A 54349-nucleotide genomic window follows, 5' to 3' on the forward strand; every position below is an offset into this window, starting at 1 on the left:
GCTCATCCGCTTCGATCAAGCCGGAGCGGACCCGGATTTCCCTGTCGCAACGGGCGGCAAGTGTCGCGTCATGGGTGACAAGAACCAGTGTGACCCCGAGTTCCTTCTGTTTCTCAAACAGAAGATCGGCTATCTGCCGGCCTGTCGCCGTGTCGAGATTACCTGTTGGTTCGTCGGCAATAAGGATCTTCGGCGACGGCGCAAGTGCGCGCGCAATCGCGACACGCTGCTGCTCGCCGCCTGAGAGCTCACCTGGGTAATGGGTAACGCGATCGGCGAGCCCGACTGCCGCAAGCACACTCTCTGCAATGCCGAAGGCTTCGGGATTTCCCGCGAGTTCGAGCGGCACAGCAACATTTTCCAGCGCCGTCATGTTCGGGATAAGGTGAAATGACTGGAAGACAATGCCGATATTGCGGCCGCGAAACGCCGCGATCTGATCTTCGCTCATGCTCTCGAGTTTCTCGCCGGCAATCTGAACTGAACCGGAATCCACATGCTCAAGCCCGGCGAGCACCATCAGCAGCGTTGATTTGCCCGAGCCGGACGGCCCGACAATACCGACTGACTGCCCATAATTGATATTTAGAGAAATGCCTTTAAGCACATGCACCGAGGAAGGACCGCTGCCAAGTGTCAACTCAATGTGATCAAGCGCGATAACGGATTTAGTCACGAAGCACTTCCTTTACGGTATGGTCAGCACCAGATTGTCTGCAGCTGGTCTGATATGGGTACCCGAGAATGAGATTCAAACCATTGTTACAGTTCTTCGTTTTATCCGGTCTAGTTGCCTTGCCGTCCTTGGCCCTGGCCAATCAAAATGCCGTGTCTGACCGCCCGCTGGCGGTCGTCGGCTTCGGTGACAGCTTGATGTCCGGTTTCCAACTGCCGATCCAGGATTCGTTCACTGCCCAGTTGGAAAAGGCGCTGAAGGACAAGGGCGTCAACGTGACGATCACCAATGCCGGCGTCGCGGGCGAAACGACCACAGACGGCGTCTCCAGGCTGGATTGGTCGGTGCCCGAAGGGACCGATTTGGTGATCCTCGAATTTGGCGCCAATGACGCGCTTCGAGGCATCGACCCGGCTATCAGCGAGAAAAACCTCTCCGATATCCTTGAGAAATTGAAGCAACGCAACGTTCAGGTCATTCTGGCCGGCATGCTGGCACCTCCCAATATGGGCAATGATTATGCGGAGAAATTCAACGCGATCTTTCCGCGTCTGGCGGAAAAATACGATGTGCCGCTTTATCCCTTCTTCCTGGATGGGGTCGCGACAGTAAAATCATTGCAGCTCGCCGATGGCGAACATCCGAACACCGAAGGTGTTGCCAAGATGGTTGAAGGTTTTCTGCCACTCATGGAAAAGACCATAAGCCAGCGCACCGCATCACAATAGGTGTTCTACGCGCTGTTGCCAGCCGTCAGGCAATCTGTCTGCCCCCTTTTGGATGAGCCGTGTCTAATTTGTCGCGCCGGAGGATAATCTGAACTTATGTCTTGCTCGCGGGTTCATTCGATGATTCTCTAAAGTTACAACTCGATTCGGGGAGGATGCCTTATGCCGCGTCTCTTTACTGCCCTCGAAATCCCGAGGGACGCCGCTCTCTCACTGTCGCTCTTGCGCGGTGGTCTGCCAGGTGCCCGATGGATTGATGTCGAAAACTATCACATCACGTTACGCTTTATTGGAGATGTCGAAGGCCATATCGCCGACGAGGTCGCCAATGCGCTCGACCGCATAAGGCGCCCGGAATTTACCCTGCAACTTTCCGGCGTGAATGCCTTCGGCTCAAAGAAGCCACACAGTCTCGTCGCAAGCGTGTCTCCTTCGCCGGACATTCAAGCGTTGCACGCCGAAATAGAGCGCATTTGCCAGCGTCTTATGCTGCCGGCCGATCAACGCAAATTTACCCCGCATGTAACCCTCGCGCGCCTTCGCAATGTCCGTAATGAAGAGCTGGCGCACTATCTGTCGTCACGCGGAAACTTCTCCACAGCACCGTTCACTATCGGACGTTTCGTGCTGATGTCATCGCGCGATTCCATCGGTGGCGGACCGTACATCGTCGAGGAAGCCTGGCCCCTCGAAGCCCCGCGTTCTTTCTACCCGAACCGTGCGGAGAGGCCTTTGGAGGCTGCCAGGATCATTCGGTAGACGCGTTCGAAATCCGCATTCGTGCCGTAATACGGATCCGGGATCTGTGTGGCGTCTCCAAGCGCGAGTTCATAGAACATCCCGACTTCCGCTGTTGCAAGGCTAGGTCGACGCGCTTTGATGGTCGCGATATTCTCCCTGTCCATGCCGACGATCAAGTCGAAACGGGTGAAATCGTCCGCAGTGAGCTGACGGCACCGTTGGGCTGAAATGTCGATGCCGTGCCGGCCGGCGACCGCAATGGAACGTTCGTCCGGCAATTCGCCCGTGTGATAGCCATTGGTACCCGCCGAATCTATGAGGACACCATTCGCTTTCCCCTCTGCCGCAAGCACCGATCGGAATACACCTTCGGCCAAGGGAGAGCGGCAGATATTGCCGAGGCAAACGAACAGAACGGAATGGAGTGGGTGTGATGTCATGCAAGCACTCTGGTTTGGACGAGGACGCGGTCGGCAATTCCAGCAACAATTTCACGGAAACTCTTGCAGCACGCCGCCGTTCTTCCCATGTTGTCATGGAATGGTTTTGAAGGAAAAGGGATGAACGACGCAAAAATTGGCGAAATTCTGGAACCGGGAAGCGAGGATCAACAGCGCTCCCGCGAGGAACGCGTTCGAGCGCGCTTCTGGAAAACGGCACGCAAGGCTGCGAAATCGATTCCATTTCTCGATGAAGTGGTCGCCGGTTATTTTTGTGCGCTCGATCCTGCGACACCAACCAAGGTGCGCGGCATTCTCCTCGGTTCGCTTGCATATTTCGTATTGCCTCTCGATTTCATTCCCGACTTCCTCTTTGGTCTCGGTTTCACTGACGACGTGGCCGTCCTGATGGCAGCATTGACCGCCATTCGCAGCCACATCACACCGGCGCACCGGGCGGCCGCACAAACAGCGATCAAAAACCTCGACCGCGATCCTTCGCCGGCCAATTGACTTCGTTTCATCACAAGCATGTGAAACAGCGTAACGTCAAAGTCTCGCCGCTTTTGTTTGGCTGGAGTTCACTGGTGGGACGTTAACGAGGATGCGATATTCGTAGCCCTGAAAATTTGCTCTATCTTCACCGTTTGGTAACCCAGATTAAGTCAAATTAAGGGAAGCGAACTGGACAATGCGGCATCCGGAAATCCTCCGGGCCATTGCCGGTTCGCTGGTTATGAAATACGCGAGAAAAACTGGTAGGTAAAATGTTTGGAAAATCAATCGTAGCGATCTCTGTGCTCATGTTTGGGCTGACGGGAACAGCTCTTGCCCAGACCCCAAGTCAGATCAGCCAGTACAACGCGTGGGGCGCTTACAGCTACCAACAGGGCAATGGTAAAGTCTGCTACGTCCTTTCTGTGCCGATCGACAAGCAGCCTGCCAAGATAGATCATGGCGATAACTTCTTCATGGTGAGTCAGAAGCCGGGTCAGAACGTCAGCTATGAGCCGCAGTTCAAGGCCGGTTACGATCTGCAGGCAAATTCGAAGGTTGTTGTAAAGATCGACGAGCGCTCGTTCTCCATGTTCACCAGCGGCAGTCATGGCTGGATGGAAAACGCTGCCGAAGAACCGCAACTCGTCGCCGCCTTGCGCGCGGGACATCAGATGTCAATCAACGCTGTCTCGAAGCGCGGTACGAAGACGAGTTATGCGTATTCGCTGAAGGGTGTTTCGGCTGCTCTGAAGGCCATCGCGTCCTGCAAGTAACAATCAGACCGGATATCGTCATAGGGGCCGGGCACTGTTTCGGCCCTTTTGCATGTGGAGGTGACGCGCGGGCTGGAACGTGGTATGAGCCCCGCTTCCGATTAGAACGTTAGAAAATCCATGTCCGTATCGCTAGACCTGACACATCCTGTCGCCCGGGACAAATCCCGTGATGCCGTTCGAACCACCTTGGGTGAAAAGCCATCGTTGATTGGCTTGTCGCGTGCGGAAATGGGTGAGGCGCTGGCTGCAATCGGCGTGCCGGAACGTCAGATCAAGATGCGCGTCGCTCAGTTGTGGCACTGGCTCTATGTGCGCGGCGTTTCCGATTTCTCCGATATGCTGAACATTTCCCGGGACATGCGAGAATTGCTGCATATGCATTTCAATATTGCGCGCCCAGAGATCGTCGAGGAACAGATCTCCAATGATGGCACACGCAAGTGGCTGTTTCGCTTCCCGCCGCGCGGGGCTGGACGTCCTGTCGAGATCGAAACCGTTTATATCCCGGAAGAAGGCCGCGGCACCTTGTGTATTTCCAGCCAGGTCGGCTGTACCCTTACCTGCTCCTTCTGTCACACGGGCACCCAGAAGCTGGTCCGCAATTTGACTCCCGAAGAAATTCTGGCACAGCTGCTGATCGCCCGGGACCGTCTCGGGGATTTCCCTGATCGCAGTACGCCGGACGGTGCCATTGTACCGGCTGAGGGCCGCAAGGTTTCCAACATCGTTATGATGGGCATGGGCGAGCCGCTTTACAATTTCGAGAACGTCAAGAAGGCTCTGCTGATCGCCTCCGATGGTGATGGCCTGTCGTTGTCCAAGCGCCGGATCACACTGTCGACTTCGGGCGTTGTGCCTGAAATTTATCGCGCGGGCGAAGAGATTGGCGTCATGCTGGCCATCTCCTTGCATGCGGTTAACGACGACCTGCGCGACATGCTCGTGCCGATCAACAAGAAATACCCGCTGAAGGAACTGCTCGATGCTTGCCGGGCCTATCCGAGCCTGTCCAATTCCAAGCGGATCACCTTTGAGTATGTTATGCTCAAGGGCGTCAATGACTCGCTCGACGATGCCAAACAGCTTGTAAAGCTGCTCAGGGGCATTCCGGCGAAGATCAATCTGATCCCGTTCAATCCTTGGCCCGGCGTGAACTACCAGTGTTCTGACTGGGAGCAGATCGAGAAGTTCGCCGATTACGTCAACAATGCTGGCTATGCCTCGCCGATACGCACCCCGCGCGGACGTGATATTTTGGCTGCCTGCGGGCAGTTGAAATCAGAATCGGAACGTATGAAGAAGACGGACCGCCTGGCGTTCGAGGCGGCCATGATCGCCGGGCACGGCGAAGATTGACCCGGATCCTGGCCTACTTGCTACGTTTTGCCCTGATCACGTTTGGCTTCGTCTGTGCGATTTTCGCCGCATCGCTGTTCCTTAACCTTCTACTGCTTGGCAGTTCCGAGTTGATCGGCTCTGAGGGTCCCTTTTTATATTTGACCGTTCCAGCTTTTGCGGCGGTAATTGGCTACAGCATCTTCTTTCCGGCGGCGATTCTTATTCTCTATGCCGAGCTGACCGCCTGGCGCGATTGGCTATTCTATGCGCTTGGCGGCGCTGGCATTGCCGTCGTCATTATCGTCTGGAAGTGGCGACCGCAGGCAGAAGACACAAGCACGTTCGCTGCAATCCTCGCCACCGGCGTTGTCGGTGGTTTTGTTTACTGGTTGATTTCAGGACGCAGCGCAGGCGTGATCGCCAAGCTTCCGAAAGACCTATAACTGAAGCGTTACTTCGCTTGCGCCATCAGGATCTTTGCCGCGAATGCAGAAAAAACGCCGGCGAAAAGCCAATCGGTGATCCGTGTGACAGTCGGGTTTTTCTTGAGCAGTTTAGAAAACTTGTCCGCCGCGATAATCATCGGCGCAACCACAGGCAGAGCGAGCGGGATAAACAGCACCCCTAGAAAAAATAGCTTTCCGGGTGCGTGAAGATCCGAGGCCGAGACGAATTGCGGCAGGAACGTCATGAAAAACAGAATGATTTTCGGATTGAGCAGATTGATTCCGAAGCCGGTCAGCCAGTTTTGAAACAATGTGTGAGATTGGCCGACCTGCTTTTCCGGCGAGAAAGCTGAACCATGACGGATTGCCTGATAGGCAAGCCATACCAGGTATCCCGCGCCGACGATCTTGAGCGCTAGGAACGCGCTTGGTGAAGCAACAATCAACGCCGAAAGCCCGATAGCCACCATCGTCGTATGCACGACAATGCCGCTGCTTGCACCCGCCAGACAGGCAAAACCCGCGGCCTTGCCTTCCGACAAGGCGCGGCCTACGAAAAGCGTCATGTCAGGCCCGGGGGTGATCGATAAGACGAAGGTCGCAACGGCAAATTGCAGGATAATCGACCATTCAGGAATGAAGTTCATCTAAAAGCTCCGCAACGAATTTGACGGAAGCTAACGCGACTACCGGATTTTAACCACCCGTTTTCGGCTCCTGTGGCTCATTTATATGACGCATTTTCGCAAGCTGTTCTCGAACAGCTGTATTCTCCGGTTCCCCGAGCGACACGAGACCTGCACGGGGGAGTAGTCAGTCTCCAAGACCAGCCTTGCCAACAGCACCGCACCTGCTAAAAGACCTGCAAGAAAAGGCCGATATGCAGGAAAACAGAATGAACAAGTGGAAAGACGTCAAAAAGGTCGTGCTCGCCTATTCGGGCGGACTCGACACCTCCATCATCCTGAAGTGGCTGCAGACGGAACTCGGCGCTGAGGTCGTCACCTTCACCGCGGATCTTGGCCAGGGCGAGGAGCTCGAGCCGGCTCGGAAAAAAGCCGAGATGCTCGGTATCAAGGAGATCTATATCGAGGATGTCCGCGAGGAATTCGTTCGCGATTTCGTCTTTCCGATGTTCAGGGCAAATGCCGTGTACGAAGGTGTCTATCTGCTCGGCACTTCGATTGCCCGCCCGCTTATTTCGAAACATCTCGTCGAGATTGCAGCCCGCACGGGTGCTGATGCAATTGCCCACGGCGCGACCGGCAAAGGCAACGATCAGGTCCGCTTTGAGCTATCCGCCTATGCGCTCAACCCGGATATCAAGGTGATCGCACCTTGGCGCGACTGGACCTTCAAATCCCGCACGGATCTTTTGGAATTTGCGCGCGAACACCAGATTCCGATCGCCAAGGACAAGCTCGGCGAGGCCCCGTTCTCCGTGGATGCAAACCTTTTGCACTCATCGTCGGAGGGAAAGGTCCTTGAGGATCCGTGGGTAGAGGCTCCGGAGTATGTGCACCAGCGCACGATCTCGCCGATGGAAGCGCCAGATAAAGTCACGGAAATCGAAATCGCGTTCGAAAAGGGTGATGCGGTTGCCATCGACGGCAAGCCGCTCTCCCCCGCGACATTGTTGAAAAGGCTCAACGACCTCGGCCGCGACAATGGTATTGGCCGTCTTGATCTCGTCGAAAACCGTTTCGTTGGCATGAAATCACGCGGTGTTTATGAAACGCCTGGCGGCACAATACTTCTTGCCGCACACCGGGCGATGGAATCGATTACGCTCGATCGCGGCGCTGCCCATCTCAAAGATGAATTCATGCCACGCTATGCCGAACTCATCTACAACGGCTTCTGGTTCTCGCCGGAGCGGGAAATGCTGCAGGCCATGATCGACAAAAGCCAGGACGATGTAGAAGGCACCGTTCGTTTGAAGCTATACAAGGGTAACGTCATGGTTTCCGGCCGGAAATCGAAAAAGTCGCTCTATTCGGACGCTCTCGTGACTTTCGAGGACGACCGCGGCGCTTATGACCAGAAGGATGCAGCCGGATTTATCCGCCTCAACGCGTTGCGGTTGCGCACGCTTGCCGCCCGCAAGCGCAAAGGCTGATATTTCCAGGCGCGACCGAAGCAGGGTCCTGCCCCGCTTTTGTTTGGCACGCTTGTTTGGACTTTATCGCATATCCGGCTTGTGGCACTCGCTTCTGCGTCTTAGATGTTAGACCCATAGAGTTCCTTGTCCATGACGGAGTGCCCCCATGTCCTCAACGAAACCGTCCATCAACGCAGCATTGACAGAGTGGACGGGGCCTCTTGGGTTGCCCGACTTCACCGCTTTCACCGATGACGACTTCGCCGCCGCCTTTGATGCCGCCCTTGCAGGAGACCTCGCCGATATCGAGGCCGTGGCCAACCAACACGATGTCCCAACGATTGAGAACACGCTGAAAGCACTGCAACTTTCCGGCAGGGACCTGGATCGTGTGTCAGCAATCTTCTGGCTGCGAGCCGGTGCCCACACCAATGAAACAATACAGGCGCTGGAACGGCTCATCGCACCGAAAATGTCGCGCCACTCTTCCTCGATCATGATGAACCCGCTGCTCTTCGCGCGGATCGATTCGCTTTACGAGCAGCGCGATCTGCTCGGTCTCGATCCCGAAACAGATCGCGTACTGGAAAAGACCTGGAAAGGTTTTGTGCGCAGCGGCGCGCGGCTCGATGAACAGGGCAAGGCACGGCTTGCCGATATCAATGAAAGGCTCGCAAGCCTTGGTGCACAATTCGGACAGAATGTGCAAAAAGACGAAGCGGACTGGGCACTTTTTATCACTGACGAGGCGGAACTGGCCGGTTTGCCGGATTTTGTGCGGGATGCGATGCGCGGTGCCGCCGAAGAACGTGGCCGACCCGATGCGTGGGCAGTCACCCTATCCCGCTCGATTATCGAACCGTTCCTGTCCTTCTCCGAAAACCGCTCCCTGCGCGAAAAGTCGTTCCGTGCCTGGGCAGCCCGCGGCGAAAATGGCGGCGAGACCGACAATACAGACATCGTTACCGAAATGGTGAAGTTGCGTGCTGAAAAAGCCAATCTGCTCGGCTATAAAAGCTTCGCGGCTTACAAGCTCGATGACACGATGGCCAAAACGCCCAAAGCGGTGATGGACTTGCTGGAGCCAGTCTGGGACAAAGCCAAGGCGCGCGCCGCCGAAGAAGAGGCCGATCTGCAGCGACTTATTACCGGCGAAGGCCGCAATCACAAAGTCGAGCCCTGGGACTGGCGCTACTATGCCGAGAAACTGCGCAACGAACGTTTCGCTTTCGACGAGGCCGAACTGAAACCATACCTGCAACTGGAGAAGGTCATCGAGGCCTGCTTCGACGTGGCGACACGTCTGTTCGGTATTACGTTCGAGGAGAAACAGGGCATTCCGACCTGGCATCCTGATGTCCGCGTCTGGGAAGTTTTCAACGCCGATGGCAGCGAACGCGGTGTTTTCCTCGGCGACTATTTCAATCGCCAATCGAAGCGCTCCGGCGCATGGATGAGTGCACTCCAGTCGCAGCACAAGCTCGACGGCGAACATAAGCCGATCATCTACAATGTCATGAATTTCGCCAAGCCGCCGAAGGGTGAACCAGCTCTGCTATCGCTTGATGGTGCGCGAACGCTGTTTCACGAGTTTGGCCATGCGCTGCACGGCCTTTTGTCGAACGTTACCTGGCCAGCGGTTTCCGGCACATCCGTATCACGTGACTTTGTCGAATTGCCGTCCCAACTTTACGAGCACTGGCTGACCGTGCCAACCATTCTTGAGAAATATGCAATTCATTACCGCACCGGCGAAGCGATGCCGAAGGCCTTGCTCGACAAGGTACTCGCAGCCAATACATTCAATGCGGGGTTCAGCACGGTTGAGTTCACTTCGTCCGCACTGGTTGACATGGCGTTTCATGCGGACGGTATCCCGCCCGTCGATCCGATCAAATTCGAGGCCGATACATTGCGGCAACTGGAGATGCCCGACGCCATCATCATGCGTCATCGCACTCCGCACTTCACGCACGTATTTTCCGGAGACGGTTATTCAGCCGGGTATTATTCCTACATGTGGTCGGAGGTGCTGGATGCAGATGCGTTCAAGGCATTCGAGGAGACCGGCGATGTGTTCAACAGTGACCTCGCCGCAAAGCTGAGACAGCACATCTACTCAGCGGGCGGAAGCCGCGATCCGGAAGACCTCTATAAGGCCTTTCGCGGCAAGATGCCCACGCCCGATGCTATGATCGAAAAGCGTGGGCTTTGACTTTCACCAAAGTTCAGATCAGGCCTTGGCGAAATCCAGGAGGTCCTTGTTGAGCTGATTCTTGTGCGTCGTCGCGAGTCCGTGAGGCGCACCAGGATAGACCTTCAGGGTTGCGTTCTTCACGATCTTCACAGCCTTGCGTGCCGCATCGTCAATCGGCACGATCTGGTCGTCATCGCCATGGATGAACAAGGTCGGAACGTCGAACTTCTTCAGGTCTTCGGTGAGGTCGGTCTCGGAAAACGCTTTGATGCAGAAGTAGGAGGCTGGCATTCCAGCCATCATACCTTGCAGCCAGAAGAAATCTCTGACGCCCTCGGAAATCTTCGCGCCAGGCCGGTTATAACTATAAAACGGCAGCGACAGGTCCGTGAAAAACTGCGACCGGTCCGCAAGGACGCTATCTCGTAGACCGTTGAAAACATCGATGGGAAGGCCTTCGGGATTGGCTTCGGTTTTCAGCATCAGCGGGGGTATCGCCCCAATGAGAATTGCCTTGGCAACACGTTTTGTGCCATGGCGGCCTATATAGCGGGCAACCTCACCGCCGCCAGTCGAATGGCCGATCATGATTGCGTCCTTTAGATCGAGCTTTTCGAACAGTTCCGCCAGATCGTCGGCATAGGTATCCAAATCATTGCCATTCCAGGGCTGGCTGGAGCGTCCATGACCGCGGCGGTCATGCGCAATGACGCGGTAGCCATTCGAGGCGAGGAAGAACATCTGGTCCTCCCAGGCATCTGACGAGAGCGGCCAGCCATGGCTGAAAACCACCGGCTGTCCCTTACCCCAGTCCTTGTAGTAAATTTCGGTACCGTCTTTTGTGGTGATCGTAGGCATGGGAGTATCCTTTCGCTGGTTTGTTTGATTTCCGGTTGCACGGGGCATTTGGGCAGCTAACCCGCCCTACTTTGCATCAACAGACGCTTGTCGTCGAAAAGGCGGGATGTCGTATGTAACGGGATATCGCTCTTGGTGTAGCTTGCTTGGATAACCCTAGTACGACAACCCCGGGTGTCAATTAATCGATATACGTACGTTGAGGTTGCTGCGCGTCGCCTCCGAATAGGGGCAAACGACGTGCGCGGCATCGACAATTTCCCGAGCCTGCGTAGCCTCGACTCCAGGCAGAGTGATGGCGAGCGCAACATCGAGCCCAAAGCCCTTCCCGTCCTCGCGCGGACCAATGCCAACTGTCGCAGTCACAGCGCTCTCCTCGGAAAGCTTCACTTTTTTCTGGCCGGCTACATATTTGATCGCACTGAGAAAGCACGCGGAATAGCCGGCGCCGAAAAGCTGTTCCGGATTGGTGCCATCACCGCCATTGCCACCGAGTTCCTTCGGCGTTGAAAGCGTAATTTGCAGACGTCCATCCTCGCTTGCTGCCCGGCCCTCGCGGCCACCGGTTGCTGTCGCCTTTGTTGTGTAGAGTATGCCCATAACTTGTTTCCTTCGGTTGCTAGCTGGTTGTTCGGTATCAAACGTATTGCACACAATTTAGTTGTGTGCAATACGTTTCCAATACCTGATGAAAAATTAAATGATGCGCAATTGAGTTCTCTTTGTTATTCTGCGCTGTCCTGAAAGGATGATGAACAATGAACGCAACATCGGGAAAGGCACCGGACTCACTCCTCAAACTGGAAAACTTCCTGTGCTTCGCTATCTACTCGACGGCCAACGCTGTAACGCGTGCCTATCAGCCGCGACTGGCGGCGCTCGGTCTGACCTACCCGCAATATCTTGTGATGGTGGTGCTCTGGGAGCGTGAAAAACAGACGGTCAAATCCATCGGGGAGAAGCTCAGCCTCGATTCAGGCACGCTAACCCCGCTTCTAAAGCGTCTGGAAAACGCAGGGTTGATCACGCGCCGCCGCGATACGGTGGATGAACGTCAGGTTCTGATAGGGCTGACGGATGAGGGTCGCGCCACGCGAAAACGCGCCGAAGCCATTCCCCTTGCAATCGGACAGGCATTTGGCTGCACTCTGGGCGAAGCAAAAGACCTACGCGCCGAATTGATGACTGTGCGCGACAATCTCATCGCCAGCATTGACAAGGCCAACTAAAAGGGCGCGGTCTCCCACGCCCTTTTTCATTCAAACGGCTGATGATCAGGCCGCGATCTTTTTCGGCTGGATAAGCCCCCGCGCCACCAGAAGCTCGGCAATCTGGATCGCATTCAATGCCGCACCTTTGCGCAGATTGTCGGAAACGATCCAAATGGAAAGGCCATTCTCGACTGTAATATCTTCGCGGATACGTGAAATGTAAGTCGCATCTTCACCGGCGGCTTCGTAAGGCGTGATATAGCCGCCATCTTCGTGGCGATCAACAACCAGGCATCCGGGCGCATCGCTCAGGATCTCGCGGGCTTCCTCGGCGCTCATCGGGCTTTCGAATTCGATATTTACCGCTTCTGAGTGACCGATGAACACCGGTACGCGGACGCAGGTCGCCGTGAGCTTGATCTTCGGATCAAGCATTTTCTTGGTCTCGGCGACCATCTTCCATTCTTCCTTGGTCGAGCCATCTTCCATGAAGACGTCGATGTGCGGAATGACATTGAAAGCAATGCGCTTGGTAAATTTCTTGGCTTCCACCGGATCGGCAACGAATACCGCCCGCGACTGCTGAAACAGTTCGTCCATGCCGTCCTTGCCGGCCCCCGACACGGATTGATAGGTCGCGACCACCAGGCGCTTGATCCGGGCCTTGTCATGCAATGGCTTCAATGCGACGACGAGCTGAGCCGTCGAGCAGTTCGGATTGGCAATGATATTCTTCTTGGTGAAACCGGTAATTGCATCGGGATTAACTTCCGGCACGATCAGCGGTACGTTCGAATCGTAGCGCCATGCGGAGGAGTTATCGATGACGACACAACCCTGCGCGCCGATCTTCGGCGACCATTCCTTCGAAACATTACCGCCGGCAGACATCAGGCAGATATCTGTATCGGAAAAATCGTAAGTATCGAGGTTTTTGACCTTCAGCGTCCGGTCGCCAAAGGACACCTCGGTTCCCTGTGAACGGCGGGACGCAAGCGCCACGACTTCGCTGACCGGAAAGCCACGCTCCTCCAGTATTGTAAGCATTTCGCGGCCCACATTGCCCGTGGCACCAACAACCGCAACCTTGAAACTCATCTGTAATATCTCCTGTCCCTCTCTGCTGTATAAACCCGCTGGCCACTGCGGGTCTTCTCCCCCGGGCCGGACCCGGGAGGGGGCGAGCAGGCCTAGGGAAATCAGACCGTTTTGGTGGTCGTTTTCGCAGTCTGTTTGGCCGAAATTTTAAGGGCAAGAGCACGCGCATCAATGCCTCCGGCAAGCTTGCCGGAACCGTTCGTCAAAAGACGCGCTGTTGATTCGCCACCCATGCGGGCATCTCCTTGTCCGCCTGTGCTTGTACGCGGTTTCGGTAAAGAGTCAATTGTCTCGGCAAATGACAAGAATATGTCGCGTTACGCACAATTTTCGCCAATTGACGTAAGATGCGGGCTTTGCTTTGATCAATATATGGTGAACACTTCATCCGTATATCGGGTGCGTGACCTTTGGGGGGAAATTCCGGAGGACATTCACCAGCGCTTTGTCAATGGCGGGGCAATTGGCTCCGCTTACGACCATGCGTAGTGTCGACAGATAAGAACATGGCACAGGGGTACAGTCATGTTCTCGGCTCAACTGCTGTTTTCTGGGAGGAAATGAGATGGCAACCACTTCTGTGGCCGACACTTCTAGTCGGGGTATGACGAGAGAGGAAAAGAAGGTTATCTTCGCTTCGTCACTCGGAACGGTTTTTGAATGGTACGATTTTTATCTTTATGGTTCTCTAGCCGCTTTTATCGGCGCAGCCTTTTTTAGCGAGTATCCGGAAGCCACACGCAACATCTTTGCGCTGCTTGCCTTCGCGGCAGGCTTCCTGGTTAGACCTTTTGGTGCACTCGTCTTTGGTCGAATCGGCGATCTGGTTGGCCGCAAATATACGTTCCTCGTGACTATCATGATCATGGGTCTGTCGACCTTCCTTGTAGGTATTCTTCCAGGTTCGGGCACCTGGGGCATCGCCGCGCCAATCATCCTGATCGGCCTGCGCATGCTGCAGGGCCTCGCTCTCGGCGGTGAATATGGCGGCGCCGCCACCTATGTCGCCGAACACGCGCCGGACAACAGGCGGGGCTACTACACGTCCTGGATCCAGACCACGGCAACGCTTGGCCTTTTCCTTTCCCTGATCGTTATTCTGGTCATCCAGAACTGGCTCGGTAAGGATGCATTTGCTGCTTGGGGCTGGCGTATTCCATTCATCCTTTCTTTTGTTCTTCTAGGGATTTCAGTGTGGATTCGACTTTCCTTGAGTGAGTCACCCGCCTTCCAGCGCATGAAGGAAGAGGGCAAAGGTTCAAAGGCTCCGCTATCTGAGGCTTTCGGTCAGTGGAAGAATGCCAAGATTGCGCTGCTTGCCCTGTTTGGCCTTACCGCTGGTCAGGCCGTTGTATGGTACTCAGGACAGTTCTACGCGTTGTTCTTCCTGCAGAACGTGCTGAAGGTCGACGGACAAGCGGTTAACATCATGATCGCGATCGCCCTTCTGCTTGGCACCAGCTTCTTCGTGTTCTTCGGCTGGCTGTCGGACAAGATTGGGCGCAAGCCGATCATCATGGCTGGATTGGCGCTCGCTATCTTCACCTACTTCCCGCTGTTCAAGGCGCTAACCTGGGCGGCAAACCCCGCACTTGCCGCCGCACAGCAGAACGTTCGTGCGACCGTGACCGCTGCGCCCGGCGATTGCAAATTCCAGTTCAACCCCACTGGCACCGCAAAATTCACCACATCCTGCGATATCGCTACATCGTTCCTCACCCGGAACTCGGTGCCGTATGACGTCGCAGCAACTGCTGCACCTGGTACGGTGGCAACGGTGAAGATTGGCGAGGAGACGGTGGAGTCCTATGACGCGGTTGCTGCAGGGGCTGAGGCAAAGGCCAAGGAAGCCGCTTTCGCTAAGGCCGTGAACATCGCACTCCAGGACGGCGGCTATCCCCTCGTCCGCGACCCGGCGAAGGTTGTGGACTCAAAGCTTGATGCTCTCGTCGCAGCCAATCCGAAGCTCGCGCTCGATGCGGCTGCTATCCGCGCTGGCGCAAAGACCATGGTTCCGGTCGATCAGGCTATCAAGGATAAGCTGATCACCGCGGAAGAGGCGGCTGGAGCAACCGAAGTGGCCGTTTACACGGTTCCTGGCGCTGGTGCGTTCAAAATGGTGGCCGATCCGGCTGCCGTCAATTGGACCAAGGTCATCGCGATCCTCTTCGTGCTCGTGATCTATGTGACGATGGTGTACGGCCCGATCGCAGCGATCCTTGTCGAAATGTTCCCGACACGCATCCGTTATACGGGCATGTCCTTGCCCTACCATATCGGTAACGGCTGGTTTGGCGGGTTGCTTCCTGCGACTGTCTTTGCAATGAGCGCATTCAAAGGCGATATCTATTATGGCCTCTGGTACCCGATCATTGTTGCGGCGATGACCTTGATTATCGGGCTCTTATTCGTTCGTGAAACGAAAGGCACCGATCTTCACAACGTGGAGTAATCAGACCGACAGAAAGCCCGGCGCGATCGTTCGCGCCGGGCCCTTGTTCTGGAATTGCCGTTCAGGCAGCTAGTGCCTTAAACTTGTCGAGAATTGCATCGCCCATTTCGACGGTCCCAATTTTAGTCTTGCCTTCCGACATTATATCCCCCGTGCGAAGGCCATCATCGAGCACGCCGGCTATGGCCGCCTCCAACCTGTCAGCTTCGGCAATCATATTGAACGAATACCGCAAACACATTGCGAACGACGCGATCATAGCGATAGGGTTGGCGGCGCCTGTACCCGCTATATCTGGCGCCGAGCCGTGCACCGGTTCATAAAGCGCCTTGCGCTTGCCAGTCTTGGCGTCGGGCGCACCGAGTGAAGCCGACGGCAACATACCGAGCGAGCCGGTAAGCATAGCCGCAATATCGGAGAGCATGTCACCGAAGAGATTGTCGGTGACAATGACGTCGAACTGCTTGGGCCAGCGAACGAGCTGCATACCGCCGGCATCGGCCAGCATATGTTCGAGTTTCACGTCTGAGTATTTCGCCTTGTGGGTCGCTGTTACCACTTCATTCCACAAAACACCCGACTTCATGACGTTGCGCTTTTCCATCGACGTCACCTTGTTGCCGCGCGTTCGCGCCAGCTCAAAGGCAACGCCTGAGATGCGTTCAATCTCATAGGTGTCATAGATCTGTGTATCGATGCCACGCTTCTGGCCGTTACCCAGGTCGCGAATTTCCTTGGGTTCACCGAAATAGACGCCGCCGGTCAGTTCCCGCACGATCAATATATCGAGACCTTCGACGATCTCCTTCTTCAAGGACGATGAATCGGCAAGCGCCGGATAGCAGATCGCTGGCCGCAGATTGGCAAAAAGCTCCATGTCCTTCCGCAGGCGTAGAAGACCCGCCTCGGGGCGCACATCATAGGGGACGCTGTCCCATTTTGGTCCGCCGACCGCGCCAAACAGTACCGCATCGGCGGCCAGGGCTTTTTCCATATCCGCCTCGGAAATCGCCTTGCCGTGTGCATCGTAGGCACAGCCGCCGACGAGCCCTTCCTCCAGCGAGAAGTCACTTTTCAATTCCGCATTCATATAGGCAATGATCTTGCGGACTTCGGCCATTGCTTCGGGGCCGATACCATCCCCCGGAAGGAGGAGAAGCTTTTTTGCTGCCATTGTAGAACCTCACATAAGACGCAGAAAAAAGCCCGGAAAACCGGGCTTTCAGATTAGGAAACTGGTTTCAAGCCCAAGGATGCTTTGCGGCATTGGCCGCTTCGAAATTGTCAATCTTCGTGGCCTTTTCCATTGTCAGGCCGATATCGTCGAGACCATTGAGCATGCAGTAGCGGCGGAACTCGTCAAGCTCGAAAGTGATCGTGCCGCCATCTGGGCCCTTGATCGTCATTTCTTCGAGATCGATGGAAATTGTCGCATTTGCACCGCGCTGCGCGTCATCCATCAGCTTCTCGAGATCTTCCTGGCTGACCCGGATCGGCAAAATGCCGTTCTTGAAGCAATTGTTGTAAAAAATGTCGGCGAAACTGGTCGAAATTACACAGCGAATGCCAAAATCGAGCAGTGCCCACGGCGCATGTTCACGGCTCGAGCCGCAACCGAAATTATCGCCCGCGACGAGAATCTGCGCCTTGCGGTAGGCCGGTTTGTTAAGAACGAAATCGGGGTTTTCCGATCCATCCTCATTATAACGCATTTCGGCAAAAAGACCGGTACCAAGACCCGTGCGTTTGATCGTCTTGAGGTAGTCCTTCGGAATGATCATGTCGGTGTCGACGTTGATAATCGGCAGCGGAGCTGCGACGCCGGTGAGCTTGGTGAATTTGTCCATGATATCTGCCTGTAGATATGGGGAATAACTTTGCGTTTCGCTTTACACCAGCTTTACCTCGAATCAAAGCTTTTCGCCTGTGGCACTTTGAGCCGAAGTCCCTCCATCCCTTGCGATTGCCCTTGTCTTGGCTGTCTGATCAAGGCAAAACAGGTGAATGATCCGAACTTTCCGCCCTCGCCGGTCTGTGCTTTACGTTCCCGCGTCGAACAACCGGGCACTGGCCAAAGCGGCATCGCTTGATGCCGACGCCCTCATCTTCGATCTGGAGGATGCCGTGGCCCCCGATTCCAAGGATGACGCGCGCGAGGCATTACGGGAACATTTCCTTGCTTCTCCCAAAAGCAAAGCCGAACGCGTTATCCGCATTAACGGTCTCGGGAGCGAATGGTACTCCGAGGATTTGCTTGCCGCTCGTGCCTGCAGACCTGACGCCATACTCCTCCCTAAGGTGGAGACTCCGCAGGATATCACCGGCGTTGCCGACATTCTCGAAGAGACCGATGCTTCCGAGGGGATTCGTCTTTGGGCGATGATCGAAACCCCGCGTGGGATCCTCAACGCCGATGAAATTGCCGAGCTCGGATTGCGATCAACGGCGCGGCTCGACTGTTTTGTCATCGGGACCAACGATATTTCGAAGGAGACCGGCACGAAGGCTCGCGGCGCTCTAGTGCCATGGCTCATGCAGGTTCTGTTGTGTGCCAAAGCTGGGAAGCTCGATATTATCGATGGCGTTTACAATGATTTCTCCGACCTCGAGGGGTTTGCGGCCGAGTGCACCGAGGCCGTGCAGATGGGTTTCGACGGAAAGTCCCTGATTCATCCATCACAGATTGAAACGGCCAATACGTCCTTCCTTCCCGATGCGAATTCAGTCGCTGAGGCCCGGTTGATTGTTGAGGCATTCTCCCATCCGGAGAACCTTGCTAAGGGTGTCACTTCACTGAAGGGCAGGATGGTGGAACGCCTGCACCTCGAAATGGCAAAAAAGCTGCTGGAAAAACTCGACATTATCGGCGAAAAATGAAATCGGCATTGGCTGATCGTGCATAGATCAGGGAAAGAAACCTCACATGAAATTGTACCGGATTTTAACAGGCCCCGATGATGCAAGCTTCTGTCACAAGGTGACTGCAGCCATAAACAAAGGCTGGCACATTTATGGTTCGCCTACCTACGCGTTCAATTCGGCGACAGGCGTGATGCAATGCGGTCAAGCTGTTGTCAAGGATATCGATGGCGTCGACTACGAACCCGGGATCAAGTTGAGCGACTACTAGAGCAAATTCCCTCCCGCCTTATCGGTTTCCCGCTGGCGGACAAAACTTGCTCTAGTGCAGTAACTTTATTCTACACTTGCTTCGATGCGTTCCATATCCTCATCCGAAAGACCGAAATGATGCCCTATTTCGTGGATGAGAATGTGGGTCACGATATCGCCAAGCGCTTCCTCATATTCCGCCCAGTAGTCCAGAACGGCACGGCGGTAGATGGTGATCCGGTTGGGCTGCTCGCCGGTTTGTAGGGAAAACCGCTCGCCGATACCGGTACCTTCAAAAAGGCCAAGCAAATCGAAGGGCGATTCGAGTCCCATATCCTCTATAATCTGATCGTCGGGAAATTCGGATACCTGAATTGTAATGTCGCCGCATAGCGCACGGAACGTTTCAGGTAGATGTGCATAAGCCTCGATCGCCAACGACTCGATCTCGCCCAGCGACGGTGACAGGCGGTTGGCCCAGTCGGCAGTTTGATTACTTCTGGCCATCATGACTCCTGAAGAGCTTTTCTGGCTTCATATAGGGCCTTTATCCAAGAGATGCGAGTGGCGTCGTCGCCGTCAGGAGCGAGCGGTTCCCGCGACCAATAATCGTTCCATTCGCCGGAAACTCTCGACCAGAACGGCCGAGTCGTTCAAACCATGGGCAAGCATGATTCCACCTTGCCACTCCGCCACCGCATTGCGCGCTATGCCCAAGGCGCTCGAAGGGCGAATACCGGAACGGCCGAGTTCTCTCCCGATGAAACCGATGAGCAAACTGAACGTCTCGGCGGCCCGCCCGGCAGCTTCAGGCGATTCATGTCTGAAGTCCCGAATTCCTAGAGCAATCGGACATCCATGCTCCACCCGACTTTTGAGTGAGTGGGCAAGTTTCTCGATTAGCAGCTTTAAACGTGTGCGCGGATTCTGGTCGGCGTCTGTGATTTCCGCCAGCATGCTTTCGGTCTCGGCCACGAAGATATCGGCGACACCAAGCGCCAGGTCGGCCTTGCTCTTGAAATAATAGTAGATGTTCCCCAGCGGCACGCCAGAATCCGTTGCGATATCAGCCAGACTCGTCGTCGCATAGCCCTGCCGCCAGAACAAACCGGCCGCCGTAGCAATCAGAATTTCGCGTTTGTTATTGCGCTTTGTCATATAGGCAAGCAGTCAGTTGCACAACTGACTGAGACTATGCCGCAAACAATCGTCTGTGAAAAGCCTCGGTGGACCTTAGTCCTCGATCGGGCGTGCTTCCGATGGCAGCATGATCGGAATACCGTCTCTCACCGGATAGGCCAAATGTGCCGATTTGGAAATCAGTTCTGACCGCTTCTGATCGTAAACGAGCGGGCCCTTGGTCAAGGGGCAGACCAACAGCTCGAGCAACTTACGATCGATCACTGTTTCGCGCTTCTCTTCAGTCATGCCTCTTCCCTGCGGGTATCACTGGAGGCTGCCTTCATAATCGTCCTGATCTTTGGCGAGTGCAATCTCGGTTATAGCGATCAATGTCTCGGCTCGCGTCTTTAAATCCGCGGCCTCCAGGAGGGCCTGTTTTTCCGCAGCACCAAAGGGCGACATCATCGCGAGCGCGTTGACCAGCGTCTCATTGCCGGCTCGCGAGATGCCGTCCCAATCGGCTTCAAGGCTGTTGGCGTCGAGATAAGCACGAAATACCCGCAGCAATGCGAGCCTATCCACTTCCGAATCATCCGGTTCGTCGAGATCGGCACGCAGTGGCGCGATCTTGCATTGGCGAAACGGAGTGCGGGTCGAGAGTTCCTTGATGATCCGGAAGCGGCATATGCCCTGAAGCGTTATCAGCACACGGCCATCGCCGGTTTCAGCGAACGACGTGATCCGGCCGAGGCAGCCAACCTCACACAAGTCGGCACCGTCCTCATTGTCTTGATCGAAACGCGGCTGGATCATCCCGATTATGCGCTTGCCGCCAAGCGCGGCGTCCACCATGGCTAAATAGCGCAGTTCGAAAATGTTGAGCGGTAGTTGCCCGCCTGGAAGCAGCAGCGCACCCGAGAGGGGAAAGATCGGCACGTTTTCAGGAATATCATTCAACGTCCGATAACGAACATTTCCAGCTTGCATTGCCTACTCCGGCCCGAAAAAACGTGGTCTCGGCTATTGTGCCTGATTTCTCTCAAGAGAACAGCAGGGAAGATAATTTACGACGTGCGGTGACCGAGGCTTCATCCGCCGCCCCCCAGGCGTCAAAAAACTGCAACAGTTGTTTGCGGGCGCCATCGTCGTTCCATGCCCGATCAGCCTTCATGATTGCAAGAAGCTGATCGGCGGCTTCGTTGCGCTGGCCTTTGGCATTCAGAATCATCGCAAGGTCGAAGCGTGCCTCGTAATCCTTGGGGTTTTCCTGCAGCCGCGCCTCCAACACTACCGGATCACCAAGTTTTGCCACCTGCTCAGCCAATGCAATCTTGGCCTCGGCGGCACGCACACCCGCGTCGTCTTTGTGGGCGGCAGGCACTTGCGCCAAGGTCGCTTTGGCCTTTTCGAAATCATTCAGTTCGATCAAACAATTAGCCAGCCCCGCAAGCGCCGCCACGTGTTCTGGCACTTCGCCAAGGACGGCTGAATATATTTGGGCTGCCTGCTCGACGTCGCCGGCTTCTACAGCATGAGCCGCTGCGTCGAGGGCTGACTGGATCGCCGCATCCCTGCCCCCATCGGGTGACGCAATACGATCGATGAATTCTGTTACCTTCGATTCCGGGAGCGCTCCCATGAAACCATCCAGCGGCTTCCCGTCAGCGAAGGCGATGACAGCGGGTATGGACTGGATTCCAAGCTGGCCGGCGATAGCCGGATGGTCGTCAATATTCATCTTGACGAGCTTGACTCGTCCGCCAGCCGCACGAACTGCCTTTTCGAGAATAGGCGTCAGCTGCTTGCATGGTCCGCACCACGGAGCCCAGAAATCCACAAGGACCGGCTGGCTTTTCGATTCAGCAATCACATCTTTGGAGAATGCTGCAGTGGTCGTTTCCTTGATCAGGTCGCCCGCACTGTGCGTACCTCCATTTGGAGATGGCGTTCCATAGGACACGGTCTGGGCGCCAGAGGCTGCGCCATAGCCGCTGCCGAACGGGTTATCTATTTTGCTCATGAAATTCTCCCGTCATCTGCGCTTCCATTCAACCACAACCTCTTGTAATCGCCAACTCATGCTGGCTATCAGTTTGGGGTTGCCCCATCGATTTTCAAGATGAGAGGTTCGTGTCCAGTCATCTTGAGGAACGCCAGAAGATCTTCGCACCGGATTGATGTCGTGGCCTCATTCGTCAAAGGATGGGCATTGATGATGTCGTGCTGCATCAGCTTTTCGTCGAGCACCACACGGACGTGGTGCTGCGCGTCATTGATCAACCCGAACACACTGACGGCTCCGGGCGTCAAACCAAGATACTCCATCAGTTTTTCCGGCTTGCCAAACGATACACGGCTTGAAGCGCCGATCTTGCCATGAATCGTCTTGAGATCGACCTCAGCGTCCTCATCCACCGTCACGAGAAAGTAGTTGTCTTTCTTGTCCTTGAGAAAGAGATTCTTGGTGTGAGCGCCGGATACCTGCCCACGCAGGTTTTGGGCTTCAGCCACCGTAAACACCGCTGCATGACGAATCGTCGACACCTCGATCCCCATGTCGCCGAGATATTGCATCAACTCATCGAATGTCTTGCCCATGACGGCCTTTTCGCTGGTCTTTCGTGTAATAACTGTGTTCTCGTAATGGTTCAGCGCCCCTTCCTCAAGTGGAAAGCCGCATCCGGCAAGGGTTCATGACCGATTTCCACCTTATCTCGCAGAAGGCGAAATTTCCCTGTTGCAATTAGCCGGCGCTTAGGTCATATAGGCCCCGCTTCGCAAGACTTAACTGGCATATGCGGGAGTAGCTCAGGGGTAGAGCACAACCTTGCCAAGGTTGGGGTCGAGGGTTCGAATCCCTTCTCCCGCTCCAGTTGTCCGAAGTTCAAAAGGCTCAGGTTTACCTGGGCCTTTTTGCTGTTTGGATGCATGCCGGTTGCCACTCGCGGTGTTACAATTGCAATCCTGGCTGAAATGGGTAAACCCATGGATCATGGCACAAAAGAAAGCGCACGAAGTTGATTCCTTCCTGAAAAGGCTGGATCGCGCCTACCCGATCGTTTTGCTCTACGGACCGGACAAGGGCCTTGTGAGCGAGCGAGCCGACCTTTTCATCAAACTCACAGGCCTTGCGAAAGACGATCCCTTTGCGGTCATTCGACTTGACGCTGACGATATCAACGCCGAGCCAGGCAGGCTGTCCGACGAGGCAAACACGATTTCCATGTTTGGCGGCGAGCGTCTGATCTGGGTGCGCGGCGCGGCCGGCCAGAAAGGGTTGGCGGACGCGGTTGGCTTCCTCGCCAAAAACCCGCCCACTGATACATTTATCCTCGTAGAGGCCGCAGACCTGAAGAAGGGTGCTGGCTTACGTGGCATCGTCGAGCAGAGCTCCAGCGCTATGGCCCTTCCCTGCTATAGCGATGATGCACGTGGAATTGATGGCACTATTGACGACGTGCTGACGAAGAACCGGCTGCAGATCGCGCTGGATGCCCGCAATCTTCTCAAAGAAAGTCTCGGCGGAGACCGTCTCGCTACACGAGCCGAGCTCGACAAAATCTGCCTTTACGCATACGGCAAAGAGCGCATCTCCATTGATGATGTACGCGAGATCATCGGGGACGTCAGCGCTGTCTCCTATGACACCATTGTCGATGCGATGATGATCGGAAACATCGTCGATTTCACCCATGCATTCGATCGCGTCATCGGAACTGGTTCATCGAGTTTTCTTGTGCTCAGCGCTGCAATCCGCCAGTTTCAGTCGTTACAAACGTTACGTTACGGCATGGAAAATGACGGGAAAAATGCGAGTTCCGCCGTTATGGCTGCCAGACCTCCCATCTTCTTCGCACGCAAAAAACTGGTCGAAACTGCTCTTCGGTATTGGACGACGCAATCATGTGCGCGTGCTATCGAGCGGTTGCAGCGAACGGTCCTTGAGAGCCGGCGCAACGCCGCGCTGGCCGTCCCGATCATCCGGCAATCCATGATTGCCCTCGCGGCCGAGGCCGCGCGTGCAGCGCGCAGCCGCTGAAAAAAATGCGTTAGGCGAGACCGCCCCACTTCGCTCGATTTTGCAGGCGCTGGCAGATCTCATCGAGCTGCTCCAGCGTCGTATAATGGATGCGGACATCGCCGCCATTGTTCACGTGATTGACCGACACGCGCATTCCCATAACATCGGAAAGCAGCTTCTCCAACGCCTTGGTATCCGCGTCCTTGCCCTCCCCGGGCTCCGTTTTCCGCTTGACAGCTGACGGCTTGCCATCATCCTGCGCAAGCGCTTCAGCCTGGCGTACTGACAAGCCACCCCTTATGATTTTTTCGGCAAGCGCAGCCGGGTCTTCCGTGGTGATGAGGGTGCGAGCATGACCGGCCGATAACGAACCATTTGTAATCATGTCGCGCACTGAGTCGGGCAGCTTAAGCAGCCGCAGCGTATTCGCAACATGACTGCGGCTCTTGCCGATCACCTGTGCCAGATCGGCTTGGGTATACTCGTGGTCATCGATAAGTTGTTGATATCCCATACCTTCTTCGATGGGATTGAGGTCGGCACGTTGCACGTTTTCGATAATTGCGAGTTCAAGCGCGACGCGATCGTCAACTTCGCGGATAATGACCGGGACTGTCGCAAGCCCGGCCCGCTGGGCCGCACGCCAGCGGCGCTCACCCGCAATCAATTCGTAATGGCCAGCGGAAGCCTTTGCCGGGCGAACAACCACGGGTTGGACGATGCCGTGTTCCCGAATCGACTGCGTCAGATCCTCGAGATCGCCTTCTGTAAATTGGCGCCGTGGGTTGCGCGGATTTCGTGTTATGAACTCGATAGGGACTTGGCGATCCAGATTCGCCATAGACTGCGGCATCGCCTCATCGGGCACACGGTCCATCTCGCCTATGAGGGCTGCCAGACCACGGCCCAAACGTTTCTTTGACAGGTCTTCGTTCATTGTAACAGGGCTCTCATAAATGTTTCGTATTCGAATCGATGCTTAGGCCGCACGCAAATGCCGCTCTCTCTGAATGACTTCGGATGCGAGCTGCAGATAAGCCTGGCTGCCCGCACATTTCAGATCATATAAAATCGCCGGGATTCCGTATGACGGCGCCTCTGAAACCCGAACATTGCGCGGTATAACCGTCCGGTAAACTTTGTCGCCCATGAACGAGCGAACATCATCCACAACCTGTGTCGCGAGATTATTGCGCCCGTCGAACATCGTAAGCACGATTCCCTGGATCGTCAGGTTGGGATTGAGTGAGGTTCTGACCTGATTCACCGTCTCCAAAAGCTGGCTTAATCCTTCCAGCGCGAAGAACTCGCACTGTAGTGGAACCAGAACTGAATCGGCCGCAGCCATCGCATTCATTGTCAACAGATTGAGCGAGGGGGGGCAATCGATCAAGATGTAGGTAAAGGGGGACGCCTTTGCGCCGCCACGAAACGCTCTGCGTAACCGGGTAGCGCGGTCGGACGCGTTTGCAATCTCCATTTCGACCCCAAGAAGGTCCAACGTCGATGGTATCAACGACAAATTCGGCACGGCCGTAGGCACAGCTGCTTCCTCGACGGAGGCCGCCTGCATCACGACATCGTAGGACGATATCGTTCGATTCTTTCGATCAACACCAAGACCGGTACTCGCATTGCCTTGGGGATCAAGATCCACAATCAACACTGTCTCGCCGATAGCCGCCAGTGCCGTTGCCAGATTAATCGCGGTGGTAGTCTTCCCCACTCCACCCTTTTGGTTGGCTATGGTAATGATGCGAGTCTGGCTGTTCATCGCTTGGCTTCCTGAGCAAATCGTTGATCGGGGCCGATCAAGCGAATGCAAATCTATGCGTTTGTGTCGTTCCGCCTCAAATTGCTGACTTGTAGAACTACAGAATCTTTGTCGACGGCACTCTCACGTTCTACCAGATCAAACGACCATGCGTCACGGCTTTCCTCGATTTCCCTCCGGTAATCCCGTCCTTTTTGAAAAAGTGCCACTGCACCTCGGGTCAACCAAGGCTCCGCAAGCGTAAATAAGCCGCTTAGCGAGGCGAGAGCGCGGGCAGTAATGATATCCGGGGTAGCAATTTTAGCCCAGGCAGCATCGATTCGCATGGCATGGACGGTTCCGGAGGTGGAGAACTGACCAATCGCCGTGCGCAAAAAAGCCGCTTTCTTACCATTGCTTTCGACCAGATCGATACTGCTGCCCGGTCTTTGCCTCATAAGTATTGACAGCACAATACCGGGAAACCCACCGCCGGAGCCAAGATCCAACCACCTCAAGGCATTCGGCGCCATGTCGAAAAGTTGAGCACTATCAACAATATGCCGTTCCCAAAGTTGATCGAGCGTAGAGGGCGACGCCAGATTGATCGCCGTTGACCACTTGCGGAAAAGCTCTTCAAAGCCGTACAGATTTTCCATTGTTTCACGTGAAACAGTGGATACCACTTCTCTTAGGCGTTTTTCCCGACCAGAATTCACGCCACATCACGCCTGGCGGTCCGGCGTATCTGGGCAACGATGAGCGCCACGGCTGCCGGCGTCATTCCATCAATCCGTTGCACTTCCGCAACCGATCGTGGCTGCCGCTGCTTTAACTTCTGCTTGAGCTCGTTTGACAAGCCAGCTGTTGTGGAGAAATCAATCGACTGGGGAATCAGCAAGGATTCTTCGCGCTCCATGGCGGCGACATCTGCTTTTTGGCGGTCAAGATATACCGCATACTGCGCCTCAATCTCCAGCGCATCAGCGATACGACCATCGATCTCACCAAGTTCCGGCCAAATTTGCTTGAGACGTACGAAGTTTATATCGGGGAACGCCAACAGGTCATAGGCCGAGCGCCGGATACCATCCTGGTTCAAATGGAGATCGGCTCGCGCTGCCGCATTGGGAGTGATCGTCAAGCCTTTCGCGAGTTCGCGCGCTGCATCGAGATCACGCGTGCGGCCAGCAAAGCGTTCCTTGCGCGCTCGACCGAGAATGCCGAGCCGTTCAGCCATCGGAGTTAGACGTTCATCGGCGTTGTCTGCCCGAAGCGACAGCCGGAATTCCGCCCTGGATGTAAACATGCGGTATGGCTCGCTTACGCCGCGAGATGTGAGATCATCCACCATAACGCCTATATAAGCCTCCGTGCGCTGAATAATGACAGGAACGGAGCCGGCGGCGAGACGTGCAGCGTTGAGGCCAGCAAGCAGACCTTGTGCCGCGGCCTCCTCATAACCGGTGGTTCCATTGATCTGGCCGGCCATGAAAAGGCCGGAAACGCGGCGCGTTTGCAGACTGCGATCAAGTTCGCGAGGATCGATAAAATCGTATTCGATCGCATAGCCCGGCTGCAACATAACGGCCTGCTCCAGACCCGGTATAGTTTTCAACAGTTCAAGCTGGACATCCTCCGGCAGCGATGTCGATATGCCGTTTGGATAGACCGTGTCGTCGTCTAGTCCTTCCGGCTCAAGGAATATCTGGTGCCCATCCCGATCGCCGAACTTTACGATTTTATCTTCGACGGATGGACAGTAACGCGGCCCGATACCCTCAATGGAGCCAGAATACATGGCCGATCGATGCAAGTTTGCCCGGATAATCGCATGTGTTTCCGGCGTGGTTCGCGTGATGCCGCAATCAATTTGCGGATTCTGAATTGAATCTGTCATCAGCGAAAATGGCAATGGATCCGCATCGGCGGACTGAACTTCGAGGTTCTGCCAATTGATTGAACGCCCGTCAAGCCGCGGCGGCGTTCCAGTCTTCAAGCGTCCGAGGGCAAACGCGTGCTTTGCCAAAGTGTCTGAGAGCCCAAGGGCAGGGGCTTCACCGATACGTCCGGCAGGGATCTGCTTTTCCCCAATATGAATGAGGCCTCGTAGAAATGTTCCAGTCGTTAGAACCGCTGACGCGCAGGATAGTACGCGTCCATCCATCAACTGGACTCCAGTGACCCTGCCATTTTCAACGGCGAGGTCGCTGGCACCGCCCTCGACCACCGTTAAATGTTCCTGCTCGGCAATTGCCCGCTGCATGGCAACCCGATAGAGCTTGCGATCCGCTTGGGTGCGTGGCCCACGAACGGCGGGGCCCTTTCGTCGATTGAGTAGCCGAAATTGAATACCCGCAGCGTCTGCCACACGGCCCATCAGACCATCGAGGGCGTCTATTTCGCGTACAAGGTGACCCTTGCCCAGTCCGCCGATAGCCGGGTTGCACGACATCACCCCTATCGTGTCCGCACGATGTGTTATTAGCGCCGTCTTCGCACCAAAGCGCGCTGAGGCAGCCGCCGCTTCACAGCCTGCGTGACCGCCACCAATAATGATGACATCAAAAACGTCTTTCACGAGCCACAACTTTCAGAGATTCGAATCTTTGCCTTGATGGGCAAAACCGAGCCGAGAGTCAAGTGTGGGGCCATAGAGCATGTTTCACGTGAAACAATCGGCACGACGATGGCATCCTCAAGCCGCACGTCGTCGTTCGCGCCAGCCGCTTCGATCCCCAGTGTTTCACGTGAATCATTTGCCGATGCAAAATTGCGAGAAGACAACATCCAAAATATCTTCGACATCGACATCCCCAGTAATACGCCCCAACGAATGCGAGGCGCGACGCAGGTACTCAGCCCGAACCTCCAGTGGTGCCGTCTCTTCACGAAGCGCAGCGTTGATCTCCCTGCCAGTTTCGGCCAGAAGTTCCATGTGCCGGCGGCGCGTGGGCAACGGGTCCGAGAGATCGCCCGCTGCTACCGTTGCTCGTTTGGCGAGCGTTTCCACCAAATCATCCAGACCTTCCCCGGTTCGAGTGGAGATGACCAGATCATATTTGGAATTCGCCGAAGGCGGCGCAAGATCACATTTCGTGCCGAGACGGAGGGTGAGGCTGTCTGCAACATCCTCCAGCGCGGGCGCCACAGGGTTCGATAGATCGGTTAAGGTGAGTACCAAATCCGCCGCAGACGCCAGTTCTTTCGCGCGGCTGATTCCTATTCTTTCGACCTTGCCCTCAGTCTCGCGCAAGCCGGCCGTATCGGTGACCAGCACAGGAAGTCCGTTCAAGTCGAGCTTTATCTCGATCAGGTCGCGGGTTGTACCAGGCTCGTCGGATACGATAGCAACGTCGCGACCCGCCAGCGCATTCAAAAGGCTGGATTTGCCCGCATTCGGCGCCCCGACGATAACCACGCGAAAACCGTCGCGGACCATCGCTCCGCGCTTTCCGTCTGCAACATGCTTTCCAATGCGGTCGGCCAAATTGCCCATCGATCTCCAAACCTGATCGGAGACCGATCCTGGAACATCCGATTCATCAGCGAAATCGAGTTCGGCTTCTATCAAAGCGCGCGCACGTATCAGTTCGGTGCGCCAAGACGCATAGAGTGTGGCTTGGGTTCCCGAGGAAATCTGTAGCGCAAGCTTGCGTTGCCCGTCGGTTTCCGCCGCAATTAGGTCGGCGAGGCCCTCAGCCACTGTTAAATCAAATTTTCCGTTGGCAAAAGCTCGGCGGGTAAATTCTCCCGCTTCCGCCATTCGGCAGCCCTCGAATTTGTATAAGGCCGTAATCATCCCGTCCACAACGGCCTTGCCCCCGTGAAGATGGAGCTCTGCGCAATCTTCGCCGGTGAAGCTGGCCGGTGCTGGAAAGAAGAGGACGAGCCCACGATCGATAAGAGCGTTGTCTGAATCTTTTAGAGGGCGCAGCACAGCAATTCTTGGTTCGGGAAGGCCGCCAGAGATTGTTTCGATAACGAATCGAGTCTTGGCCCCAGAAATTCGCATAACGGCTACACCAGAGGGAAGCCTGCCGCTGGAAAGAGCGAAAATAGTGTCACTCAAAACATCGATCTGTTTCATTTCATTTAATCCGCGCCTACACTGGACCTTGATAGACTGTCGTGTTTCGATCGAAAAGGGTCTGGCAGTTCCGATGTTCGAGAAAGTCAATCTGCTTGCACGCGAGTCGAGCCCTTATCTGCGCCAGCATGCGACAAATCCTGTTCACTGGCGGCCTTGGGGCAAGCTCGCATTAGACGAGGCTCGAGAAGCCCGCAAGCCCATCCTGCTATCCGTTGGTTACGCCGCCTGCCATTGGTGCCATGTCATGGCCCATGAGTGTTTCGAAGACGATGAAGTCGCAGCGCTGATGAATGACCTCTACATCAATGTGAAAGTGGATCGCGAAGAACGGCCCGACATCGATCAAATATATATGGCTTCTCTCGGTGCTATGGGCCAACAGGGCGGCTGGCCATTGACGATGTTCCTCACACCGGAGGCCGAACCCTTCTGGGGCGGTACTTATTTTCCAAAACACTCCAAGTATGGCAGGCCGGGCTTCCTTGATGTACTCCGTTCGATCAGCGCAGCGTGGCATGAGGATCGGACGCGCGTCGAACAAAATGTTCGTCTGGTTCTCAAGCATGTAAGCGCGCGGCTCGATGCACAGGCGGGGTCCACCGCAATCCACAAGGATCTGTTCGATCGCTTCGCCGCTGATGTCTACAGCATGATGGATCTCTCAAAAGGAGGCCTCTCGGGTGCCCCCAAGTTTCCAAATGCTCCCTTCATGGATACTTTGTGGCTGTCCTGGCTTCGAAATGGTCAGACGGCTCATCGGGATGCATTTCTAACCAGCCTGAAAACAATGCTTCAGGGCGGGATTTACGATCATCTGGGCGGCGGATTATCCCGCTATTCGGTCGACGACAATTGGTTGGTTCCGCACTTCGAAAAGATGCTCTACGACAATGCGCAGCTCATCCGCCACGCTACATACGCATATGCGGAAAGCCAAGATGAATTGTTCCGTAGGCGAATCGAAGAGACGGTGGGGTGGTTGCAGCGAGAAATGCTTATCGACGGACGTTTTGCGTCCAGTCTCGACGCTGATAGCGAAGGCGAGGAGGGCCGCTTCTATGTTTGGGAGGCTGCCCAAATCCCCGATGACCCAGAATTCGAGACTCTTCGCCAAATTTATGATGTGAACGAGAACGGGAACTGGGAAGGGAAAACGATCCTAAATCGTCTCCACGCCCTCGACAGTCTCGATGCCGATGTGGAAAAACAACTGGCCGACGCGAGGCAAAGCCTCTTCTCCATGCGCGAGACCCGCGTTCGCCCCGGACGGGATGACAAAGCACTCACCGATTGGAACGGCCTGATGATCCGCGCACTCGCGGAGGCGGCACGCGCATTCGATCGGCCGGATTGGTTGCAATTAGGCGAGATAGCTTATCGTTCCATATCCGAATCGACTGTGGACGGGCGGCTTCCGCATTCGGTACTCGGTAAGTCGCGGCTGTTTCCAGGGCTATCATCAGACTATGCCGCGATGATCAACGCCGCTCTGTCGCTCTATCAGGCGACGCAGGACAAGCTGTATATAAGGGATGCGCAGCATTGGCTGACAATGCTGGAAAAATGGCACAAGACCCAAGACGGCAATTATGCCCTCAGCGCTTCCGACAGTGCGGATGTCATCATTCGGGTGCGCGGCGATCAGGACGAGGCGATACCTAGCGCGACCAGCCAAATTCTCGAAGCCATGATGCGCCTCGCGACCATAACCGGAGATGAAGAGCTTCGGCAGAATGCGGAAAATGTTGCTGAGAATGCGCTGGGCAGGGTGCTTCAGCAGCGTTATGGACAGGCGGGAGTTTTCAACAGCGCCAGCCTCCTGCTTGAGCCGTTGAAACTGGTTATTGTTGCGCCGGAGTTAGACCATCAGCTTATGAAACTGGCGGCTCGCAGGCCGGACCCGCGCCGTACCGATATATGGATTGAGTTTCGCAAAGGGGGAAAGATGGAACTCGTTCCGGGCGCCGGCGAGGTCACAATAAACAAACCCGCAGCCTATTTGTGCCGCGGGTTCGTCTGTCTTGCACCAGTGGAGACAATCGAGGAGCTTCAGGCGCTGCTTCGGCCAAATCCCTAGAATTACGTATTCATCGAATCGAAGAATTCACCGTTGGTCTTGGTCTGCTTGAGCTTGTCGATAAGAAACTCGATGGCGTCAGTCGTGCCCATGGGAGCGAGAATACGGCGCAGAACGAAAATCTTCTGCAGATCCTGGCGCGGCACGAGCAGGTCCTCCTTGCGCGTACCGGATTTCAGAATATCCATGGACGGGAAGATGCGTTTATCGGCGACCTTACGGTCGAGCACGATTTCGGAATTGCCAGTACCCTTGAACTCTTCGAAGATAACTTCATCCATACGACTGCCTGTATCGATCAGCGCTGTTGCAATAATCGTCAGGGAACCGCCTTCTTCGATATTACGCGCAGCACCGAAGAAACGCTTCGGCCGCTGCAAGGCATTGGCATCGACACCACCCGTCAATACCTTACCGGATGACGGCACCACGGTGTTATAGGCGCGGCCAAGCCGGGTAATGGAATCGAGCAGAATAACAACATCGCGGCCATGTTCGACAAGACGCTTTGCCTTCTCGATGACCATCTCCGCAACCTGTACGTGGCGTGACGCGGGCTCATCAAAAGTAGATGACACGACTTCACCCTTCACCGAGCGCTGCATGTCAGTCACTTCTTCCGGACGTTCGTCGATCAGAAGAACGATAAGATAGCATTCCGGATGATTGGCGGTGATAGAATGCGCGATATTCTGCAAAAGGACGGTTTTACCCGTGCGGGGCGGGGCAACAATCAATCCGCGCTGGCCTTTGCCAAGTGGCGCGACCAGATCGATGACGCGAGCGGAAAGATCTTTGGTGGTAGGATTCTCCAGCTCCATCTTGAAGCGTTCATTTGGATAGAGCGGCGTCAGATTATCAAAATGGATCTTGTGCCGGATTTTTTCAGGATCTTCGAAGTTGATGGTATTGACCTTAAGAAGGGCGAAATAGCGCTCACCTTCCTTAGGTCCGCGGATAGGGCCTTCCACCGTATCGCCCGTCTTCAGCGAAAAACGCCGGATCTGCGATGGTGAAATGTAGATGTCGTCGGGGCCCGGCAGATAATTGGCGTTGGCGGAGCGCATGAAGCCGAAGCCGTCCTGCAAAATCTCGACCACGCCTTCGCCGATGATTTCTACCTCCTGCGAGGCTAATTTTTTCAAGATCGCAAACATCAATTCCTGTTTGCGCATGACGCTGGCGTTTTCAACCTCGAGCGATTCGGCAAACGCGAGAAGGTCGACCGCGGTCTTGTTCTTAAGTTCTTGTAGTTTCATTTCCTGCATGTGTGCGGAACTCTTAATTCTATTGGTGTGAAATGAGAAAGGGAAATGACGATGCCTGAATACAGTGCCACTAAAAATGGCCGAAGATTGCTGTGGCGGTATTTCCGGAGAGGAGGCCCTTGTCTAGCCAATCATGGCCATAAGGGCAAGAGATTTCATCGGTGGTATTGATCACTGACTGAAATTTTTATTATCGATCAAAATGGCTTTATGATGACCATAATCACAATTATGACCATCAGCATCGTCGGTACCTCATTCATCATGCGCCAGAAGCGGACGGTCTTGACGTTCCGGTCCTCTCCAAACAGCTTTACGGCCTTGGAAAAATACCCATGCACGCCCGAAAGAAGGAGGACACCAAGAAACTTGACGTGGAACCAGCCATCCATATACGCAGCCGATTGCCAGGCAAGCCATAACCCCGCGAGCCAGGTTACACCCATGGCGGGATTGATGATCGCCTTCAACAGACGGTTTTCCATCACCTTGAAGGTTTCGGATTGAACTGAACCCGGCTCGGCTGCACAGTGGTAAACAAACAATCGTGGCAAATAGAGCATGCCAGCCATCCACGAGATAACGGCTATGACATGGATCGCTTTAACCCATGGATAGGCGCCGCCGGGATATAGGAAAACCAGCGTGACGACACAAAGCGCCACAGCTGCAGCGATCAACCGCGGCAGAACCGGAATTTTCTTCGATCCCGGATTGATCAGTTTGATATCGCTCATGCTGTTGCTACCCTTGAGAATCAAGTTCGGATCGTGGCCTGGCGTACGCGGTTTACCATCTGCTCGACGTGGGACACCGGCGCATCCGGTGTAATGCCATGACCCAAATTGAAGATCAGTGGACCCTGACCCAACGCATCCAGAATAGCGTCAACGCCTTCGTCCAGAGCCCGACCACCGGCAACGACCCGCAGGGGATCGAGATTGCCCTGAACTGCCCCACCACCCTGCAATGACGAGGCCATCGAAAGCGGCACCGACCAATCCAGTCCGAGTGCGGTGACACCGGTACGTTCCCGATAGTTCACATAAAGCGCCCCCGCACCTTTGGGGAAACCGATCACCGGGACATCTGGATGACCTTCACGAACCTTTTTAACGATGGCCGCAACTGGCGCCACACAAAACCGCTCGAAACAGGCTTCATCGAGGACACCAGACCAGGAATCGAAAATCTGCACCGCGTCAGCACCCGCATCTATCTGACGGATAAGATATTCAGCCGATACATCAGCCAGTTCGTCCAATAGCTTTTGAAATGCTTCCGGATTGCGATAGGCAAACAGCCGGGCAGGAGCCTGATCGGGTGTGCCATGTCCGGCAATCATATACGTCGCCACCGTCCAGGGCGCGCCACAGAAGCCAAGCAGGGTTGTTTCCTTAGGAAGCTGCTGCCGTACCAGCCGCACGGTTTCGTAGACAGGCTCCAGGCGATCGGCAGCACCTTTCGATTCCAGCCAGAATATCCCGTCCTTGTCGATCGGTGTCATCAGGGGGCCGCGTCCTTCCTCGAAGCGAAGATCGCGGCCGAGCGCGTGCGGCACAACCAGAATATCGGAAAACAGGATCGCCGCATCGAAACCAAAACGGCGAATAGGCTGCATGGTTACTTCGACGGCCAGATCTGGCGAATAGCACAGGTCGAGAAAGCTGCCTGCGTTCTTTCGCACTTCTCGATACTCGGGAAGATAGCGCCCCGCTTGGCGCATCATCCAGATGGGTGGAGGAAAGACAGTCTCGCCTCCAAGGACTTTCATCACTTTGCGAACCATCATTGGTCACTCCGGCTTATCTTACAAAAAAGAAATTTAGATCTTATTTGGATTTTCTGATTCTTAGAGTCTGTTTGTAATGGGAATTACCACATTGCCAGAATTTTCCCACAACGAACAATTGCGGGTCGAATCCAGAATAACTGCAGCAAGGATTCTGAGGGTAGCGGTGAAAATACAAATAATTAAATTATATCAATTAGTTAAGTGAATAGCAATTGTGGATAATCCTGTGAAAAGCCCTAGGAAAACAGACGAAAAGTCGCAATAGTCCACAGAATTGCAAAACGGTCCGGAGAAGTTCCCACAGCTAGGTTCGCTGTGGATGACTTGCCAATGATTCACATGGCTGCCATCAGTTGTGGATGCGCTGGCACTTTGTCCCCAGTCATCAACAGGACGTGGAATTTTCTGTGACGAAACCGATAAACTATTTTCATCTTCACATGATCTCCGATGCGACGGGAGAGACTCTCATCGCAGCCGGTCGTGCCGCCGCGGCACAATATGCCCATGCGCGGGCGATTGAGCATGTCTATCCACTGATAAGGACCGAAAAGCAGATCAAAAGAGTGCTGGAAGGCATAGATGCCGAGCCGGGTATCGTCCTTTACACGATCGTAGATCAGCGGCTTGCCGCCATGATAGACGACACTTGCGCGGCAATCGGTGTCCCTTGTGTGTCCGTACTTGAACCGGTCCTCACTCTGTTCCAATCTTATCTTGGCGCTCCGGCAGGACGGCGCGTCGGCGCCCAGCACGTGCTCAATGCAGAATACTTCCAGCGGATTGACGCGCTCAATTTTACAATGGAGCACGACGATGGCCAGCTCCCGCCGGATATAGAGGAAGCGGATGTCATCCTGATCGGCATTTCGCGCACGTCGAAAACGCCAACCAGCATCTACCTCGCCAATCGTGGTATCAAGACTGTCAATGTTCCTATCGTTATCGGGGTGCCCATCCCGGACGTTCTGGTGAAATGCGAACGACCCTTGATTGTCGGATTGGTCGCTTCGGCGGAACGTATTTCCCAGGTACGTCAGCACCGCGTGCTCGGCGCAGCACTCAGCTTCGACGCCGATCATTATCTCGATCGCGCCAATATCATAGAAGAGCTGACCTATGCACGGCAGATTTGCCATCGGCACAACTGGCCGATGATCGATGTTTCTCGCCGTTCGATAGAAGAAACCGCGGCGGCGGTTCTTGCCCTGCGTTCGCAAGGGCGGTAACGCATCGCTGGTCAAGGGAGAACCAAAACATGGATATCATTCTCGCCTCCAAAAGCCCGTTCCGTGCCACATTGTTGAAAAACGCTGGCATTGCTTTCACCGTTCAGTCGGCTGACATCGACGAGCGTGCGGTGGAGGCGCCCCTATATGATACCGGCGCAACACCAGAAGATGTCGCGCAGATTCTGGCGGAGGCAAAAGCTCTCGATGTCAGTGAGCGCAACCCTTCTGCACTCGTCATCGGTTCCGATCAGACCCTTTCCCTGGGCGATGAGATACTCCACAAGGCCGAAGACATGGAAGCGGCTCGCCGGCAACTGCTGAAACTGTCTGGAAAAATGCATCATCTCAACAGCGCAGTTGTTCTCGCCAAGGATGGCCAGACTTTGTGGCGGCACGCTTCGGTCGCACGCATGACTTTGCGCGACCTCGATCCGGGTTTCATTGGCAGATACCTGTCGCGTGTCGGAACCATCGCTTTGCAAAGTGTTGGCGTTTACCAATTCGAGGGCGAAGGCATTCAGCTGTTCGAAAAGGTCGATGGTGACTATTTCACCATAGTGGGACTGCCGCTCTTACCATTGCTTGCCGAGTTACGCCGTGAGGGCGCGATAGATGGCTGATCACCCAAAGGCGTTTGTTACGGGATTCCCTATTCGTCACTCGCGTTCGCCGTTGATCCACGGCTATTGGCTGAAGAAGTATGGCCTGGAAGGGTCATATCAGGCCATCGAGATTGCGCCGGAAGGCTTTACTGATTTTGTCCGAAGCCTGCAGAACAATGGCTACACCGGCGGCAACGTCACAATACCGCACAAGGAGATGGCATTCGCCTTGTGCAAAAAGCGCGACAGTGCCGCTGAAGATATAGGCGCTGTCAACACGCTATGGTTTGAGGATGGGGAGTTGTGGGGTGGCAATACCGATGCCTACGGTTTCCTTGCCAATCTGGATGCCCTCGGCCCGGGCTGGGACAAAGGCAATAAAGCGCTGGTCCTCGGCGCGGGCGGTGCCAGTCGTGCAGTGGTTTATGCGCTGAAGCAGCGAGGATTTAATGAGATCCGCATAGTCAATCGCACGGTGGACCGAGCGCAGGCACTTGTGGATCGCTTTGGTCACGGCATCAGCGCGCACGGATGGCGGGCGATTCCCGAGTTGCTGCAAGACGCCACATTCATTGTCAACACGACGTCACTGGGCATGGAAGGCGAGGATGATCTGACCTTTGATCTGTCGTCCGTAAATGCAAATGCCTTGTTGACCGACATTGTCTATGTTCCGCTGGAAACACCGCTGCTGAAGGCCGCGCGAGCGCTTGGGCTGAGAACGGTGGACGGTCTTGGCATGCTGTTGCACCAGGCTGTTCCCGGTTTCAAACATTGGTTTGGCGCTACACCGCAAGTCACACCGGAACTGCGTGCACTCATTCTCGCCGATATGGACAGATCAACCCATGGGCAATCCAAATGATCGTGCTTGGCCTGACGGGTTCCATCGGCATGGGCAAGTCAACATCTGCTCAGATGTTCATTGACGAAGGCATACCGGTTTATTCGGCAGATGAGACTGTGCATCGGCTTTATTCTGGTGCGGCTGCTCCATTGATCGAAGCGGCGTTCCCTGGAACGACCGTAGACGGCAAGGTGGATCGCACGAAACTTTCCGCTGCGGTCATGGGAAATCCCGTGGCGTTGAAAAAGCTCGAGGCCATTATCCATCCGCTTGTTCGGGCCGAGGAAAACAGATTTCGAGATGGCGCCCGGGCCAGCGGTGCGAAACTGGTTGTCGTAGATATTCCCTTGCTCTTTGAAACGGGGGCTGAAGACCGGGTCGACAAGATACTCGTCGTTACCGCGCCTGAGGAGGTGCAGCGAAAGCGCGTTCTCGAACGTCCCGGCATGACATCAGACAAGCTGGACGCCATTCTGGCACGCCAGACTCCGGACGCGGAAAAGCGCGCCCGCGCCGACTTCATCATCGACACACGCCACAATTTTGACGTCACCCGCGATGAAATTCGCAGAATTATCAGTGTGCTCACAGTATAGAGGGGAAACATCCAGTCCCCACTTGCCCGCATTGGCCAATTCGTGGAACTTGGGCAAAAGGGTGATTCCATGCGCGAAATCATATTCGACACAGAAACGACGGGTCTGGACCGACTGGACGACCGGGTCATAGAGATCGGTGGCGTTGAGCTTATAAACCGGTTCCCGACCGGACGGACATTCCATGTCTACATCAATCCTGAAGGCAAGGTCATCCATCCTGATGCGCTGGCCGTGCACGGTATCAGCAATGACAAGCTGGCCGATAAGCCGCTTTTCGCCGGGATACTCCATGACTTCCTCGATTTTATAGATGGGGCGAAATTGATTGCCCACAATGCGACCTTCGATATGGGCTTCATCAACGCGGAGCTCAACCGGCTCGGTCATCCGCCAATCCACAATGACCGTGTCGTGGATACACTGGCGCTGGCGCGGCGAAAACATCCAATGGGGCCGAATTCGCTCGATGCGCTTTGCAGGCGTTATGGTATCGACAACAGCCACCGCACGATGCACGGCGCTCTGCTGGATTCGCAGCTTCTGGCCGAGGTCTATATTGAGCTGATCGGAGGCAAGCAGGCTGCACTTGGCCTCACGGTTGCAGAACAGGCAAACAATCAGCAGCCCGGGGATATTTCGGGCACAATTATCATTTCCCGCCGGCCAGTACCTCTTCAACCTCGTTTAACGGAAGCTGAGAAAATGGCCCATGCACACCTGGTCGAAAAGATTGGTGACAAGGCCATCTGGAACGAACGCATAGCTTCAGCTGCTTGAATTGAATAACCCGGGCGAGACCCGGGTTATTCAACTCTAAAATATTCTGGCTCAGCTGACTTGCGCCTTGGCCTGTTCTTCGGCCATGCGCTGCTGGAACATTTGCGCGAAATCGATCGGGTCGATCATCAGTGGGGGGAAACCCCCATTGCGTGTGGCTTCTGCAATGATCTGGCGGGCGAACGGGAACAGCAGGCGCGGGCATTCGATGAACAGCAGCGGCAAGAGGTGTTCCTGCGGGAAACCGACAAGCCTGAAAACACCGCCATAGACGAGTTCGGCATTGAAAAGGACATCTTTGCCTTCGCTCGCCTTGGCTGACAGCGTGAGAACGACATCGAAATCGTTTTCGGCGATCGGATTGGCATTGACGTTGACGTTGATGCTGATACCGGGGGCATTCTCGCGCGGACGCAGCGACAAAGGCGCGCCGGGGCTTTCAAAAGAAAGGTCCTTAACATATTGCGCCAGAATATTCAGCGTTTGCTGCTGCGCGGAACCGTTGCCATTTGTCGCTTCATTGCCGTTCTCGGCCTTTTCATCAGGCTTTTGAGCCATTGTCGGGAAACCTTCTTCTGTTACGTCCGCTTTGCACGGTCATCGAATGAATGCAGGGTCGCTAGCATGTGCGCCTCAACGAGGCAAGGCTCTCGCACTAGTCTCATAGTTCAATGGCATGCCGAACCTATGGTTTCGGGTTCCAGGGCGAGTCCGGATCAGGCTTGCTGGAGTAGTCTTCAGGATCGAGCTCGATGACCCGGTCCTTGATGCGCGATGTGTCGGGACCGCCCCGGCGGCGTCGGCCAGAATCGACGACGATCACACGATCACTGATGCAACGCCAGCCAAAGTCACGAACTGCAGGAATGAAAAGCAGCAGGCCTATGATGTCGGTGATGAATCCGGGTATGATCAGCAGGAACGCCGCGAAGACCAGCATGACACCATGGACCAGTTCGCGTCTCGGTGTACGGCCGGCGGTTGTTTCTTCGCGAATTTTCTGGATAAGGCCGAGGCCCTGAAAGCGTAACAGGAAAACGCCGACGAAAATCGACAGAATTATCAAACCGAGCGTCGCTAGAATACCGATCTTGCTGCCGACGATGATGAAACCGGCGATTTCAAGAAACGGCAAAGCCAGAACGAAAAGAGGCACAAGAGATCGCAAACTAATTTACCTTTCAAAGGACATATCCGGATATTATCCATAGCCGGTGTCAATTTCATGCCTATATAGGATAGCGTGAAGAGTATTTGTATGATTGCAGTTGGCAATCTATATGTTTTTGGTATTTCGACGGAAGATTGAAAGCCGTAAACGAACATTAGGATGAATGGCAGGCGACATGGAATATCTGGACTTCGGAACGATTTTCTTTTTCGTGGCAGCGGTGGTGATCTTCCTGCAGCTGCGCAAGGTCCTTGGTCGCCGCACAGGCAGTGAACGCCCGCCGTTCAATCCTTATACACGTACCGCCGACGCCGATGACAAGGCCAAATCTGGCGACAATGTTGTTTCGTTGCCTCGACGCGGCGAAGTGAAGGAAAGCAGCTTCGAAAAGATCGATGCCATTTCCAAACCGGGTACGCCATTGAATGATGGCTTGCGCGCTATCCAGGAGGCGGATCCGGCATTCGAGCCTGGGAAGTTCCTCGAAGGTTCGAAAATGGCCTATGAGATGATCGTTATGTCATTTGCCGATGGTGACCGCAAAACGCTGAAGACGCTTCTGTCGCGCGAAGTCTTCGACGGTTTTGTTTCTGCCATTACCGATCGCGAAGCGCGCGGCGAGAAAGTGCAGTCGTCATTCGTCGGGATCAACAAGGCTGAAATCATCGGCGCCGAAATGAAGGGCACCGAGTCCCATGTTACGGTGCGTATCACCAGTGAACTCATTTCGGCAACGCTCGACAAGGATGGTGCAGTTATCGATGGCGACAAGGACGCAGTTGCAGAGGTCAAGGATGTCTGGACCTTTGCGCGCGATACGCGGTCGAAAGATCCGAACTGGAAGCTGGTCGCGACTGAAGCCGAAGACTAAAGATGCTGTCACCCCTCTTCAAACCGGTGGATTTCGCTGACTGCCCCGGTTGGCGGGATGACCAGCACCTGGAAGCGTTTCGCGCGTTCGCTCGCTCGGCAGAGTGGGTGAAGGAAAAGCCTTACAAATCCGGATCGCTAGGGATCAGTTTCGAGGCTCTTGCGCCAATCTTTGCTGATTCACGTGAAACAATCGTCGAATCGGACGGCGCCGCAAGGACCTTCTTCGAGAAATGGTTCCGCCCCGCGCTTATAGACAATGCCGAAGCAGTTGGTGGTTTCGTGACTGGCTTCTACGAACCGGAAGTGGTTGCCTCCCCGGTCCCCACTGCGAGGTATGCAGTTCCATTTCTGCGCCGTCCGGCGGATTTGATCGATATCGATGGCAACAACCGGCCTGAGGGCCTTGATCCCTATTTTGCCTTTGCGCGACAGACTCCGGCGGGCGTCGTCGAATATTTCGACCGGCCAGCCATCGAAAGCGGCGCGCTTGAAGGCCATGGACTGGAGATCGCTTATGTCGAAAGCCAGATCGATGCTTTCTTCATCCACGTGCAGGGCGCTGCGCGGCTAAAGATGACCGACGGAGGTTTGCGCCGCATCACCTATGCGGCCAAGACCGGACATCGGTTCACCGGCATTGGCAAGATCCTGCTCGAAAGCGGTGAAGTTGCGCCGGACAAAATGTCCATGCAATCCATCCGCGACTGGCTTGCCGATCATCCGGACAGCGCGCAGGCGTTGATGTGGAACAACCGCTCTTACATCTTCTTTCGCGAAGCCGACGTCGACGATCCAGCGATGGGGCCGATCGCTGCCGCGAAAGTCCCCTTGACGGCCGGCCGGTCGGTTGCTGTGGACCGACTCCTGCATACATTTGGCACGCCGTTCTATATTCATGCACCGTATTTGAAGGCTTTTGGCGGGGAGCGCTTCGCGAGACTGATGATCGCGCAAGACACAGGCTCCGCCATCGTCGGAGCAGCGCGTGGCGATCTCTTTGCCGGTTCTGGCGATGCAGCGGGCGAGATTGCTGGGGGTATCCGCCATGAAGCGAATTTCTATGCGCTGGTTCCCCGCGTACTTCTGGCAGCCGCAGACCGATGAAGAAGGCAGTAACGGATGAATTCGCCACCTTGGAGGACCGGATCCTTTGGGAAACAGTGGCCAAGACTGCCCGCCCGCTCAAAGGCAAGGAGAAGCCCACTTTCCTGATCGATGAAAAGAAAAAGCAGGTTTCGATGCATCCGTCTGCATCCGAAAATCCGAAGCCGCTCGCCGCAGCGGCGGGCGCGAAGCCGGCGCCGGCACATCGCCTGCATCCAATCGATCGGCCAACACACAAGAAGATCGCCAAGGGACGGGTTGTCATCGAAGCGAGGATTGATCTGCACGGCCTGACCCAAAGCCAGGCCTATGGCCTGCTTCTCGGGTTCCTGCAACGCGCCCATCTGCGCAAGCTCAGGCACGTTCTTGTCATCACCGGAAAGGGCTCGTCCCTGGGCAGCGATGGCGTGCTGCGTCAGGCGGTTCCCATGTGGTTTACGACGCCGTCGTTTCGCATCCTGGTCAATGGCTATGAAGATGCTGCTCGCAATCACGGCGGCACAGGTGCGATCTATGTTCGTATGCGCCGTCCGCAGGAGGCACCGTGACGCCTTTTGGTGCAAAATTGCGCGATCTGCGCGCGGAACGCGGCATCTCGCAAAAGGATATGGCCAAGTCGATCGGAGTATCGGCCGCCTACCTGTCAGCTCTCGAACACGGCAGGCGCGGTCAGCCAACCTGGGACAAGCTGCAGCGCATCATCCAGTATTTCAATATTATCTGGGACGAGGCCGAGGAATTGCAGCGGCTGGCGATGATCTCGGACCCGCGCATCGTCATAGACACCGGGGGGCTTTCACCAGCCGCAACGGAACTTGCCAACGTGCTTGCCACGAAGATCGGTGACATCGACGAAAAAACGGCCTGTCACTTGATTCGCGCCCTCGAAGCAGTGCCGGAAAAGCGAAAACGCTAGAACAGGGAGCGCAACTGGTCGATCTTGTCGTTGACCAGCCAGCCATAGTAATTCTCTTCTGGCAGTTGCGGCTGTTCGCCATTGGCGACACGAGCCAAGTTGGAGTCAGCCAGCGCCCGTGCTCGGCTGTCGGCGCCTCCCGTATTATAAAGCGTTGCGGTAATACCCGGATTTTTGGAGATGTCGAAGTCGGCAACGCGGCGGTAGACATCGATCGAGTGTTTCAACGTTGCCGCCATGTAGGGTAGGGTCAGATCCGGATCCATGATGGTCTTGTAAACATCAGCAGCGTGGTCGGCATCGAGCCTAGGCAGGCCTGAATAGCGGCTGACCATGTCGGTCATCTGAAGCGCAATCAATGGGCTCAGTTGCCCCAAGCCAAAACTTTGCCCCGCGTAGAACGGCTGGAAGAATACGGCACTGAAGCGATTGTTGGGGAAACGCTTACCACCAACAGATTTGCCGCGGAAATCCGCGTCCCAGACATTTTCGCGACAGGTCCAAAGGCGCAAACTGTCCTTGAATTGTAGACAAGAAGAAAATTGCGGACGTTTGACGAAGTCGCCGATTGTTTCTCCCTGATAGTCGAAACTGAGGCCTTGTTGTACGTAGGAAATGGCTTTGACGTAGTAAGTCTGGAGCCGGTCATAGGCATCAACATTATAGGTATGCTCGCCGACAAGCGCGCCGACGATATGGACCGGATCAATACCATAAGTCCGCGCAACGCTGGCGATCTTCGATCGCAGTTTGGAGTCGGTTCTCAGCAGGTTATAGATCTTCTGATATTTCGCCTCATAAGTGGTGTTCAACTCGCGCGTCCGCTTGGCGGATGCCGCCGGAACACCTGGCTGGGTCGCGTTGCGGTTGCCTTCAGGAACAACAGTCACAGCCTCGGCCGGTTGCAAAGTGACGAGCAACAGCGAAAGACAGCTTGTCGCAAAAAGGATCAGGTGGCGGTTCATCATCGGTCCAGAAATTGATTGGACGCTCCGAATAGCGCCTTGCACCCTCGAAAGCCAGAAAAACCTGACTAAAACACCGTTCTGAAACAAAGATGCCCCCGCGCAGCACGAGGGGGCACCAAAGGATAGGGGAGATTATTCAAACACAAGGCCCCAGATAAGCGCTACAGTATGAACCGGGAAAGATCCGCATTCTTGGCAAGGTCTCCGACAGTCTCCCGTACATATTTGGCATCTATCGTGTGTTCGGCGCCCGATTTGTCAGGTGCGTTGAACGAAATGTCATCGAGTACGCGCTCCATGACCGTTTGCAGACGGCGTGCACCTATGTTCTCGACGGTCGAGTTCAGATCGACTGCGATATCGGCCAAGGCATCGATGGCGTCGTCGGTTATGTTGAGCGTGACCTCTTCAGTCGCCATCAATGCGATATATTGCTTCAGCAGACTGGCTTCCGGCTCGGTCAGAATGCGGCGCATGTCATCGCGGGTCAGAGCGCTAAGCTCCACCCGTATGGGCAGACGGCCCTGCAGTTCCGGCAGAAGGTCAGAGGGCTTCGAAACATGGAACGCACCGGATGCGATAAACAGGATATGGTCTGTTTTGATCGGACCGTACTTGGTGGCGACGGTGGTCCCTTCCACCAATGGCAGCAGGTCCCGCTGCACGCCTTCGCGTGAAACACCGGCGCCCATGCCCCCATCACGAGCGGCAATCTTATCGATCTCGTCGAGGAATACGATGCCGTCATCCTCGGCAGAGCGCAGGGCTTCCTGGGTGATCTGGTCCTGATCGAGGAGCTTGTCGGATTCGTCATTGATCAGGACACCGTAGGATTCCTTGACCGTCGTCTTCACCGTCTTGGTGCGGCCGCCCATGGCCTTGCCCAGCATGTCGCTGAGATTGAGCACGCCGATGTTTGCGCCGGGCATGCCCGGCAGTTCGAAATTCGGCATGCCTGAACCGGTGTCCGCAACCTCGACCTCGATCTCCTTATCGTCGATCAGACCGTCACGCAGCTTCTTGCGAAAGCTGTCGCGTGTTGCCGGGCTTGCGGTCTTGCCGACCAATGCATCGAGAACGCGTTCTTCCGCGTTTACATGCGCTTTGGCCTTCACCTCCTCGCGCTTCCTTTCGCGCACGAGACCGATGGCGACTTCGACGAGATCGCGAATGATTTGTTCGACATCGCGGCCGACATAGCCGACTTCGGTAAATTTGGTTGCTTCCACTTTGATGAAGGGTGCACCGGCAAGCTTGGCGAGGCGACGGGATATTTCCGTCTTGCCGACACCGGTAGGTCCGATCATCAGAATATTCTTCGGCATTACCTCTTCGCGCATCTGGCCTTCCAGCTGCTGACGCCGCCAGCGGTTACGCAGCGCGATAGCGACGGCACGTTTGGCGTCGTTCTGGCCAATGATGTAGCGGTCGAGTTCGGAGACGATCTCGCGAGGGGAAAATGTTGTCATTGTAATCTCGTTTCCTGCCCGTCGTCGGGCGATTGTTCAGACACAAGGTCAGGGTTGTCCCGTGCCATCATGAGGGCGGGACCGTAAATGGATGTCCGGGTATCGAAAGCGACGAAACCTGCTTTTTCGTATGCCCTGATCGCCTGGCTGTTCGCTGGATCAGGATCGACGATAACGCGAGGCACGCCTTCTTCGAAGAGCAGCGACACGAACTCATCAAGCAGACGCGGACCGTGGCCTTGACCGATCAGATCGGGTTCGCCGATAAACTGGTCGAGTCCGAGTGTCCCGGTCGGCTGATCCTGATAAGGGTGATCGTCCTCCAGGTGTGGATCGTAGGTCTGCAGATAGCCAATCGCTTCATCGCCGAGCATGATAATGAACGGCTCCACGGAGACGCTGTCCATGTGTTCCGCGATTGACGCCCTCTCTACCTCGGCATCTTCATTCCACCATTTCGCCACATGCGGCTCCGCCAGCCACTCCGAAATCATGTTCAAATGGCGGGGCTCCACCGGGATGAAGCGGTAGCGATAGATGGGCTCATTCGGCATCAAGAGTCTCGAGTGTGACGCTCGTATTCGTATAGATGCAAATGTCCGCAGCGATCTGCATGGCGCGGCGGGCGATCTCTTCGGCGCTCAAATCCGTATCGGCAAGGGCGCGTGCGGCCGCCAATGCATAATTGCCGCCGGAGCCGATGGCCATGACACCGTGTTCGGGTTCAAGCACGTCGCCAGTGCCGGTCAGGGCAAGCGTGACCGACTTGTCGGCGACAAGCATCATGGCTTCCAGCCGGCGCAGATAGCGATCGGTGCGCCAGTCCTTGGCGAGTTCGACGCAGGCGCGCATCAACTGGTCGGGATATTGTTCGAGTTTGCTTTCCAGCCGCTCAAGCAAGGTGAATGCATCGGCGGTGGCCCCTGCAAATCCGGCAATGACATTGCCTTTGCCGATACGGCGTACTTTGCGCGCATTGCCTTTCATGACCGTGTTGCCAAGACTAACTTGTCCGTCGCCGGCAATAACTACTTTGCCACCCTTGCGGACAGTGACAATCGTGGTTCCATACATGGTTGAGGGATTGTGTTCTTGCATTCGATTCTCCTTCAAGCGAATTCGATTATGCCCCAAATGGCAGCAGATCGAACCCCTTCTGTTCCACTTATGTATGACGCGCACGCAGAATTGCAAATGCTGCGTGGATGACGACCCTGGTCTGCGCCATCAAAGCATTTGGAGATTCGCCATTCGTGTTTTAGAAGGCCTCATTTGGAATGCCTTTTTTACAACCCTGTGGCGGGAAACAGTAATGACAAGCGTCAACACACGCACCGCGAAGATCGAGCGAAGCACCAAGGAAACCAGCATTGCCGTATCGGTCAATCTGGATGGTACCGGGGCGTTCGATATTTCTACCGGCGTCGGCTTCTTTGACCATATGCTGGAGCAGCTCTCCCGTCACTCGCTGATCGACATGGACGTCAAGGCGAAGGGCGACCTGCATATTGATGATCACCACACCGTTGAAGATACCGGCATCGCCATCGGCCAGGCCGTTGCCAAGGCGCTGGGTGATCGCCGGGGCATCACCCGCTACGCCTCGCTGGATCTCGCCATGGATGAAACGCTGACGCGGGCTGCCCTCGATATTTCGGGCCGCCCATTTCTCGTATGGCAAGTGGAGTTTTCCGCGGCAAAAATTGGCACCTTCGATACGGAACTCGTCCGCGAGTTCTTCCAGGCGCTGGCGCAGAATGCCGGAATAACATTGCACGTATCAAACCTATACGGCGCCAACAATCACCATATCGCCGAGACCTGCTTCAAGGCGGTCGCGCGCACGCTACGGCACGCCATAGAAGCCGATCCCCGGCAGAGGGATGCCATTCCATCCACCAAGGGTACTCTGAAAGGCTGAGACATGGCCAGTTTCATTGTGTTGGCACCTGAGCTGGACGGCCAGCGCGACGACGACAAAACCGTCTTCGTCAGGGACGGCTTCGTCTTGTTTGCCTTTATCCTGACTGTTCCCTGGCTTTTGATCCAGCGGCTATGGTTTGAAGCGGCAGTCATTTTCGGATCGATGGTCGTGATTTCTGGAGTGGGCACCTATACCGGCCACGGGGACATGGCCGGATTTATTACAGTGCTGCTTTCACTGCTCGTCGGCTTTGAAGGCAATAATTGGCGCATTGCGGCTCTTGAACGTCGCGGCTTTCGCGTGCTCGGTGTTGTCGATGCGCGCAACGCAGACGATGCTGAAACGGCCTGGTTCCTTGGCGAAAACTTCGTTTCATCACCTGAAGTGTCTGTCAGCGCCGCCCCGATACCTTCGCTGCAAATCAGTCACAAGCCGGTGCTCGGCGGCATGGTCGGTCTCGTCAGCCACCGCGGAGAAAACTGAGCATGCGCGTCGCCATCATCGATTATGGGTCGGGCAATCTCCGCTCGGCAACAAAGGCATTCGAGCGCGCCGCGCGGGAAAGTGGCGTCGATGCGAGCATCGATCTGACAGCCGATGCTGACCGGGTCCGTACGGCCGATCGCATCGTCCTTCCAGGCGTTGGCGCCTATGCCGATTGCCGCCGTGGGCTCCATGCTGTCGACGGCATGGTCGAGGCCATTCATGAAGTAGCCGTGCAAAAAGCGCGGCCGTTTCTCGGGATTTGCGTGGGCATGCAGCTGATGTCTTCGCGCGGGCTGGAAAAGACCATTTCGACCGGTTTTGACTGGATCAAGGGCGATGTTCGCGAGATGGTGCCATCCGATCCGGCGTTGAAAATTCCGCAGATCGGCTGGAACACGATCCGGCTTGTCCGGCCGCATCCATTATTCGATGGAATTGAGACGGGGCCGCAGGGCCTGCACGCCTATTTCGTCCACTCCTATTTTCTCGATGCCGAGATGGAAAATGATGTCGTCGCCGTCACCGACTACGGCGGGTCGGTTACCGCTGCCGTAGCCAATGACAACATGGCGGGGACACAGTTTCATCCGGAAAAGAGTCAGGCGCTAGGCCTCGCCCTCATCGCCAATTTTTTAAGGTGGAATCCGTGATTCTTTTTCCGGCAATCGATCTGAAAGACGGCCAGTGTGTGCGACTGAAGCTTGGCGACATGGATCAGGCGACGGTCTACAACGCCGACCCGGCCGCTCAGGCCAAGGCTTTTGAAAGTCAGGGCTTCGAGTGGCTGCACGTCGTCGATTTGAACGGCGCTTTTGCCGGAGCATCGGTCAATGGCGACGCGGTTGACGCAATTTTGCAGGCAACGAAAAACCCCGTGCAACTCGGTGGCGGTATTCGAACGCTTGCGCATATCGAAGCCTGGCTGGCGAAGGGTCTGTCTCGCGTCATTCTCGGAACGGTCGCGGTGCGCGATCCGGCATTGGTCGTTGAGGCCTGCAAGCGCTTTCCAGGCAAAGTTGCCGTCGGCATCGACGCCAAAGGCGGAAAGGTTGCCGTCGAAGGCTGGGCCGAGGCGTCGACATTGGGTGTGATTGAGTTGGCTAAGAAGTTCGAGGGCGCCGGTGTCGCAGCGATCATCTACACGGATATCGACCGCGACGGCATTCTCGCCGGGATCAACTGGGAATCGACACTGCAACTTGCCGAAGCTGTCTCGATCCCGGTCATCGCTTCCGGCGGCCTTGCGTCCATGGCCGATGTCGTTCGCATGACCATGCCCGACGCACAAAAGCTCGAAGGCGCGATTTCCGGCCGCGCGCTTTATGACGGGCGTATCGATCCTGCAGAAGCATTACAGGTCCTTCGCGATGCAAGGGAGCGTGCAGCATGACCCTCAAAGCCCGCGTCATTCCTTGCCTCGACGTCAAAGATGGACGTGTGGTCAAGGGCGTAAACTTCGTCGATCTTATCGATGCCGGCGACCCGGTCGAGGCGGCGAAAGCCTACGACGCTGCCGGGGCGGACGAACTCTGCTTTCTCGACATCACCGCTTCTTCCGACAACCGCGAGACCATCTTCGAAGTGGTGGCCCGCACCGCCGAACAATGCTTCATGCCGTTGACAGTCGGCGGAGGGGTGCGCACCGTCGCCGATATCCGCAAACTCCTTCTGGCGGGGGCCGATAAGGTCTCCATCAATACTGCCGCTGTGAACAATCCCGAGTTCATCGCGGAAGCTGCAGACAAATTCGGCAACCAGTGCATTGTGGTTGCAATCGACGCCAAGAAGGTTTCCACACAGGGTGAAAGCGACCGCTGGGAAATCTTCACCCACGGCGGACGCCGCGCTACCGGGATCGATGCGGTGGAATTTGCGCGCAAGGTCGTGGATCTCGGAGCTGGGGAAATTCTCCTCACCTCCATGGATCGCGATGGTTCGAAAATCGGCTATGACATACCGGTCACGCGCACCATCGCCGATGCGGTACGCGTGCCGGTTATTGCTTCTGGCGGGGTCGGCAATCTCGATCATATGGTTGAAGGCATTCTCGAAGGGCACGCTTCCGCTGTCCTTGCGGCATCCATTTTTCACTTCGGGACTTATACGATCGCTGAAGCGAAAACTCATATGGCGGCGGCGGGCATTCCCATGCGCCTCGACCCGTCCCGGTGATTGGATTGGAACATTCATGACTGCATTTACCCTTTCTGATCTCGAACGCATCGTGGCGGAACGCGCGACGTCAGCAGATGGCAAATCCTATACGGCTAGCCTTTATACCAAGGGTATTGGCAAGGCCGGCCAGAAGCTGGGAGAGGAAGCGATTGAAACCGTTATTGCCGCTGTCTCCAGCGACAGGCAGGGTGTTATTTCGGAAAGTGCGGATTTGCTCTATCATCTCCTGGTCGTTCTCGGGATATCCGGCGTGAAACTTGGAGAAGTTCTGGAAGAGTTGGAGCGGAGAACGGCGCAGACCGGACTCGAAGAAAAAGCCGCGCGGGGACATGACTGATCATGTTTAAAGTTCCGGCCCTTGAACGGCAGACGGGAGAGGATGTCGTGGATCAGTTGGCACCAAGCGAGTTTTCACCTTACCGGTTTTACAGTGCCGAGAAATGGGCTGAGTTTCGCGCTGATACGCCATTGACGCTAACCTATGATGAGGTCAAGCGGTTGCGCTCTCTCGGCGATCCGATTGAGCTCGACGAGGTGAGCAGAATTTATCTCTCCCTGTCGCGGCTGTTGTCGGCGCATGTTGAGGCGAGCCAGCTGTTATTCTATCAGCGCCGCCAATTCCTCAATACCGGAGACGCCTTCAAGACACCGTTCATTATCGGCATTGCTGGCTCGGTGGCCGTCGGCAAATCTACCACGGCGCGAGTGCTCAAAGAATTGCTCGCCCGTTGGCCATCGAGCCCCAAGGTCGATCTGGTTACCACAGACGGTTTTCTTTACCCCAATGAGGTGCTTAGAGCCAAAGGTTTGATGGAGCGCAAAGGTTTTCCGGAAAGCTACGATGTTGGCATGGTGCTGCGGTTCCTGTCGCAGATCAAGGCCGGCCAGCGCAACGTCAACGCGCCGCTCTATTCGCACCTGACCTATGATGTGCTGCCGGGTCGCTATCAGACCGTCGATGCCCCCGACATCCTGATTTTCGAAGGGATCAATGTGCTTCAGGTCCGCGATCTGCCCGAAGATGGCAAAATGGTTCCATTCGTGTCGGACTTCTTCGACTTTTCGATCTATATCGACGCCGATGAAGAGCAGATACACAAATGGTACATCAGCCGCTTCATGCGCTTGCGGGAGACGGCGTTCAAGGATCCGAGCTCATTCTTCCATCGCTATTCGACGATTTCGGATGATTCCGCGCTGGCCATCGGCGAAAGCCTTTGGGCAAACATCAATCTGAAGAATCTGCGGGAGAATATTCTGCCTACGCGGCCGCGCGCCGACCTCATTCTACGCAAAGGTGATAATCATCTGGTCGAGGAAGTTGCGCTCAGGAAGCTGTGACCCTTCTCAGCGTCAGATTTATGCGGCCCGTACTTTTCAATAGCATTGAAGTACCGGGATAGATGCGGTCGACGCCGTGGAACGCCATGCGGCCTTCCCCGCCAAGTACGATCACATCACCGCTCGACAGTCGGACGGATTGCGTCTTGTCGCTGCGGTTCGTGCCGCCAAAGCGGAACAGGCACGCATCGCCGAGCGAGACCGAAACAACCGGCGCTTGCAGATTTTGCTCATCGCGATCCTGATGCAAGCCCATTTTCGCCGTGTTGGAATAGAAATTGACGAGGCAGGCCTCCGGCGGAAGCGGAAAGTCGCCGATTTCCTGCCAAAGTTCGAGCAATCGCTGCGGGATGGGTGGCCACGGCCTTTGCGTCACAGGGTGGACGAGTTGATAACGATAACCGCCTTCCTTGTCCGTAACCCACCCGAGCACACCACAATTTGTCATGCGCACACTCATTTCCTTGCCGGTTTTGGGCATGGCAGGAACGTAAAGCGGCGCTTCCGTGACGACAGCCCGGATATCCTCGACGAGCGCAGCCTGTTCGGCCGGGTCAAAATGTTCAGGGAAGTAGCGGATGCCGGGGGCCAGCAAAAGCATCATCTATCCAACTATGCAAATTCAAAGGCCCGGCCGCTAGAGGGCCGGGCCGTTTGGCAAATGCAGATCAGCCGAGTTCAGGAATCCTCAGCACCTGGCCTGGATAAATCTTGTCGGGGTGAGTAAGCATAGGCTTGTTGGCCTCGAAGATGATGGTATTCTTCGCGCCCTTGCCCTTGCCATACTGCGACTCGGCGATCTTCCACAGGTTGTCGCCCTTCTTTACCGTATAGAACACCGGGTCCTTGGCGACCGACCCGGTGGTGACTTCATCGACTTTCAGCCCTTCGGTCTCGACTTTGGAGATGCCGAGTGAATTTCCAACGGCGATGATAGCCTTTTCGAGTACTTCCTGATTGGTGACATTGCCTTTCAGAACTGCTTTGTCCCCTTCAACCACAACCTGGACATTTTCGGTACCAAGCTTATGGGAATCGAGTTCCTTCTTCAGCGCATCGGCAGTTGGCTCGTCGTCGCCGATACCGATTTTCTTGCCTACGGATTTAACGAAATCAAATAGTCCCATGTCTGGCTCCTGTTGATTGATCAAACCGAAATAGCGTTGTGGCACTGCGTGAAGCAGTTGAAAAGCCAAGATTAATACCTGCAGCTAATATTCGTTTCTTTTAACTAATCTCCCTTCACCTTGCCACGCATCTTTTTGACATCGGCGCGCCCCGATTTTTCCTTGAGACGGCGCTCTATCGATCCCTTGGTTGGTCTCGTTTTCTTGCGCGGTGGCGGCGGTGGTTCTGCGGCCTTCGAAATCAGTACGATCATGCGCTCGCGAGCATCCTGTCTGTTGCGCTCCTGCGTGCGAAAACGGTTGGCCTCGATCAGCACATCGCCGTCTTTGGTGGCCCTTTGACCCGCAAGTTTGATGAGGCGCGCAAAAACATCCTCTGGTAAACCGGCACGCGCCGCCAAGAATCGCAGTTGGACAGCCGTCGAGACTTTATTGACATTTTGTCCGCCAGGGCCGGCAGAGCGGATGAAGCTTTCCTCCAGATCGTCCTCGTCGATCCAGATTCTATTGCTTATTCTGATCCGGGTGCGGCTCTCTTCCATACAAGGATAGGTAACCTAATCTTTGATTCGCGGAAAGCATCTCACTCTGCCGCAAAACGCAACAAATCCCCACTGGACACCAGCAGGGATTTGATTTGGTTTGAAAAAGTAAGGCGATTATTCCGCGGCGACCGGCGTATGCGGAGCGGCCGCCCTGACGTCACCGTCTACGTGGCCTTCGAACTTGCCAAAGTTGCGAATAAACATATCAACCAGCTTTGTTGCCTGGGTATCATAGCCAGGCTTATCCGCCCAGGTCGAGCGGGGATCGAGGATCGCATCATCGACCCCCGGCACGGCAACAGGGACGGCGAAACCAAAATTCGGGTCTGTCCGGAACTGCGCGTTCTTCAGCGAACCGTCGAGCGCCGCCGCAAGCAGCGCCCGCGTTACCTTGATGGGCATGCGCTTGCCGATGCCATGAGCACCACCGGTCCACCCTGTGTTTACCAGCCAGCAATCGACGTTGTGATCGGCGATCAGCTGACGCAAGAGATTGCCATATTCCGACGGATGACGCGGCATGAAGGGCGAACCGAAACACGTCGAGAACGTTGCCTCGGGTTCGGTCACGCCGCGTTCCGTACCGGCGACTTTGGCGGTGTAGCCGGAGAGAAAGTGATACATTGCCTGCGCCGGTGTCAGTTTGGCGATGGGCGGCATGACGCCGAAGGCATCTGCGGTCAACATGATAATGTTCTTCGGATGGCTTGCCTTGCCGGTCTTCGATGCATTCGGGATGAAGTCGAGCGGATACGCACAGCGCGTATTTTCCGTCAGCGAACCATCGTTGAAGTCCGGCTCCCGGTTTCCGTCGAGAACAACATTCTCTAGCACAGTGCCGAAACGCTGGGTCGTCGCGTAGATTTCCGGTTCCGCCTCGGCGGAAAGACGAATGGTCTTGGCGTAGCAACCCCCCTCGAAATTGAAAACACCGTGCTCGCCCCAGCCATGTTCGTCATCGCCGATCAGTGTACGGGTAGGATCAGCGGAGAGTGTGGTCTTGCCCGTCCCCGATAGACCGAAAAAGACGGCAGTATCGCCGTCCGGGCCCTCATTGGCCGAACAATGCATCGGCATGACGCCTTTGGCAGGGAGAATATAGTTGAGCGCCGTGAAGACGGATTTTTTCATCTCACCGGCATAGGCCGAGCCTCCGATCAGCACGATCATGCGATTGAGATCGACGGCGATTACCGTCTCCGAGCGGGTGCCATGTTTTGCGGGATCGGCGCGGAAGGACGGAAGATCGATGATCGTCATCTGCGGAACGAAATCAGGCAGAGCGGCACGATCCGGGCGGATCAGCAAATTGCGGATGAACAGTGAATGCCAGGCAAATTCAGTGATGACGCGCGTGTTTAATTTGTACTCTTCGTCGGCACCGCCGATGAGA

Annotated in this window: 63 protein-coding genes and 1 tRNA gene (2 of these 64 cut by a window edge); 31 read left to right on the top strand and 33 right to left on the bottom strand. The window is 55.5% G+C overall.

From position 1 onward, the window contains the following. Nucleotides 1-676 carry the 5' portion of an ABC transporter ATP-binding protein gene (locus J2X72_RS02525; protein WP_310068093.1) on the bottom strand. 29 nt of this gene lie to the left of the window's left edge, so the window shows 676 of its 705 coding nt (coding positions 1-676); its start codon is at nt 674-676; the stop codon falls past the left edge of the window. Between the two features lie 68 nt (nt 677-744). Here J2X72_RS02525 and J2X72_RS02530 point away from each other — a divergent pair, with 68 nt between their 5' ends. Next, nucleotides 745-1404, top strand: coding sequence for an arylesterase (locus J2X72_RS02530; protein WP_209998893.1), 660 nt, complete (start codon nt 745-747; stop codon nt 1402-1404). 162 nt (nt 1405-1566) lie between these two features. Next, a complete protein-coding gene (thpR, locus tag J2X72_RS02535) occupies nt 1567-2163 on the top strand; it encodes an RNA 2',3'-cyclic phosphodiesterase (RefSeq protein WP_310068097.1) in 597 nt (198 codons plus the stop codon). Here the strand turns inward: thpR and J2X72_RS02540 are convergent. Then, entirely contained in the window at nt 2112-2585 is a 474-nt protein-coding gene (locus tag J2X72_RS02540) for a low molecular weight protein-tyrosine-phosphatase (RefSeq protein ID WP_310068099.1), read from the bottom strand. The two genes, thpR and J2X72_RS02540, sit on opposite strands and share 52 nt — an antisense overlap. Before the next feature lie 120 nt (nt 2586-2705). Between J2X72_RS02540 and J2X72_RS02545 the strand changes: the two genes are divergently transcribed. From J2X72_RS02545 to J2X72_RS02560, 4 genes are all read left to right on the top strand, one after another. Continuing rightward, nucleotides 2706-3098 carry a YkvA family protein gene (locus tag J2X72_RS02545; RefSeq protein ID WP_209998890.1) on the top strand — a complete coding sequence of 131 codons (393 nt, stop codon included), beginning with the start codon at nt 2706-2708 and terminating at the stop codon, nt 3096-3098. A gap of 254 nt (nt 3099-3352) precedes the next feature. Then, nucleotides 3353-3856: an invasion associated locus B family protein gene (locus tag J2X72_RS02550; protein ID WP_209998889.1), complete on the top strand. Its 504-nt coding sequence runs from the start codon at nt 3353-3355 to the stop codon at nt 3854-3856. Between the two features lie 120 nt (nt 3857-3976). Then, on the top strand, nt 3977-5215 hold the full coding sequence (rlmN, locus tag J2X72_RS02555; RefSeq protein WP_310068106.1) for a 23S rRNA (adenine(2503)-C(2))-methyltransferase RlmN: 1239 nt from the start codon (nt 3977-3979) through the stop codon (nt 5213-5215). Continuing rightward, entirely contained in the window at nt 5212-5640 is a 429-nt protein-coding gene (locus J2X72_RS02560) for a hypothetical protein (protein ID WP_310068109.1), read from the top strand. The genes rlmN and J2X72_RS02560 overlap by 4 nt, the downstream gene beginning before the upstream one ends. A gap of 8 nt (nt 5641-5648) precedes the next feature. Here J2X72_RS02560 and J2X72_RS02565 read toward each other — a convergent pair whose 3' ends face one another. Beyond that, nucleotides 5649-6290, bottom strand: coding sequence for a LysE family translocator (locus J2X72_RS02565; RefSeq protein ID WP_310068111.1), 642 nt, complete (start codon nt 6288-6290; stop codon nt 5649-5651). A 248-nt stretch (nt 6291-6538) separates the two neighbouring features. Here J2X72_RS02565 and J2X72_RS02570 point away from each other — a divergent pair, with 248 nt between their 5' ends. Both J2X72_RS02570 and J2X72_RS02575 read left to right on the top strand, forming a co-directional pair. Then, nucleotides 6539-7762, top strand: coding sequence for an argininosuccinate synthase (locus J2X72_RS02570; RefSeq protein ID WP_310068113.1), 1224 nt, complete (start codon nt 6539-6541; stop codon nt 7760-7762). A 148-nt stretch (nt 7763-7910) separates the two neighbouring features. Then, the gene (locus J2X72_RS02575) at nt 7911-9959 is read left to right on the top strand and encodes a M3 family metallopeptidase (RefSeq protein ID WP_310068115.1); all 2049 of its coding nucleotides are present in this window, start codon (nt 7911-7913) and stop codon (nt 9957-9959) included. Between the two features lie 18 nt (nt 9960-9977). On the opposite strand, the gene J2X72_RS02580 is transcribed toward J2X72_RS02575, so the two are convergent. Continuing rightward, nucleotides 9978-10799, bottom strand: a complete 822-nt coding sequence (locus J2X72_RS02580; protein WP_209998881.1) for an alpha/beta fold hydrolase — start codon at nt 10797-10799, stop codon at nt 9978-9980. A gap of 177 nt (nt 10800-10976) precedes the next feature. Continuing rightward, nucleotides 10977-11399 carry an organic hydroperoxide resistance protein gene (locus J2X72_RS02585; RefSeq protein ID WP_209998880.1) on the bottom strand — a complete coding sequence of 141 codons (423 nt, stop codon included), beginning with the start codon at nt 11397-11399 and terminating at the stop codon, nt 10977-10979. A gap of 158 nt (nt 11400-11557) precedes the next feature. Here J2X72_RS02585 and J2X72_RS02590 point away from each other — a divergent pair, with 158 nt between their 5' ends. Then, the gene (locus J2X72_RS02590; protein WP_310068124.1) at nt 11558-12028 is read left to right on the top strand and encodes a MarR family transcriptional regulator; all 471 of its coding nucleotides are present in this window, start codon (nt 11558-11560) and stop codon (nt 12026-12028) included. Nucleotides 12029-12073: 45 nt separating this feature from the next. Here J2X72_RS02590 and J2X72_RS02595 read toward each other — a convergent pair whose 3' ends face one another. Together J2X72_RS02595 and J2X72_RS02600 are read right to left on the bottom strand one after the other, a co-directional pair. Beyond that, entirely contained in the window at nt 12074-13108 is a 1035-nt protein-coding gene (locus tag J2X72_RS02595; RefSeq protein WP_209998878.1) for an aspartate-semialdehyde dehydrogenase, read from the bottom strand. Between the two features lie 101 nt (nt 13109-13209). Continuing rightward, nucleotides 13210-13341 (bottom strand): hypothetical protein, encoded by a 132-nt coding sequence (locus J2X72_RS02600; protein WP_310068127.1) that lies wholly within the window; start codon nt 13339-13341, stop codon nt 13210-13212. Between the two features lie 332 nt (nt 13342-13673). Between J2X72_RS02600 and J2X72_RS02605 the strand changes: the two genes are divergently transcribed. Continuing rightward, entirely contained in the window at nt 13674-15560 is a 1887-nt protein-coding gene (locus J2X72_RS02605; RefSeq protein WP_310068129.1) for an MFS transporter, read from the top strand. Between the two features lie 61 nt (nt 15561-15621). Here the strand turns inward: J2X72_RS02605 and leuB are convergent, their stop codons facing one another. Continuing rightward, nucleotides 15622-16734, bottom strand: coding sequence for a 3-isopropylmalate dehydrogenase (gene leuB / locus J2X72_RS02610; protein WP_209998875.1), 1113 nt, complete (start codon nt 16732-16734; stop codon nt 15622-15624). A 67-nt stretch (nt 16735-16801) separates the two neighbouring features. Continuing rightward, nucleotides 16802-17407: a 3-isopropylmalate dehydratase small subunit gene (gene leuD, locus J2X72_RS02615; protein WP_209998873.1), complete on the bottom strand. Its 606-nt coding sequence runs from the start codon at nt 17405-17407 to the stop codon at nt 16802-16804. A 157-nt stretch (nt 17408-17564) separates the two neighbouring features. On the opposite strand from leuD, the gene J2X72_RS02620 reads away from it, so the two are divergent. After that, a complete protein-coding gene (locus J2X72_RS02620; RefSeq protein WP_310068134.1) occupies nt 17565-18437 on the top strand; it encodes a CoA ester lyase in 873 nt (290 codons plus the stop codon). Between the two features lie 46 nt (nt 18438-18483). Continuing rightward, nucleotides 18484-18690, top strand: coding sequence for a DUF1737 domain-containing protein (locus J2X72_RS02625; RefSeq protein WP_112524959.1), 207 nt, complete (start codon nt 18484-18486; stop codon nt 18688-18690). A 65-nt stretch (nt 18691-18755) separates the two neighbouring features. Here J2X72_RS02625 and J2X72_RS02630 read toward each other — a convergent pair whose 3' ends face one another. From J2X72_RS02630 to J2X72_RS02655, 6 genes are all read right to left on the bottom strand, one after another. After that, nucleotides 18756-19178 carry a metallopeptidase family protein gene (locus tag J2X72_RS02630; RefSeq protein WP_209998871.1) on the bottom strand — a complete coding sequence of 141 codons (423 nt, stop codon included), beginning with the start codon at nt 19176-19178 and terminating at the stop codon, nt 18756-18758. 72 nt (nt 19179-19250) lie between these two features. Then, entirely contained in the window at nt 19251-19829 is a 579-nt protein-coding gene (locus J2X72_RS02635) for a TetR/AcrR family transcriptional regulator (RefSeq protein ID WP_310068139.1), read from the bottom strand. Nucleotides 19830-19904: 75 nt separating this feature from the next. Beyond that, complete coding sequence (locus tag J2X72_RS02640; RefSeq protein ID WP_112524953.1) at nt 19905-20099, bottom strand: Trm112 family protein; 195 nt, start codon at nt 20097-20099, stop codon at nt 19905-19907. An 18-nt stretch (nt 20100-20117) separates the two neighbouring features. After that, nucleotides 20118-20780, bottom strand: coding sequence for an LON peptidase substrate-binding domain-containing protein (locus J2X72_RS02645; RefSeq protein WP_310068143.1), 663 nt, complete (start codon nt 20778-20780; stop codon nt 20118-20120). 52 nt (nt 20781-20832) lie between these two features. Next, the gene (gene trxA / locus J2X72_RS02650) at nt 20833-21813 is read right to left on the bottom strand and encodes a thioredoxin (RefSeq protein ID WP_209998868.1); all 981 of its coding nucleotides are present in this window, start codon (nt 21811-21813) and stop codon (nt 20833-20835) included. A 68-nt stretch (nt 21814-21881) separates the two neighbouring features. Beyond that, entirely contained in the window at nt 21882-22391 is a 510-nt protein-coding gene (locus tag J2X72_RS02655) for a prolyl-tRNA synthetase associated domain-containing protein (RefSeq protein WP_310068146.1), read from the bottom strand. Nucleotides 22392-22590: 199 nt separating this feature from the next. On the opposite strand from J2X72_RS02655, the gene J2X72_RS02660 reads away from it, so the two are divergent. Continuing rightward, nucleotides 22591-22665: transfer RNA gene (locus tag J2X72_RS02660), tRNA-Gly, on the top strand. A gap of 120 nt (nt 22666-22785) precedes the next feature. Continuing rightward, entirely contained in the window at nt 22786-23832 is a 1047-nt protein-coding gene (holA, locus tag J2X72_RS02665; protein WP_209998866.1) for a DNA polymerase III subunit delta, read from the top strand. A 10-nt stretch (nt 23833-23842) separates the two neighbouring features. On the opposite strand, the gene J2X72_RS02670 is transcribed toward holA, so the two are convergent. The 5 genes from J2X72_RS02670 to mnmE all read right to left on the bottom strand — a co-directional run bounded on the left by J2X72_RS02670 (nt 23843) and on the right by mnmE (nt 29657). Continuing rightward, nucleotides 23843-24751: a ParB/RepB/Spo0J family partition protein gene (locus J2X72_RS02670; protein WP_310068150.1), complete on the bottom strand. Its 909-nt coding sequence runs from the start codon at nt 24749-24751 to the stop codon at nt 23843-23845. Nucleotides 24752-24793: 42 nt separating this feature from the next. After that, nucleotides 24794-25588, bottom strand: a complete 795-nt coding sequence (locus tag J2X72_RS02675) for a ParA family protein (protein WP_209998862.1) — start codon at nt 25586-25588, stop codon at nt 24794-24796. Nucleotides 25589-25641: 53 nt separating this feature from the next. Next, the gene (gene rsmG, locus J2X72_RS02680) at nt 25642-26226 is read right to left on the bottom strand and encodes a 16S rRNA (guanine(527)-N(7))-methyltransferase RsmG (RefSeq protein ID WP_310068155.1); all 585 of its coding nucleotides are present in this window, start codon (nt 26224-26226) and stop codon (nt 25642-25644) included. 56 nt (nt 26227-26282) lie between these two features. Next, nucleotides 26283-28148 (bottom strand): tRNA uridine-5-carboxymethylaminomethyl(34) synthesis enzyme MnmG, encoded by a 1866-nt coding sequence (mnmG, locus tag J2X72_RS02685; protein ID WP_405044630.1) that lies wholly within the window; start codon nt 28146-28148, stop codon nt 26283-26285. A gap of 174 nt (nt 28149-28322) precedes the next feature. After that, entirely contained in the window at nt 28323-29657 is a 1335-nt protein-coding gene (gene mnmE, locus J2X72_RS02690) for a tRNA uridine-5-carboxymethylaminomethyl(34) synthesis GTPase MnmE (protein ID WP_310068162.1), read from the bottom strand. A 73-nt stretch (nt 29658-29730) separates the two neighbouring features. On the opposite strand from mnmE, the gene J2X72_RS02695 reads away from it, so the two are divergent. Beyond that, the gene (locus tag J2X72_RS02695) at nt 29731-31737 is read left to right on the top strand and encodes a thioredoxin domain-containing protein (RefSeq protein WP_310068165.1); all 2007 of its coding nucleotides are present in this window, start codon (nt 29731-29733) and stop codon (nt 31735-31737) included. A gap of 2 nt (nt 31738-31739) precedes the next feature. Here the strand turns inward: J2X72_RS02695 and rho are convergent, their stop codons facing one another. The 3 genes from rho to hemE form a co-directional block, all read right to left on the bottom strand. Next, entirely contained in the window at nt 31740-33005 is a 1266-nt protein-coding gene (gene rho, locus J2X72_RS02700; protein WP_106714794.1) for a transcription termination factor Rho, read from the bottom strand. A 197-nt stretch (nt 33006-33202) separates the two neighbouring features. After that, nucleotides 33203-33742 carry a protoporphyrinogen oxidase HemJ gene (gene hemJ / locus J2X72_RS02705; RefSeq protein WP_310068168.1) on the bottom strand — a complete coding sequence of 180 codons (540 nt, stop codon included), beginning with the start codon at nt 33740-33742 and terminating at the stop codon, nt 33203-33205. Between the two features lie 20 nt (nt 33743-33762). After that, entirely contained in the window at nt 33763-34794 is a 1032-nt protein-coding gene (gene hemE, locus J2X72_RS02710) for a uroporphyrinogen decarboxylase (RefSeq protein ID WP_310069264.1), read from the bottom strand. 365 nt (nt 34795-35159) lie between these two features. On the opposite strand from hemE, the gene J2X72_RS02715 reads away from it, so the two are divergent. The 5 genes from J2X72_RS02715 (at nt 35160) to dnaQ (ending at nt 38857) form a co-directional block, all read left to right on the top strand. Continuing rightward, the gene (locus J2X72_RS02715; RefSeq protein ID WP_405044631.1) at nt 35160-36029 is read left to right on the top strand and encodes a pyruvate, water dikinase regulatory protein; all 870 of its coding nucleotides are present in this window, start codon (nt 35160-35162) and stop codon (nt 36027-36029) included. Between the two features lie 29 nt (nt 36030-36058). Then, nucleotides 36059-36652, top strand: a complete 594-nt coding sequence (locus J2X72_RS02720; protein WP_310068173.1) for a Maf-like protein — start codon at nt 36059-36061, stop codon at nt 36650-36652. Continuing rightward, nucleotides 36645-37499: a shikimate dehydrogenase gene (locus tag J2X72_RS02725; protein WP_209998848.1), complete on the top strand. Its 855-nt coding sequence runs from the start codon at nt 36645-36647 to the stop codon at nt 37497-37499. Before J2X72_RS02720 ends, J2X72_RS02725 begins: the two co-directional genes overlap by 8 nt. Next, nucleotides 37496-38077 carry a dephospho-CoA kinase gene (coaE, locus tag J2X72_RS02730; RefSeq protein ID WP_310068175.1) on the top strand — a complete coding sequence of 194 codons (582 nt, stop codon included), beginning with the start codon at nt 37496-37498 and terminating at the stop codon, nt 38075-38077. The genes J2X72_RS02725 and coaE overlap by 4 nt, the downstream gene beginning before the upstream one ends. Before the next feature lie 69 nt (nt 38078-38146). Continuing rightward, the gene (gene dnaQ, locus J2X72_RS02735; RefSeq protein ID WP_310068177.1) at nt 38147-38857 is read left to right on the top strand and encodes a DNA polymerase III subunit epsilon; all 711 of its coding nucleotides are present in this window, start codon (nt 38147-38149) and stop codon (nt 38855-38857) included. A gap of 51 nt (nt 38858-38908) precedes the next feature. Here dnaQ and secB read toward each other — a convergent pair whose 3' ends face one another. After that, nucleotides 38909-39415 (bottom strand): protein-export chaperone SecB, encoded by a 507-nt coding sequence (secB, locus tag J2X72_RS02740; RefSeq protein WP_209998845.1) that lies wholly within the window; start codon nt 39413-39415, stop codon nt 38909-38911. 127 nt (nt 39416-39542) lie between these two features. Continuing rightward, nucleotides 39543-40025 carry an FxsA family protein gene (locus tag J2X72_RS02745; RefSeq protein ID WP_310068180.1) on the bottom strand — a complete coding sequence of 161 codons (483 nt, stop codon included), beginning with the start codon at nt 40023-40025 and terminating at the stop codon, nt 39543-39545. A 178-nt stretch (nt 40026-40203) separates the two neighbouring features. On the opposite strand from J2X72_RS02745, the gene J2X72_RS02750 reads away from it, so the two are divergent. Genes J2X72_RS02750 through J2X72_RS02765 form a run of 4 tightly spaced genes read left to right on the top strand, consistent with a single transcriptional unit; the run spans nt 40204 to nt 42921 of the window. After that, entirely contained in the window at nt 40204-40899 is a 696-nt protein-coding gene (locus J2X72_RS02750) for a Tim44/TimA family putative adaptor protein (protein WP_310069266.1), read from the top strand. 2 nt (nt 40900-40901) lie between these two features. Then, nucleotides 40902-42005, top strand: coding sequence for a murein transglycosylase A (locus J2X72_RS02755; RefSeq protein WP_310068183.1), 1104 nt, complete (start codon nt 40902-40904; stop codon nt 42003-42005). Further along, the gene (locus J2X72_RS02760; protein WP_310068187.1) at nt 42002-42553 is read left to right on the top strand and encodes a Smr/MutS family protein; all 552 of its coding nucleotides are present in this window, start codon (nt 42002-42004) and stop codon (nt 42551-42553) included. Before J2X72_RS02755 ends, J2X72_RS02760 begins: the two co-directional genes overlap by 4 nt. After that, nucleotides 42550-42921 carry a helix-turn-helix domain-containing protein gene (locus tag J2X72_RS02765; protein WP_209998841.1) on the top strand — a complete coding sequence of 124 codons (372 nt, stop codon included), beginning with the start codon at nt 42550-42552 and terminating at the stop codon, nt 42919-42921. The genes J2X72_RS02760 and J2X72_RS02765 overlap by 4 nt, the downstream gene beginning before the upstream one ends. On the opposite strand, the gene J2X72_RS02770 is transcribed toward J2X72_RS02765, so the two are convergent. The 4 genes from J2X72_RS02770 to hslV all read right to left on the bottom strand — a co-directional run bounded on the left by J2X72_RS02770 (nt 42918) and on the right by hslV (nt 46456). Next, nucleotides 42918-43886 (bottom strand): DUF1402 family protein, encoded by a 969-nt coding sequence (locus J2X72_RS02770; protein ID WP_209999936.1) that lies wholly within the window; start codon nt 43884-43886, stop codon nt 42918-42920. The two genes, J2X72_RS02765 and J2X72_RS02770, sit on opposite strands and share 4 nt — an antisense overlap. A 164-nt stretch (nt 43887-44050) precedes the next feature. Then, nucleotides 44051-45358 (bottom strand): ATP-dependent protease ATPase subunit HslU, encoded by a 1308-nt coding sequence (gene hslU / locus J2X72_RS02775; RefSeq protein ID WP_209998840.1) that lies wholly within the window; start codon nt 45356-45358, stop codon nt 44051-44053. Further along, nucleotides 45355-45912, bottom strand: coding sequence for a GNAT family N-acetyltransferase (locus tag J2X72_RS02780; protein ID WP_310068192.1), 558 nt, complete (start codon nt 45910-45912; stop codon nt 45355-45357). Before J2X72_RS02780 ends, hslU begins: the two co-directional genes overlap by 4 nt. Then, nucleotides 45902-46456: an ATP-dependent protease subunit HslV gene (hslV, locus tag J2X72_RS02785; protein ID WP_209998837.1), complete on the bottom strand. Its 555-nt coding sequence runs from the start codon at nt 46454-46456 to the stop codon at nt 45902-45904. Before hslV ends, J2X72_RS02780 begins: the two co-directional genes overlap by 11 nt. Nucleotides 46457-46670: 214 nt before the next feature. On the opposite strand from hslV, the gene hisB reads away from it, so the two are divergent. The 7 genes from hisB to coaA are packed head-to-tail and all read left to right on the top strand — an operon-like array spanning nt 46671 to nt 51284. Next, nucleotides 46671-47279 carry an imidazoleglycerol-phosphate dehydratase HisB gene (hisB, locus tag J2X72_RS02790; RefSeq protein WP_310068196.1) on the top strand — a complete coding sequence of 203 codons (609 nt, stop codon included), beginning with the start codon at nt 46671-46673 and terminating at the stop codon, nt 47277-47279. Between the two features lie 3 nt (nt 47280-47282). Further along, on the top strand, nt 47283-47765 hold the full coding sequence (locus J2X72_RS02795) for a DUF2628 domain-containing protein (protein ID WP_310068199.1): 483 nt from the start codon (nt 47283-47285) through the stop codon (nt 47763-47765). A 2-nt stretch (nt 47766-47767) separates the two neighbouring features. Then, the gene (hisH, locus tag J2X72_RS02800) at nt 47768-48418 is read left to right on the top strand and encodes an imidazole glycerol phosphate synthase subunit HisH (RefSeq protein WP_310068202.1); all 651 of its coding nucleotides are present in this window, start codon (nt 47768-47770) and stop codon (nt 48416-48418) included. After that, nucleotides 48415-49158 (top strand): 1-(5-phosphoribosyl)-5-[(5-phosphoribosylamino)methylideneamino]imidazole-4-carboxamide isomerase, encoded by a 744-nt coding sequence (gene hisA, locus J2X72_RS02805; protein ID WP_310068205.1) that lies wholly within the window; start codon nt 48415-48417, stop codon nt 49156-49158. The genes hisH and hisA overlap by 4 nt, the downstream gene beginning before the upstream one ends. Continuing rightward, a complete protein-coding gene (gene hisF, locus J2X72_RS02810; RefSeq protein WP_310068208.1) occupies nt 49155-49940 on the top strand; it encodes an imidazole glycerol phosphate synthase subunit HisF in 786 nt (261 codons plus the stop codon). Before hisA ends, hisF begins: the two co-directional genes overlap by 4 nt. A 16-nt stretch (nt 49941-49956) precedes the next feature. After that, nucleotides 49957-50280: a phosphoribosyl-ATP diphosphatase gene (locus J2X72_RS02815; RefSeq protein ID WP_310068212.1), complete on the top strand. Its 324-nt coding sequence runs from the start codon at nt 49957-49959 to the stop codon at nt 50278-50280. Between the two features lie 2 nt (nt 50281-50282). After that, on the top strand, nt 50283-51284 hold the full coding sequence (gene coaA, locus J2X72_RS02820) for a type I pantothenate kinase (protein WP_310068214.1): 1002 nt from the start codon (nt 50283-50285) through the stop codon (nt 51282-51284). Here coaA and J2X72_RS02825 read toward each other — a convergent pair. From J2X72_RS02825 to J2X72_RS02840, 4 genes are all read right to left on the bottom strand, one after another. Further along, nucleotides 51271-51885, bottom strand: a complete 615-nt coding sequence (locus J2X72_RS02825) for an alpha-ketoglutarate-dependent dioxygenase AlkB (protein WP_310069269.1) — start codon at nt 51883-51885, stop codon at nt 51271-51273. The genes coaA and J2X72_RS02825 overlap by 14 nt on opposite strands. A 67-nt stretch (nt 51886-51952) precedes the next feature. Beyond that, nucleotides 51953-52411, bottom strand: a complete 459-nt coding sequence (lysM, locus tag J2X72_RS02830; protein ID WP_209998825.1) for a peptidoglycan-binding protein LysM — start codon at nt 52409-52411, stop codon at nt 51953-51955. A 104-nt stretch (nt 52412-52515) separates the two neighbouring features. After that, nucleotides 52516-52953, bottom strand: coding sequence for an alternative ribosome rescue aminoacyl-tRNA hydrolase ArfB (gene arfB, locus J2X72_RS02835; protein ID WP_310068217.1), 438 nt, complete (start codon nt 52951-52953; stop codon nt 52516-52518). 117 nt (nt 52954-53070) lie between these two features. Next, nucleotides 53071-54349 carry the 3' portion of a phosphoenolpyruvate carboxykinase gene (locus tag J2X72_RS02840; RefSeq protein ID WP_310068220.1) on the bottom strand. The gene runs 335 nt beyond the window's last position, so only the last 1279 of its 1614 coding nucleotides appear in the window; its start codon lies beyond the right edge, outside the window; its stop codon occupies nt 53071-53073.

This window comes from Phyllobacterium sp. 1468 (assembly GCF_031455525.1).
Lineage (GTDB): Bacteria > Pseudomonadota > Alphaproteobacteria > Rhizobiales > Rhizobiaceae > Phyllobacterium.

What these genes read in the sequence shown, in the direction of transcription:
- J2X72_RS02530 (WP_209998893.1), top strand. Translation starts at nt 745, where the DNA reads ATGAGATTCAAACCATTGTTACAGTTCTTCGTTTTATCCGGTCTAGTT.
- thpR (WP_310068097.1), top strand. Translation starts at nt 1,567, where the DNA reads ATGCCGCGTCTCTTTACTGCCCTCGAAATCCCGAGGGACGCCGCTCTC.
- J2X72_RS02540 (WP_310068099.1), bottom strand. Translation starts at nt 2,585, where the DNA reads ATGACATCACACCCACTCCATTCCGTTCTGTTCGTTTGCCTCGGCAAT.
- J2X72_RS02545 (WP_209998890.1), top strand. Translation starts at nt 2,706, where the DNA reads ATGAACGACGCAAAAATTGGCGAAATTCTGGAACCGGGAAGCGAGGAT.
- J2X72_RS02550 (WP_209998889.1), top strand. Translation starts at nt 3,353, where the DNA reads ATGTTTGGAAAATCAATCGTAGCGATCTCTGTGCTCATGTTTGGGCTG.
- rlmN (WP_310068106.1), top strand. Translation starts at nt 3,977, where the DNA reads ATGTCCGTATCGCTAGACCTGACACATCCTGTCGCCCGGGACAAATCC.
- J2X72_RS02565 (WP_310068111.1), bottom strand. Translation starts at nt 6,290, where the DNA reads ATGAACTTCATTCCTGAATGGTCGATTATCCTGCAATTTGCCGTTGCG.
- J2X72_RS02570 (WP_310068113.1), top strand. Translation starts at nt 6,539, where the DNA reads ATGAACAAGTGGAAAGACGTCAAAAAGGTCGTGCTCGCCTATTCGGGC.
- J2X72_RS02575 (WP_310068115.1), top strand. Translation starts at nt 7,911, where the DNA reads ATGTCCTCAACGAAACCGTCCATCAACGCAGCATTGACAGAGTGGACG.
- J2X72_RS02580 (WP_209998881.1), bottom strand. Translation starts at nt 10,799, where the DNA reads ATGCCTACGATCACCACAAAAGACGGTACCGAAATTTACTACAAGGAC.
- J2X72_RS02585 (WP_209998880.1), bottom strand. Translation starts at nt 11,399, where the DNA reads ATGGGCATACTCTACACAACAAAGGCGACAGCAACCGGTGGCCGCGAG.
- J2X72_RS02590 (WP_310068124.1), top strand. Translation starts at nt 11,558, where the DNA reads ATGAACGCAACATCGGGAAAGGCACCGGACTCACTCCTCAAACTGGAA.
- J2X72_RS02595 (WP_209998878.1), bottom strand. Translation starts at nt 13,108, where the DNA reads ATGAGTTTCAAGGTTGCGGTTGTTGGTGCCACGGGCAATGTGGGCCGC.
- J2X72_RS02600 (WP_310068127.1), bottom strand. Translation starts at nt 13,341, where the DNA reads ATGGGTGGCGAATCAACAGCGCGTCTTTTGACGAACGGTTCCGGCAAG.
- J2X72_RS02605 (WP_310068129.1), top strand. Translation starts at nt 13,674, where the DNA reads ATGGCAACCACTTCTGTGGCCGACACTTCTAGTCGGGGTATGACGAGA.
- leuB (WP_209998875.1), bottom strand. Translation starts at nt 16,734, where the DNA reads ATGGCAGCAAAAAAGCTTCTCCTCCTTCCGGGGGATGGTATCGGCCCC.
- leuD (WP_209998873.1), bottom strand. Translation starts at nt 17,407, where the DNA reads ATGGACAAATTCACCAAGCTCACCGGCGTCGCAGCTCCGCTGCCGATT.
- J2X72_RS02620 (WP_310068134.1), top strand. Translation starts at nt 17,565, where the DNA reads ATGATCCGAACTTTCCGCCCTCGCCGGTCTGTGCTTTACGTTCCCGCG.
- J2X72_RS02625 (WP_112524959.1), top strand. Translation starts at nt 18,484, where the DNA reads ATGAAATTGTACCGGATTTTAACAGGCCCCGATGATGCAAGCTTCTGT.
- J2X72_RS02630 (WP_209998871.1), bottom strand. Translation starts at nt 19,178, where the DNA reads ATGGCCAGAAGTAATCAAACTGCCGACTGGGCCAACCGCCTGTCACCG.
- J2X72_RS02635 (WP_310068139.1), bottom strand. Translation starts at nt 19,829, where the DNA reads ATGACAAAGCGCAATAACAAACGCGAAATTCTGATTGCTACGGCGGCC.
- J2X72_RS02640 (WP_112524953.1), bottom strand. Translation starts at nt 20,099, where the DNA reads ATGACTGAAGAGAAGCGCGAAACAGTGATCGATCGTAAGTTGCTCGAG.
- J2X72_RS02645 (WP_310068143.1), bottom strand. Translation starts at nt 20,780, where the DNA reads ATGCAAGCTGGAAATGTTCGTTATCGGACGTTGAATGATATTCCTGAA.
- trxA (WP_209998868.1), bottom strand. Translation starts at nt 21,813, where the DNA reads ATGAGCAAAATAGATAACCCGTTCGGCAGCGGCTATGGCGCAGCCTCT.
- J2X72_RS02655 (WP_310068146.1), bottom strand. Translation starts at nt 22,391, where the DNA reads ATGGGCAAGACATTCGATGAGTTGATGCAATATCTCGGCGACATGGGG.
- holA (WP_209998866.1), top strand. Translation starts at nt 22,786, where the DNA reads ATGGCACAAAAGAAAGCGCACGAAGTTGATTCCTTCCTGAAAAGGCTG.
- J2X72_RS02670 (WP_310068150.1), bottom strand. Translation starts at nt 24,751, where the DNA reads ATGAACGAAGACCTGTCAAAGAAACGTTTGGGCCGTGGTCTGGCAGCC.
- J2X72_RS02675 (WP_209998862.1), bottom strand. Translation starts at nt 25,588, where the DNA reads ATGAACAGCCAGACTCGCATCATTACCATAGCCAACCAAAAGGGTGGA.
- rsmG (WP_310068155.1), bottom strand. Translation starts at nt 26,226, where the DNA reads ATGGAAAATCTGTACGGCTTTGAAGAGCTTTTCCGCAAGTGGTCAACG.
- mnmE (WP_310068162.1), bottom strand. Translation starts at nt 29,657, where the DNA reads ATGAAACAGATCGATGTTTTGAGTGACACTATTTTCGCTCTTTCCAGC.
- J2X72_RS02695 (WP_310068165.1), top strand. Translation starts at nt 29,731, where the DNA reads ATGTTCGAGAAAGTCAATCTGCTTGCACGCGAGTCGAGCCCTTATCTG.
- rho (WP_106714794.1), bottom strand. Translation starts at nt 33,005, where the DNA reads ATGCAGGAAATGAAACTACAAGAACTTAAGAACAAGACCGCGGTCGAC.
- hemJ (WP_310068168.1), bottom strand. Translation starts at nt 33,742, where the DNA reads ATGAGCGATATCAAACTGATCAATCCGGGATCGAAGAAAATTCCGGTT.
- hemE (WP_310069264.1), bottom strand. Translation starts at nt 34,794, where the DNA reads ATGGTTCGCAAAGTGATGAAAGTCCTTGGAGGCGAGACTGTCTTTCCT.
- J2X72_RS02715 (WP_405044631.1), top strand. Translation starts at nt 35,160, where the DNA reads ATGCGCTGGCACTTTGTCCCCAGTCATCAACAGGACGTGGAATTTTCT.
- J2X72_RS02720 (WP_310068173.1), top strand. Translation starts at nt 36,059, where the DNA reads ATGGATATCATTCTCGCCTCCAAAAGCCCGTTCCGTGCCACATTGTTG.
- J2X72_RS02725 (WP_209998848.1), top strand. Translation starts at nt 36,645, where the DNA reads ATGGCTGATCACCCAAAGGCGTTTGTTACGGGATTCCCTATTCGTCAC.
- coaE (WP_310068175.1), top strand. Translation starts at nt 37,496, where the DNA reads ATGATCGTGCTTGGCCTGACGGGTTCCATCGGCATGGGCAAGTCAACA.
- dnaQ (WP_310068177.1), top strand. Translation starts at nt 38,147, where the DNA reads ATGCGCGAAATCATATTCGACACAGAAACGACGGGTCTGGACCGACTG.
- secB (WP_209998845.1), bottom strand. Translation starts at nt 39,415, where the DNA reads ATGGCTCAAAAGCCTGATGAAAAGGCCGAGAACGGCAATGAAGCGACA.
- J2X72_RS02750 (WP_310069266.1), top strand. Translation starts at nt 40,204, where the DNA reads ATGGAATATCTGGACTTCGGAACGATTTTCTTTTTCGTGGCAGCGGTG.
- J2X72_RS02755 (WP_310068183.1), top strand. Translation starts at nt 40,902, where the DNA reads ATGCTGTCACCCCTCTTCAAACCGGTGGATTTCGCTGACTGCCCCGGT.
- J2X72_RS02760 (WP_310068187.1), top strand. Translation starts at nt 42,002, where the DNA reads ATGAAGAAGGCAGTAACGGATGAATTCGCCACCTTGGAGGACCGGATC.
- J2X72_RS02770 (WP_209999936.1), bottom strand. Translation starts at nt 43,886, where the DNA reads ATGAACCGCCACCTGATCCTTTTTGCGACAAGCTGTCTTTCGCTGTTG.
- hslU (WP_209998840.1), bottom strand. Translation starts at nt 45,358, where the DNA reads ATGACAACATTTTCCCCTCGCGAGATCGTCTCCGAACTCGACCGCTAC.
- J2X72_RS02780 (WP_310068192.1), bottom strand. Translation starts at nt 45,912, where the DNA reads ATGCCGAATGAGCCCATCTATCGCTACCGCTTCATCCCGGTGGAGCCC.
- hslV (WP_209998837.1), bottom strand. Translation starts at nt 46,456, where the DNA reads ATGCAAGAACACAATCCCTCAACCATGTATGGAACCACGATTGTCACT.
- hisB (WP_310068196.1), top strand. Translation starts at nt 46,671, where the DNA reads ATGACAAGCGTCAACACACGCACCGCGAAGATCGAGCGAAGCACCAAG.
- J2X72_RS02795 (WP_310068199.1), top strand. Translation starts at nt 47,283, where the DNA reads ATGGCCAGTTTCATTGTGTTGGCACCTGAGCTGGACGGCCAGCGCGAC.
- hisH (WP_310068202.1), top strand. Translation starts at nt 47,768, where the DNA reads ATGCGCGTCGCCATCATCGATTATGGGTCGGGCAATCTCCGCTCGGCA.
- hisF (WP_310068208.1), top strand. Translation starts at nt 49,155, where the DNA reads ATGACCCTCAAAGCCCGCGTCATTCCTTGCCTCGACGTCAAAGATGGA.
- J2X72_RS02815 (WP_310068212.1), top strand. Translation starts at nt 49,957, where the DNA reads ATGACTGCATTTACCCTTTCTGATCTCGAACGCATCGTGGCGGAACGC.
- coaA (WP_310068214.1), top strand. Translation starts at nt 50,283, where the DNA reads ATGTTTAAAGTTCCGGCCCTTGAACGGCAGACGGGAGAGGATGTCGTG.
- J2X72_RS02825 (WP_310069269.1), bottom strand. Translation starts at nt 51,885, where the DNA reads ATGCTTTTGCTGGCCCCCGGCATCCGCTACTTCCCTGAACATTTTGAC.
- lysM (WP_209998825.1), bottom strand. Translation starts at nt 52,411, where the DNA reads ATGGGACTATTTGATTTCGTTAAATCCGTAGGCAAGAAAATCGGTATC.
- arfB (WP_310068217.1), bottom strand. Translation starts at nt 52,953, where the DNA reads ATGGAAGAGAGCCGCACCCGGATCAGAATAAGCAATAGAATCTGGATC.